Origin of the sequence: Mesorhizobium sp. B2-4-14 (assembly GCF_006442155.1) — a bacterium.
GTDB lineage: Bacteria > Pseudomonadota > Alphaproteobacteria > Rhizobiales > Rhizobiaceae > Mesorhizobium.
The window spans coordinates 1-40675 of record NZ_VFVA01000041.1 but is presented as its reverse complement, the minus strand read 5'-3'; the positions used below and the strand labels follow the sequence as shown (position 1 = coordinate 40675).

Sequence of the window (40675 nt, the reverse complement as noted above, 5' to 3'; positions counted from 1 at the left end):
GAAATCATCTCGCCGATCATCTACGCGCTGCCGATCCAGATGCTGGCCTACTTCACCGCCGTGTTCATGGGCACCGATGTCGACCAGCCGCGCAACCTGGCGAAGTCGGTGACGGTGGAATAGGTTTCGTCCTTTCGTCATCCACGGGCGGAGCAGGCCTCCACAAGAGCTTCGGCACGGGAGAGCGGCGCACGGAAGTGCTGCGCGACATCAATCTTGATCTAGCCGACAACGAGTTCGTCTCGCTTGTCGGCACGTCGGGTTGCGGCAAGAGCACGCTGCTGTCGATCGTGGCCGGACTGCAGGACTTCGACGCCGGCGAACTCAGCATCGACGGTGCGCCGATCCTGCAGCCGGGTCTCGACCGTGGCGTCGTCTTCCAGTCGTATACGCTGCTTCCCTGGCTGACGGCGCGGCAGAACATCGAGTTTGCCCTCAAGGCCGCGGGCTACAATCGTTCGGCCTGCCGCGAGATCGCGCTCAAGCATCTCGACCTCGTCAAGCTGTCGCAGAGTGCGGACCGCTATCCGTCCGAATTGTCGGGCGGCATGAAACAGCGCGTCGCCATTGCGCGTGCGCTTTCCTATCGCCCCAAGATGCTCCTGATGGACGAGCCTTTTGGCGCGCTCGATGCCTCGACCCGGCATCAGATGCAGGAATTGCTGACTCAGAGGCGTCAAGGCGTCCCGAAATGGCATAGCATCCGCCCGAATCTGGTCAACTGGCCGGGGTCTGGGGATCAGGAATCAAGGGCCGTGGGGACCGCACAGGCCGAGCGTCCATTCGATGGTTCCACAAAAGTCGCCGACAAATCCATGGTAGCTGCCGTAGCCATTGTAGTAGCTGTCCATCCAGCCATTGTCGCCGCTCCAATTGTCGCCGGTCCAACCGCCGCCAACCCACACGCGAGGGTTTGGATGTTGCCGTTGTACGACGTACCGATGTCCGTTGTGGCGATGAACCGCGGTATGGACAAAGTGGTACCTGACAGCCGCCGCATCGGCGATGGAGGTAAATGAAATCGCGCTCGCGGCGGCCAGCACGATAGCGCCGCTGGCGAGCATCAGACGCCGTTTCATGAAGATGCCTCCTGTTCCTACGAGACATGCACAGGAAAAACGGCCTGCCGCCCCAGACGTTCCTTCACGAAATAGGAACGCTGAATGCCTGACGCTGAATGCCTAATGTCTTTGGACCATCCTTCTTGACGCGATCGCTGCTTTCCTCGCCCTCTGTCCGCGCTCAAGATTTTTTGACCACCGTCCGGTAAGAATTCATTGTCGCTGCTGCATTTGTCGGACCATAAAACGCGCCAAGTGATCCCGCCCCGGCTGGTTGGTCGCGGATGCCAGCCTTTCGCCAAGGCATATGAACCGCCTGCATGACGGAATTGGCCAGAGCATTGGAACAGCCTCTATTTGCCACCGAGCGCGACCCGAGGCTGAGGTTGATCATCCCGATCATCGTCGCCATCGCCTTTCTGATGGAACAGCTCGATTCCACCATCATCACCACCGCGATCCCGGCCATGGCGCAAAGTCTGGATACGACGCCGGTCCGGCTGAATCTGGCGATCACCACCTACATCCTGACGCTCGCCGTGTTCATTCCCGTCAGCGGCTGGTTCGCCGACAGGTTCGGCGCGCGCAGGGTGTTCGCCCTGGCGCTTTTCACCTTCACCCTTGGCTCCGCGCTGTGCGGCATAGCGAACAGTTTCGGCATGCTGCTGGCCATGCGCGCGCTGCAAGGACTTGGCGGCGCCATGATGACGCCGGTCGGGCGGCTGATCCTGCTGCGCAGCTTTCCACGCAGCGGCCTGATCACCGCCATGACCTACACGACCTTGCCGGCCATCATGGGGCCGATCATCGGGCCGCTGCTCGGCGGCCTGCTGACCACCTACGCGTCGTGGCGCTGGATATTCTATGTCAACCTGCCGTTTGGCTGTCTTGGCATTCTGGCGGCGCTGCGCTTCGTCGACGATTTCCACCAGGAGGCGGTGGAGCGCTTCGACTTCGCCGGATTTCTGATGGTGGGATGCGGCGTGGCGTTACTGCAGTTCGGGCTGGAGAATATCGGCCGCCCGATCATTCCCGCCTTCACGACGGTGCTGGTGTTGGCTGCGGCCGTCCTGCTGCTGCTCGCCTTCGGGCGCTATGCGCGCCGCGTCGTGGCGCCGGCTGTCGACCTGACGCTGTTTCGATTTCGCTCGTTCTGGGTCGGCACGCTGGCGGGGGGCCTGTGCCGCGTCGGTCTCAACGGCGCCCCGTTCCTCCTGCCGCTGATGCTTCAGGTCGGCTTTGGCATGAGCCCGGTCACCTCAGGTTCGCTGACATTCGTCGGCAGCTTCGGCGCGCTGCTCATGCGGCCAATGCTGTCGCCGCTGCTGCGGCGCGTCGGCTTCAAAGTCGTGCTGATCGGCAGCGCGATCGTGGGTTCCGCTACCGTGGCGGGCTTCGCCTTGATGAGTGCCGATAGGCCGCATTGGATGATCGGCTTCTATGTCTTCCTGTTCGGCGTCGTCCGGTCGGCGCAGTTCATGACCTCCAACACCCTGTCCTACGCGGATCTGCCGGCGGACAAGCTCAGCCGCGCCACCAGCCTGGGCGGCGTGCTGCAGCAGCTTAGCGTTTCGCTGGGCGTTTCGGTCGCCGCCATGCTGCTGGGCCTGATTGCAGGGGAAAGCCACGTCCTGACGCCGGAACGGTTCCATCAGGTGTTCCTGCTGACCGCGATCATCCCGCTCATATCCATTCCCGGCTTTCTGTACCTGCGCGCCGAGGACGGCGTGCAGGTCAGTGGTCACATCGGCAGATCACGCAAATCATCCCGGCAAGGATAGTGGAACAATCCGTTCGCTCAAAAACCGTGCGGCGCCGCTCTCGTTGAAGCGTTCGTCACGGACGTGTCGCAACTTGCCGCCGGTTTGCCGCCTGCGATCGATCTGACACCTTTCCGGGCTGATAGGTTCTGATTGTTCAGGGCAGCCCTGCTGTCGCAGCAGGCTTTGCCGTTCTTGTATGGGGGAAACGCCGTGACCGCAGAGACCAGCATGCAGGCCGTGGAGCCAATCGACCCGCAAAGCAGCTACGCCGTGCTGATCTGCGATCTGGTCGGCCTGCGCTTCGGGCCGGACGGCAAGCCTGACCCGAGCGAAGTCCGCGCCCATATCGAAGCCAAGGGGGGCCGCTTTCACTCATCGTCGCTCGGAGACAAAGCGGAGCTTGAGCGTGGCCGTGTGCATTTCTTCTACCAGCCGGACCTCAGCACCAGGGAAGAGCTGATCGAGGCCGCGGGGGAGGGGCGCTATGACGCCGTCATCGCGGCGGCGACCTTCCTGCCAGCCGAGACCGTCTTCCCGCTGGCCGGCGTGCGCATCGGCGCTGGCACCGGCAATATGGGCTCGGGCTCCTGGGGTGGCGGCAGCGGCGAGGGCGGCACGGCGGTGCTGATGAACACGCCCGGCATCAACAGCCGCGCCACGGCGCAGATGGCGATGAAGGCGATCCTGAAAGTCCTGCCGGATCTCCCGGTCGATATGCTGCACGACCTGGTGGCGCGCGGCGCCTTCGACACCGGCAGGGAATTGCGGGATTTCCCCACCGAAAAGCTCGAAGGCAAGACGATGGCGATCATCGGCTATGGCAATATCGGCCGCGAGGTGGCGAAGCTCGCCCGTGCCTTCGGCATGCGCGTGGTGATCCACGCACGGCCTCGGCACCGGGACTGGATAGAAGCAGAGGGATTTGTCTATGCGGCGAGCCCGGCCGAATCGGCCGAGGGGGCCGATGTGCTCAGCGTCCATGTCGGCCTGGGCAAGCAGGACGCGCAGACCGGCCGCTACGCCAATGCCGGAATCGTCGCCGCGGATGTCCTGTCCCGCATGAAGAATGGCGCGGTGCTGGTCAACTACGATCGCGGTGAGCTTGTTGATATCGAGGCGCTTGACGACGCCCTGTCCTCCGGCCGGCTAAGCCACGCCGCCATCGATGCCGACCTGTTCAGCGATGCCTCGACCGGCGGTCTGTCCGGTCCGATGCTGCCTTATCTCGACCTCGTCGAGAGGCATGGCGCCAAGCTCGAACTTCTGCCCCATGCCGCGGCCGACACCGACCATCCTTCGCGCGTCGCCGGCGCCAAACAGGCCGTCGACCAGCTGTTCGATGTCATCTGCCGCAAAGCGGTGACGAATGCCAAGGGCTCCGTGCCGCCGGGCTATGTCTCCCTTGGAATGACGACGCCTCCCGGCATCGGACCGGTGACGGAGTCCCATCTTTTGAAACTGACCTCCCACGACTGCACCCAGCTGGCGGATCTCTGTGACCGGCAAAGCCGGTTGTGGAAGGCGCTGTCGGAAACGCCAACTGCCGAGCGTGGCGGGATTGTTGCCGAGCAAGGCGAAGAGCTTGTCCGGTCGATCGACCGTTTCTGCCTGTTGGCCGAGAAACTGAATCTCAGAGGCCCTTACCAATAACTCGACCTGCCGCTGCGGAGGTTTAAAGGCTTCAGGCGGAAGGACGCTGCCTCAGTAGCGGGGACCGGCCACCATCCGAGCAATCCGTGTCATATCGGTGCTCATCTCGCGGTCGTCATCGAGTGGACTGACAAGCGCACGTACGGCGGCGAAGGTGCGCTGCGGCCCTTCGCCCATGCTGTCGACGACGCCGCGCAACTCCACGCCGGTGGCCGCGAAGATGAGCTCCATGGCAACGAGATAGCGCAGGCGCTCGATGATCTCGCCAGTCTTGGCCACCACTCGGGGCGCCATCGACGACTGATCCTCGATCCCATCCGAGACGGCCAGCGGGCTGAGCGATATCGGATTGGCCAGATGCCGGATTTCGGCTTCCAGCGCCGCGAGTGGCTTCTGCAATTCGGCATAGCCCTGGCGGCTGCCGCCCCTGGCCGACAGGAAACGTGGCAGTTCAGCTGTTGTCGGAGACATCAGTTTCATGCAGCGATTGGCGGTGCCGACCGCGCAATGCGCGAGCGCCTGGCCGATCTGTTCCCAGGCAAGCGTGAATGCCGTGAGGTCGAAATTGCCGTTCGAAACCACCCGCTCGTCTTGCGGCAGGATCACGGGATTGTCGCCCGAATGGGTCAGTTCGATCTCGGTCGCCAGCCTTGCCTGTTCGAACGCATTGAGCAGGCCACCCCAGACCTGGGGTACGCAACGATAGCTGAGCGGGTCCTGAAGCCGCCGCGCCGCCTTGTCCTTCCACAGGCCGCTGCCCGCCAGCTCCGTGCGCAGCCGCTCGCCGATTTCGCGCTGGCCGAAAGCCGGACGCGCGGCTAGCGCATCCGCATCGATCGCGGTGAGGGAGGAGCGGAACGCCTCGTAGTTGAGCGCCACGGCGGCCAGCCCCCAGTCGATGAGATGGGCGACGTCTTCGAGACACAGGCACGCCGTTCCGGTCGACAGGCTGTTGGCGACGATGAGGGCGTGGCCGTCCTTCTCGCGCAGGTCGAGCGGCTCCAGCCCGGCCAGCGTTAGCGCCTCGGCCGATGGCATGATCCGGCCCTGGAATTCCGCTTCGCCCTCGCCGCCGCGCAGCGCTCGCGCCATATGCCCGAGATGGGCAAGGTCGGCCGCGCCGATCGATCCCCAAGTGGGGATCACCGGATGGACGCCGGCGTTGAGCGCCGCGACAAGGCCCATGACCACGCGTTCGGAGGTGCCGGTGCCGCCGGCGGCCATGCCCGAGATGCGTGCGGTCATCAGCGCCCGCACCGCCTCGGTCGGAAGGGCGGGGCCGATGCCCATGCTGTGGCTGAGCGGCACGCTATGCTGAAAGGCGATCAGATCGGCCTCGGCGAGCGGCGTGTCGACACAGGCGCCGAGGCCGGTGGTGACGCCATACATCGGTTTGCCGAGCTGCATCAGGTGCTCGACCAGCGCGCGGCTCGCCCGGATACGCATCGCTTCCTTACCCAGCATAAGCCGGGCGTTGCGCCGTGCGATCTCGGCGACGTCAGCCACGCCGAGTGGCTTGGCGTCGAGCAGTATCATCCGGGCCGTCATGTCTCGCCTGTACCCCGTGACCAGATGCCCGGACCAGCGGCGCGGCGGGCGTCACTGTTTGTGGCGGCTTGCCGGCTGGAGTGCAAGCCATTCCCATTGTGGCAGCGGTGAGGAAGCAGGCGAGGGGCTTTGATTCTTGGAACTACGCCGTTCGCTCCGCGACGGCGTCTGGCACCACAACCAGCTTGCCGACAAAATCCTTGGCAACGAAATCGGCTTGCGCGTGGTGGAAATCGGAGAGTTTGTAGACGCCGCCGACCAGCGGGCGGATCTTGCCCGCCTCGATGTAGCGCACGATGCGGCGGAAATCCGCGCGCGTGCCCTGGCTCGAACCGTGCAGTTGCAACTGCTTGAGATACATGGTCCTGAGATCGAGCTGGACGACCGGGCCCGCAATCGCGCCGGCGGTGGTATAGCGGCCCTCCGGCCTCAGGATGCGCAGCAAATCGTTGAAGATGGCACCGCCAACGAGGTCAGCCACGACGTCGATCGGCTGGCCGCCGGTCGCCTCGGCCACGGCTTGCGGCAAATCGTCGACGCCACGGGTAATGACGGCTTCCGCTCCGATGTCGAGCACCGCCTGCTCCTTGCCCTTGCCGACGACGGCATAGGGAATGGCGCCGCGCGCCCGTGCCAGTTGCACGATGCCCGAGCCGACGCCGCCCGAGGCGCCGGTGACCAGAACGCGCTCGCCGGCTTTCAGCGCGGCTCGTTCCAGCATCTGCTCGCCGGTGAGATAGGCGCAGCAGAAGGTGGCGAGTTCGACGTCGCTCAGCGTCGTGTCGACGACACGCGCATTCTCCGCCGGCACGGCCTGGTATTCGGCATAACCGCCGTCGCGGCCATGGCCCATATAGTCGATATCGGCGAGCGAATCGTCGTCGCGGTTGTAGATGGAGAAATCGACCATCACCCGTTCGCCGATACGATCAGACGAAACGCCATCGCCGACGGCAGCGATGATGCCGACAGTGTCGGTGCCCTGGATGCGCGGGAAAACAAGCGTGTTGCCCTGCCGCCGCCAGGTCGACACCGCTGCAGCGTCTTCCTCGGTGCCATAGGCGCCCTGGCGCACCCACACATCGGTGTTGTTCATCCCGCAAGCGCTGACCCTTATAAGCACTTCCCCCGAAGCAGGGGCGGGCACTCTCACATCGGTACGGTAGACGAGTTTTTCCGGTCCGCCGTGGCCGGTCAGCAGCACGGCGGCCATGGTGGCGGGGAGCGTGTTGGTCCTGGCATTCATGGCTCGATCTCAGAGATTGGCAAACACGCTGTTCACCGCATCCGCGGTCTTGGCCACGACGATATCGGCCTCCTCGCGCGTCAGGCAGAGCGGCGGCGCGAAGCCGAGGATGTCGCCCTGCGGCATGGCGCGGCCGATGACGCCGCTTGCGGCAAGGGCCGTGGCGACCTGCGGTCCGACTTTGAGCGAAGGATCGAAGAAGACGCGGTCGTCGCGGTCTTTTACGAATTCGACCGCCGCCAGCATGCCGTCGCCACGCACCTCGCCGACGTTTTTGTGGCCGCCGACGGCCTTGGCGAGTTCAGCACGGAAATAGGCGCCGGTCTCGCCGGCATTTTTCACCAGCTCCATCTCGTCGATCAGTTCGAGATTGGCCACACCCGCGGCAACGCAGATCGGATGCGCCGAATAGGTCCAGCCATGGCCGAGCGAACCGAGCTTGTCGGAACCCTCGACCAGCACCTGCCACATCTTGTCGCCGACGATGACCCCTGACAGAGGGGCATAGGCCGAGGTCAGGCCCTTGGCGATGGTGATCAAATCCGGCTTGATGCCGTAGTGGTCGGAACCGAACATGGTGCCGAGCCGGCCAAAGCCCGTCACCACCTCGTCGGCGACCAGCAGCACATCATACTTCTTCAGCACCGCCTGGATTTTTTCCCAGTAGCCTGCGGGCGGCGGCACGATGCCGCCAGTGCCGAGGATCGGTTCGCCGATGAAGGCTGCGACTGTCTCGGGGCCTTCGGCCAGGATCATTTCCTCGAGCTTGTCGGCGCAATGCTGCGAGAACTGCTCCTCGCTCATCGAGCGGTCGGCGCGGCGGAAATAATAGGGCGCCTCGGTGTGCAGGATCGGCGCGCGCGGCAAATCGAAGGCGTTGTGGAACAGCTCAAGGCCGGTCAGCGATCCGGTCATCACGCCCGAGCCGTGATAGCCGCGCCAGCGCGAAATGATCTTCTTCTTCTCCGGGCGGCCGAGAACGTTGTTGTAGTACCAGATCAGCTTGATGTTGGTTTCGTTGGCGTCCGAACCGGAGAGGCCGAAATAGACCCTCGACATGCCTTTCGGCGCGCGGTCGATGATCATCTTGGCCAGCGTGATAGAGGCCTCGGTGCCGTGCCCGACATAGGCGTGGTAATAAGCGAGGTTCTTGGCCTGGGCGGCGATGGCGTCGGCGATCTTCTGGCGGCCGTAGCCGACATTGACGCAGTAGAGGCCGGCGAAGGCATCGATGCTCTTCCTGCCATTGTTGTCCCAGACGGTGACGCCTTCGCCGCCGGCCATGATGCGGGTCGGGCTCTCGCCGCGCGCATGCGTGCCCATATGGGTCGAGGGATGAAAGAAGTGATCGCGGTCCCAGGCGTTGAGTTCGTTGGACTGGTCGAGCATCTTTTTGACTCCTTGAAAGAGAATTCCGGCGCGGCCTAAGCCACATCCAGGCAGAGATATTTGAGATCCGTGAAAGCCTCCAGCCCATGGCGCGAGCCTTCACGGCCGATGCCGGACTGCTTGACCCCGCCAAACGGGATCGGCGCGCCCGTGATCTTGACGCGGTTGATCGCGACCATGCCGTATTCCAGCGCGCGGCCCAGGCGCTGCTGACGGGCGCCGTTCTCGGTCACAACATAGGCGACGAGGCCGTACTCCGTGGCGTTGGCGCGGGCGATCACCTCGTCTTCGCCGTCGAAGGGCGTGACGGCAGCGACCGGACCGAAGGTCTCCTCGCGCATGATCAAAGCCTCGTCGGGCACGTCGGCCAGCAGCGTCGGCTGGTAGAAGAGGGGGCCCGCCGGATGGCGCTTGCCGCCGGCAAGGCAGCGGGCGCCCTGGGCGAGGGCGTCGGCGACCTGTTCCTCGACCTTCTTGACGGCGCGCTCATGCATCAGCGGCCCGATGTCGGTTTCGTCGGCAAGGCCGTTGCCGGTCCGCAGTGCCTCGATGCGCGCGGCGAAGGCCGCGCAGAAACGGTCATAGATCGGGCGCTGGACATAGATGCGGTTGGCGGCAAGGCAGTCCTGGCCCGAGGTGGCGAATTTGGCGTCGACGGCGATGCGCACGGCCTTGTCGACATCGGCGTCGGCAAAGACGATCAGCGGCGCGTGGCCGCCAAGCTCCATCACCAGCCGCTTCATCGTCGGCGCGCTCTGCGCGGCGATCAGCCGGCCGATCTCGGTCGAGCCGGTGAAGCTCATGGCACGGACGCGCGGGTCTTCGCACATGCGCCCGACGATCGTCGAAGCATTGCCGGTGAGGACATTGAAGACGCCGGCAGGCAGGCCGGCGCGCTCGCCGAGTTCCGCCAGTGCCAGCGCCGACAGCGGCGTCTCCGAAGAGGGATGCGCGACGATGGTGCAGCCGGCGGCGAGGGCGGCGGCCGCCTTGCGGGTCAGCATGGCCGCAGGGAAATTCCACGGCGTGATGACACCGACGACGCCGAGCGGTTCGCGCCGCACCATCATTTCAGCGCCCGGCAAATGGCTGCTGACGCTCTCGGCGTTGAGCCGCTTGGCTTCTTCGGCATACCACTCGACGAAGGAGGCGGCATAATCGATCTCGCCGAGCGACTCCTTGAATGGCTTGCCCTGTTCGAGTGTCATCAGCAGAGCCAGATCATCCTTGGCGGCGATGATCAACTCGAACCATTTTCGCAGAACCTTGGAACGCTCCTGCGGCAGCAGCGACCGCCAGGCCCGAAAGGCACGCGCAGCGGCATCGATCGCCTTTGTCGTTTGGCGCGCATCCAACGCGGCGACGAAGGCGACGGTGGTGCCGGTCGCCGGATCGGTGACTTCAAAACTCTCGGCCGCGTCGCTCGCCGTCCAGTGGCCGTCGACATAGGCAAGCTCGCGAAGCAGCCGGCGGTCGGCGAGGCGATCGAGCGCTTCATGGCGATGCGAGCGGGCGAAATGCGCGGACATGGTCGAAGCCTCCCGGTTCGGACTGATACGGGAAGACTATCCGCGATGCGCAGATAGAGAGGCTGTTTGGACATCCGTTGATAGAGAATCTCTCTCTGTTGCGCCGACGAGGCAGGCGATCTCTCCGGCGTTAGGTCGACGCCGGCAACAGGTCGACAATCGGCAGCGCAATGTCGTCCTTCACCGTCTTGATGACGATGTAGGTGAAGTAGCGGTCGATGCCGATCTCGCGGTCGAGCAAGGCATCGACCAGCCGCTGATAGGCGTCGATGTCGCGCGCCATCACCTTCAGCACATAATCGACGCCGCCGCCCACCGACCAGCAGGCGACGATCTCGGGAATGTCACGGATGACTCGCTCGAAGCGGTCGAAATCGGCCTGGCGGTGGCTGGCCAGCGTCACTTCCATCAGCACGGTGGCGACCGGCGCCACCACGCGCATGGCGATCCGGGCGTGGTAACCCGAGACGATGCCGGCCTTTTCCAGCTTGCGCAGCCGCATCCAGCATGGCGTCGGCGAGAGCCCGACCTGCTCGGCCAGCGCCAGCTTGGTGATGCGTCCGTCACGCTGGATGGCGTCGAGGATTTTGAGGTCGATCGCGTCGAGTTTTGCAGCCGTCATCACAGTCCACTTTTCGTCCACGGCACCATGACGGTGCATTATTTCGATTGTCAATTGCACTGATTTCGATCTCTAATAAGTCATGACATTGTGGCAACCCGATCCCGCGCTCATCAGGCGGCCAGCCTACCAGTCGCTTGCCGACCAGTTCGCGCGTGCCATCCATGACGGACGGCTGGCGAATGGCGCGCGCCTGCCGACCCATCGCCGGCTGGCCGACGATTTGAAGCTGTCGGTACAGACGGTGAGCCGCGCCTATGAGGAATTGATCCGGCGCGGCCTGATTTCGGGCGAGATCGGCCGCGGCAGCTTTGTCCAGACGCAGCGCCGCGAGCCGGAGCCGCCGTATCTGCCCGAGCGCCTCGGCGAGGTCATCGATCTCTCGATCCTGAAGCCGGTCTGCGAGCCGATGCATCTGGAACGAATGAAGCAGGCACTGGGATGGCTGGCCGAACACCTGCCCTCAAGTTCGGCACTGTCCTTCCGGCCCAACATGGTGTTCCCCCGCCATCGCGCTGTCGCCGTCGAATGGCTGAAACTGTGCGGGCTCGAGGCCTCCGCGCAGAATATCAGCCTGACCAACGGCGCTACCGCCGGCATGACAGTGGCGCTGATGAGCGTGGCGCCGCCGGGATCGACCGTCGCGACCGAGGCGATCGGCCATCACACGCTGGTGCCGCTCGCCCGCTATCTCGGCTTCAACCTCGAAGGCCTGCCGATCGACGGCAATGGCCTCATCCCGGAGGCGCTGGACGAGGCCTGCCGGCTTTCCGACATCCGCGCTGTGTTCGTGCAGCCTTCGGTGATCAACCCGACCGCGACGCTGATGGATTCGGGACGTCGGGCTGAGATCGCGGCGGTGGCGCGCAAGCACGACATCGCCGTCATCGAGAACGATGTGCTGGGTCCGCTGGTCGAGGACCGGCCGCCGCCGGTCGCTGCTTACGCGCCGGAGCGCACGCTCTACGTCACCTCCTTCACCAAGATCACCGTGCCCGGCCTGCGCATCGGCTATCTCGCCGCGCCCGACCGTTACGTTGCCGCCGTCGCCAACCGGCATCTGGTCTCGAACTGGATGGCAACGCCGCTGGTGGCCGAGATCGCCACCAAATGGGTGGCCGACGGCACCGCGATGGAGCTTGTCCGCTGGCAGCGCCAAGCGCTCCGGCACAGGATGGATATTGCCGCGGAGGTCCTTGCAGGGGTCGATTATCGTTCGCATCGCGATGGCCTGCATCTGTGGCTGCAATTGCCTGGCGACCGGGCCGAGGAGAGTTTTGTCGCCCAGGCCCGGCTGCAGGGCGTGGCGATCGCGCCGGGCACCTCCTTCCGCATTTCCGACGCTCCTTGGCATCCGGCGGTGCGCATTTCGCTGGGTTCGACCACCGAGGGGGAACTGCGCGCCGGTCTCGGCGTTGTCACCAAGCTCTTGCTTGGAGATCCGGAGCACCTGCTGCTCGCCATCTAGGGGGTTGCGTCGATATTCCGGTAATGCCGGCCTGCGAAGGTGGTCTCCTGCGCTTCTGGCTCCGTTCCGGCCTCAGACGCCGCCATTGCTGGGTGGGGCCTGAGCCCGACTCTCCACGGGTTGCCCAGTTGGTCGAGAATTGTCCGCAATCGGAATAATTGTCATGATATTATTTTCCCAATTGACATGATTTGGCGCGTTCCGCATCGTTAGGGGCACAGGCTTCTCCAGCACGGGGAAATTCATTTGTCCGCACCCATCATCAAGGTCGATGCCATTTCGAAGAGCTTTGGTGCCTTCAAGGTGCTGGATGGCCTGTCGATGCAGGTCATGCCGCGCGAGAAGCTGGCGCTGATCGGCCCGTCGGGCTCAGGCAAGACGACGATCCTGCGTATCCTGATGACGCTGGAGCGCATCGACGGCGGCCACATCCAGATCGATGGTGAGCAGCTTTACCATATGGAGCGCAACGGCCAGTTGTTGCCGGCCGACGAGCGGCATCTGGCAAAAATGCGCCAGAAGATCGGCATGGTCTTCCAGTTGTTCAACCTGTTTCCGCACAAGAGCGTCATCGACAATGTCACGTTGGCGCCGATGCTGACCAAGGGCACGCCGCGCGCCGCCGCCCAAAAACGCGCGATGGAACTGCTCGACATGGTCGGCATGGCCGACAAGGCCAAGGCGATGCCGGCGCAACTGTCCGGCGGGCAGAAGCAGCGTGTGGCGATTGCCAGGGCGCTCGCCTTGCAGCCGAAGATCATGCTGTTTGACGAGGTGACGTCGGCGCTCGACCCGGAACTGGTCGAGGAGGTGCTCAACGTCTTGTGGCGGCTCTGCGCCGAGACCGACATGACCATGCTGCTGGTTACCCATGAGATGGGTTTCGCCCACGACTTCGCCGACCGGGTGCTGTTCTTCGATCGCGGCAAGATCGTTGAAGAAGGCAAGCCCGACGAGATTTTCCGCCGTCCCAAGCAGGAGCGCACGCAAGGCTTCCTGAAGAAGATCATCGCGGCCGGACACCGCGTCTGACCGCCATGCGAGCGTGCGAACCGCCCACAAGCAAACCAAGAAGAGCAACAAGGAGTTGGGAACAATGAAGAAACTTGGCATTCTGGCCGGCATCGCCGGCTTCGCAATTACGGCAGTGCTCGCGACCTCAAGCGTGGGCTCGGCCGCGGACAAGAAGCTCGAACAGCTCAAGGCGCAGGGTTTCGCCCGCGTCGCCATCGCCAACGAACCGCCCTATACGGCGGTCGCCGCCGACGGCAAGGTTTCGGGCGCGGCGCCCGACGTGGCGCGCGAGATTTTCAAGCGTCTCGGAGTGGCCGATATCGTCGCTTCGATCTCTGAGTATGGCGCGATGATCCCCGGCCTGCAGGCCGGCCGCTTCGACGTCGTCACCGCCGGTCTGTTCATGAAGCCGGAGCGTTGCGCGGCGGTCGCCTATTCCGAGCCGGTTCTGTGCGACGCCGAGGCGATGCTGGTGAAGAAGAGCAATCCCAAGCACTTCAAGAGCTACGAGGACGTCGCCAAGGACACTGCCGCCACGATCGGCGCGCCGGGCGGCGGCACCGAGGAGAAGCTGGCGCTCAACGCCGGCGTGCCGCGTGAACGTGTCATCGTCGTGCCGGATGGCCAGAGCGGCCTGAAGATGGTGCAGGACGGCCGCATCGACGCCTATTCGCTGCCGGTCCTGTCGATCAATGATCTGATGAAGAAAGCCAACGATCCGAGCCTCGAAGTCATCGCGCCGGTGCAGGGCGCCCCGGTCTACTGCGACGGCGCCGCCTTCAAGAAGGGCGACGAGGCGCTGCGTGACGCCTACGATGTCGAACTGGCCAAGATGAAGAAGTCGGGCGAGTTCGCCAAGATCATCGAGCCCTACGGCTTCTCGGCGGCTGCCGCGATGTCGACGACGCGCGAAAAGCTCTGCTCGGCGAAGTAGAGCGCTCTTCTTCCTTCTCCCCGTTCACGGGGAGAAGGTGTCACGAAGTGACGGATGAGGGGCGGCGCTAGGTTTGGAGAAGCTAGCGCTGCCCCTCATCTGCCTGCCGGCATCTTCTCCCCGTTCAACGGGGAGAAGGAACTCGAATCGCAAACGTTGGAACTTCTAATCGATGACCCAATGGTCCGGCTATTTCGGCCTTATATTGCAGGGAGCGCTTGTCACCATCGAGCTGACGCTGATGGGGTCGGTGCTTGCCCTGGTCATGGCCTTTGTTGCCGGGATGGGGCGGCTGTCGCGCTTCTTTCTGCTGCGCGCGCTCGCCACCGCCTATATCGAATTCTTCCGCGGCACCTCGATCTTCGTGCAGCTGTTCTTCGCCTATTTCGTGCTGCCGCTATTGGGCCTGGAACTGACCCCGCTGCAGGCCGGCGTGCTGGCGCTGGGCCTGAATGTCGGCGCCTACGCCGCCGAAGTGGTGCGCGGCGCCGTGCAGTCGATCGGCCGCGAACAGCACGAGGCCTGCATCGCGCTCAACCTTGGCCGCTGGCAAGGCCTGCGCCACGTCATCCTGCCGCAGGCATTTCTGGTGATGCTGCCGACCTTCGGCAACAACGCCATCGAACTGCTCAAGGCCACATCCGTCGTCTCACTGATCTCGCTCGCCGACCTCACATTCCAGGCGCAGGTGGTGCGAGCCCAGACCGGCAACACCATGGTGCCGTTCACCACCATCCTCATTCTCTATTTCATCCTTGCGCTGCTCATTTCGTGGGGTGTGCGCTCGCTGGAGCGCCACCTGGCGCGCGGCCTCGACGGGGTGCGCGTCTGATGACCGGAACTCGCTGATGGCCAAGGTTCGCTGATGGATTGGGATTGGGATTTTGTCCGGCAGATACTGCCGACGCTGATCCAGGGGGTGAAGATCACCATCCTGGCGACGCTGCTCGGCTCGGTGCTGGCGGCGATCGTCGGTCTTGGCATCGCGCTGGCGCGCCGCTCGCCCAACAAGGCGGTGTCGCGCTCCGTCGGTTGGGCGGCCGAATTCGTCCGTGGCACGCCGCTGCTGGTGCAGCTCTATTTCATCTTCTACGTGCTGCCAGACGTCGGCATTCTTCTGCCGCCGTTGGTCGCCGGTGTCATCGGGCTCGGGCTGCACTACGGCACCTATACGGCGGAGGTCTATCGCGCCGGCATCGACAATGTCCCGCGCGGCCAGTGGGAGGCCGCCAAGGCGTGCAACCTCAGCGCCAGGCAGACCTGGTCCCACATCATTATCCCGCAAGCCATTCCGCCGATGATCCCGGCGCTGGCCAACTATTTCATCGCCATGTTCAAGGAGACGCCGCTGCTGTCGGCAATCACCGTGCTGGAACTGATGAACCAGGCCAAAAGCGTCGCGAACACCTATTATCGCTACCTGGAGCCGATCACGTTGGTGGGCGCCTTCTTCCTCGCCATCAGCCTCTGTTCTGTCGTGCTGTTGCGCTGGCTGGAAGGCCGTTACGGCAAGATCGAGAGATAACGTATGAAGCCCTTGCCCGAGATCAAGGTCCACCCCGACCGGCCGGCGCTCGATGACCGCCCGCTGGCGAAGCGTGTCGGCCTGATCATCCTGGCCACCGACCACACGACCGAGCCGGACTTTCGCCGCATGGTGGCGAGCGAACGGATCGGCGTCTATGTCGCGCGCATTCCCTATGCCAATCCGACGACGCCTCGGAACCTTCGCAAGATGCAGCCGGCGCTGACGGCGGGCGCGGCCTTGATCCTGCCCGACGAGCCGCTCGACGCCATCTGCTACTCCTGCACTTCGGCATCGGTGGTGATCGGCGATGCCGAGATCGAGGCGGCGATCCAGGCGGCCAAGCCCGGCATTCCCGTCGTAACCCCGCCCATGGCCGGCGTGCGCGGGCTGAACGCCTTCGGCGTGCGCCGGATCAGCATTCTCACCCCCTACACGGTTGAAACTTCCAGGCCGATGGCAACCTATTTCGCCGAACGCGGTTTCGATATCGCCAGCTTCACCTGCCTGGGTTTCGAGGATGACCGCGAGATGGCACGCATTCCGCCGGCAGCCCTTGTCGACCTCGCGCGCCAGGCGACCCATCCACAGGCCGAAGCCTTGTTTGTGTCCTGCACGGCGCTGCGGAGCGCGCTCGCGGTCGCCAGTATGGAAGAGGCGATCGGCCGTCCAGTGGTGACCAGCAACCAGGCGACGGCATGGAATTGTTTACGGTTGTGCGGGGACGAGACGCCACATCCGGAGTTCGGCCGTCTGATGACGTTGTCGCTGGGACGGTAAGATTATGTTCTGCGTGCAAGAGCGTCTCCCTCTGACCTGCTGGCCACCTCCCCCTCGAGGGGGGAGATTCCCTGCCGCTGCGCTTTGGCTGCTTGTGGATGCTATAGAAACGGCGGTGCCGCATGAGCTGCCGATCTCCCCCCTTGAGGGGGAGATGGCCGGCAGGCCAGAGGGGGTCGCCCGATGACGCGCGCCATCGACCTTTCGGACATCCGAGCCGCCCGCGAACGTATCGCCGGCAAGATCGAACGAACGCCAACCGTGCTGTCCGAAGCTCTGTCGGAACGGTTGGGTATTCCCGTTCACCTCAAGCTCGAACATCGCCAGATCACCGGCAGCTTCAAACTGCGTGGCGCCTCGAACGCTGTCGCTTCGCTGAGCATGCGGGAGAAGGCACGTGGCGTGGTCGCGGCCTCCACCGGCAACCACGGCCGAGCGCTTGCCCATGCGGCGAAACTCGAGGGAACGCGCGCGGTGATCTGCATGTCGCGGCTGGTGCCTCAGAACAAGCTTGATGCCATCCGCCGGCTCGGGGCCGAGATCCGTATCGTCGGCACCAGCCAGGACGACGCGCAGCAGGAGGTCGAGCGGCTGGTGGCGGAGGAGGGCCTCGTCATGCTGCCGCCCTTCGACCATCCAGCCATCATTGCCGGCCAGGGTACCCTCGGACTGGAGATGATTGAGCAGGTTCCCGACGCCGCACTGGTGCTGGTGCAACTGTCGGGCGGTGGGCTCGCCTCGGGCGTAGCGGCGGCGATCAAGGGCGTCAGCCCCGGGACCAGGGTCGTCGGCGTGTCGATGGCGCGGGGTGCTGCGATGAAGGCGAGCCTCGATGCCGGCCGGCCCGTGCTGGTCGAGGAGTTGCCGACGCTGGCGGACTCGCTCGGCGGCGGCATCGGCCTCGACAACCAACTGACCTTCGCCATGTGCCGCGACCTGCTCGACGATATCGTCCTGCTTTCCGAGGAGGAAATCGCCGCCGGCATCCGCCATGCCTATGAGCAGGAGCGCGAGATCGTCGAAGGCGCCGGCGCCGTCGGCATCGCGGCACTGCTCGCCGGTAAGGTCAGCGCGAGCGGACCGATGGTGGTTCTGCTTTCGGGGCGCAACATCGATATGGAACTGCACAAGAAGATCGTTTGCGGAGAGAAGCCCTCATTTGCGGAGCGCGCCGCATGAACCGGATGACAATCCTGACCGAAGCGGAACTGCGTAAGATCGTGACGCTCGATCTTGATGCCGTCGCCTGCGTCGAGAATGCTTTTCGCGCGCTAGCCACTTTGCCGGTGGCGATGCCGCCGATCCTGCGGCTCGACATCCCTGAACATCACGGCGAGGTCGATGTGAAGACCGCCTATGTGCCTGGCGTCGACGGCTTCGCCATCAAGATCAGTCCCGGATTCTTCGACAATCCGAAACTCGGCCTGCCCAGCGTCAATGGCATGATGGTGCTTTTGTCGGCAAAGACAGGTCTGGTCGAGGCGCTGCTCCTCGACAATGGCTATCTCACCGATATCCGCACCGCCGCCGCGGGCGCGGTCGCGGCCAAGCATCTATCGCGGCCGGATTCGTCCGTCGCCGCGATCTTCGGCGCCGGCGTGCAAGCCGGATTGCAGCTCGAAGCGCTCCGCCTCGTGCGGCCAATCACAGAGGCACGCATCTGGGCGCGCGATGCCGCCAAGGCTGAGCTGACTGCGGGCGCCCTGCGTGAGAAGCTCGGCATCGCCGTGCGCGCCGAACCTAGTGCCGCGGAGGCCGTAGTTGGGGCCGACATCATCGTCACCACGACGCCGTCAACCGAGCCTCTGATCAAGGCCGGCTTCATCTCTGCCGGCCAGCACATCACCGCCATGGGCTCGGACGCCGAACACAAGAACGAGATCGCCCCTGCGATCCTGCGCATGGCTGATCTCTACGTCGCCGACAGTGCTCGCCAGACACGGCGGCTGGGCGAACTGCATCATGCCATCGCCGCAGGAATCATGGCCGCCGAGGACGAGGTGGCCGAATTGGGCCAGATCATCGCTGGCGAGAGACACGGACGGCGCTCGGCCAGCGACATCACCATTGCCGATCTCACCGGCACCGGCGTGCAGGATACGGCGATTGCCACGCTCGCCCGCGACCGGGCGCTGGCCGCGAAATCCGGAACCATTTTTGAAAGCTGATGCCGGCCAAAGCGTGATCCGGAAAAGTGGGAACCGGCTTTCACGCGCAAAGAAGAACCAGACGACGAGCCGGATTCAGCGAAGTTGAACAGGCTCCAGCCCAACAAACGAGGACCCAAAAAAATGCAGCCAAACCTGAAATTTTCGCGCGGCGAATATGCGGATCGCCTCGCCAAGACGCGCAAAGCCATGGAAGCCAAGGGTGTCGATCTCCTGATCGTCAGCGATCCCTCCAACATGGCCTGGCTGACCGGTTACGACGGCTGGTCGTTCTACGTGCACCAGGCGGTCATCGTGCCGCCATCGGGCGAGCCGGTCTGGTACGGCCGTGGCCAGGACGCCAATGGCGCCAAGCGCACCGCCTATCTCGCGCATGACAACATCGTCGGCTATGCCGACCACTATGTGCAGTCGACCGAGCGCCACCCCATGGACTTCCTGTCCAGCGTGCTGACCGATCGCGGCTGGGGCAAGCTGACCATCGGCGTCGAGATGGACAATTACTGGTTCTCCGCCGCTGCGTTCGCCGCCTTGCAGAAGCATCTGCCCAACGCCCGCTTCGTCGATGCCACGGCCCTGGTCAACTGGCAGCGCGCGCTGAAGAGCCCGACCGAGATCGACTACATGCGCAAGGCCGCCCGCATCGTCGAGGCGATGCACCGGCGCATCGTCGACAAGATTGAAGTCGGCATGCGCAAGAACGATCTCGTCGCCGAGATCTATGATGCCGGTACGCGCGGCGTCGACGGCATCGGTGGCGATTATCCCGCGATCGTCCCGCTGCTGCCGTCAGGTGTGGACGCTTCAGCGCCACACCTGACCTGGGACGACAAGCCGATGAAGCGCGGCGAGGGGACCTTCTTCGAGATTGCTGGCTGCTACAACAGGTACCACTGTCCGCTGTCGCGCACCGTCTTCCTCGGCAAGCCGACACAGGAATTCCTCGAGGCCGAGAAGGCGACGCTTGAAGGTATGGACGCGGGCTTGGCGGCGGCAAAACCCGGCAACACATGCGAGGACATCGCCAATGCCTTCTTCGCCGTCTTGAAGAAGTACGGCATCATCAAGGACAACCGCACCGGCTACTCGATCGGTCTGTCCTATCCGCCGGATTGGGGCGAGCGCACGATGAGCCTGCGCCCCGGCGACCGCACCGAACTCAAGCCCGGCATGACTTTCCATTTCATGACCGGCCTGTGGCTGGAGACGATGGGTCTTGAGATCACCGAATCCATCCTGATCACCGAAACGGGTGTGGAATGCCTGGCCAATGTGCCGCGCAAGCTGGTGGTGAAGAATTGAACCCAATGTCCAGCCTCCGTCCGTCGCCTATCGCGCCGACCGTCGATTTCGATCGTGACGGCGTCCAGCATGGTTTCCTGCGCCTGCCCTACAGCCGCGACGATTCGGCCTGGGGCTCGGTGATGATCCCGATCTGCGTCATCCGCAACGGCAAGGGACCGGCGGCGCTGCTGACCGGTGGCAACCATGGCGACGAGTATGAGGGCCCGCTGGCGCTCTACGAACTCGCCCGCACACTCGACCCCAAGGACGTCTCCGGCACGGTGATCATCGTGCCGGCGATGAACTATCCGGCCTTTCGGGCTGGCACGCGCACGTCGCCAATTGACAAGGGCAACATGAACCGCAGCTTCCCCGGCCGGCCCGATGGCACCGTGACCGAGAAGATCGCCGACTATTTTCAACGCGAGCTGCTTCCCCGCGCCGACATCGTCTTCGACTTCCATTCGGGCGGCAGGACCCTGGATTTCGTGCCTTTCTGCGCCGCGCACACGCTGCCGGACAAGGTGCAGGAAGAAAAGGCCTTCGCCGCGGTCGAAGCCTTCTCTGCACCTTTCTCGATGCGCATGACCGAGATCGATGCGGTCGGCATGTACGACACCGCGGCCGAGGACATGGGCAAGGTCTTCGTCACCACCGAACTTGGCGGCGGGGGGACATCGCGTGCCGAAACCGTGCGCATCGCGCGGCGCGGCATCCTCAATGTGCTTCGCCATGCAGGCATTGTTGCTGGCGCGGTGGAGAAGACCAGAACACAGTGGCTCGACATGCCCTCGGGCGATTGCTTCGCCTTCGCCGAGGACGACGGCATGATCGAAACCATGGTCGATCTCGGCGAACCCGTCGAGGAAGGCGCGGTGCTGGCGCGCATCCATTCCGTTGGCCGCACCGGCATTGCCCCACAGGAAATCCGGGCAAAAATGTCTGGCTTGCTGGCGGCGCGGCATTTTCCCGGGCTGGTCAAAGCGGGTGACTGCGCCGCGGTGATGGCCGTGAAGGTAGGCTGAGCACGAGCGCTTGTGTGCTCGGCTCTGGCCCGAGCGGAGCGAGCCCGATGCGACCGGCTCGCAGATGGAGCATCGCGAACTGCTGGCCGCCTGCCGCGAGCGTGACGGCAGGAAAGCCGCGAGCGTTCTGCGGCAGTACCTGCGCGAAGGGAGCGAGATGCTCGTGAACGCGAGAGAGGGCGGTGGCTTGTCGCGGAAGCCCTAGCCTCGACAGACAAATAGAGTGCCGATCGATACCGGCCACGTCGGGCGCGGTTGCGTCTATGCGAGTTCACTGCCACATATTGCAACGTCAATGCTCGACAAGAGGATCGCCATGTCCCCCGTCAGCCGCCTGCCGGTGCGCGCCCTTGCCCCGCGCCGCCATGACGAAATCCTGCGGCGGCTAAGCGCCCAGGGTTCGGTCAGCGTTGCCGAACTGGCCGGGTTCTTCGAGGTCTCGCGCGAAACCATCCGCCGCGATCTGAAGCTGCTTTCGGAGCAGGGCAGGCTCGGCATCGTGCATGGCGGTGCCGCTCGCTTCGAACCGAGCGAACCGGCGATGAGCCTGCGCAGCCAGGAAAATGCCCATGGCAAGGCGGCGATCGGCAGGGCTGCCGCCGGTCTGGTCAGGGATGGCATGGTGGTCTTTCTCGATTCCGGCACCACCACCTTGGCCGTCGCGCATGCCATGACCGAACTGCGCGATCTCACCATCTGCACGGCCAGCCTGAAGATAGCGCTGCATCTGTGCCATGTGCCGGGCATGCGCGTGCATATGCTGGGCGGCGAGATCGATCCGGGCGAGGAGGCGGCTTCCGGCATCGATACGCTTGATGCAATGGCCCGCTTTCGCGTCGACATCGCCTTTCTCGGTGGTGGTGCCCTGTCGCCGGAAGGCGACGTGACGGACTTCACCCGTGCCGGCGCCGAGCAGCGCGGCCGTATGATCGCGCTCGCCGGCAAGGCCTATTTCGTGCTCGACAGCAGCAAGTTCGGCAAGCTGACACCGCTCAGGATTCCGAATTTCGAACGGGCCGCCGGCGTGATCGTCGACGCCAATCCCGAACCAGCGCTTGCGGAAGCGCTTTCGCAAAAGGGGCCAGAACTCATCGTTACTTGATGTGATAATTTGTGAGATGTTGAGTTGATATTTGGCATTGCTATGTTAGTATCCCGGCCATCCCTCCAATGGCGGAACGCTCATGGCAAATGAATTTCCCATCCACGCTCGCGTTGTCATCGTCGGCGGCGGCATCATTGGCTGCTCGGTCGCCTATCATCTGACAAAACTCGGCTGGACCGATGTTGTCGTGCTCGAGCAGGGACAACTCAGCGGCGGCACCACCTGGCATGCCGCCGGTCTTGTCGGTCAGTTGCGCAGCCACTCCAACATGACGAGCCTGATCAGATACTCCACCCAGCTTTACAGCGAACTGGAGGCCGAAACCGGCCTTGCCACCGGCTGGAAGAATTGCGGCTCGCTGTCTGTTGCGCGCACCGCTGATCGCATGACGGTGCTGAAGCGCACGGCAGCATCGGCGCGTGCTCAGGGCGTGGAGATCGACGTCATCTCGCCCAGGGAGGCCGGCGATCTGTGGCCTGTCATGGCGACGGACGATCTGGTCGGTGCCGTCTGGCTGCCAGGCGACGGCAAGGCCAACCCGACTGATCTGACGCAGTCGCTGGCCAAGGGTGCGCGCAACCGCGGCGCGAAAATCCTCGAGCGGGTCAAGGTCTCAGGCATCAGCGTCAGGAACGGCATCGCCTGCGGCGTCGAGACGGACCGTGGCAACATCGCCGCCGAGATCGTCGTCAACTGCGCCGGCCAGTGGGCGCGCAAGGTCGGACTGATGTGCGGCGTCTCGGTACCGCTGCATTCGGCCGAGCACATGTATATCGTCACCGGCAGGATCGAGGGTATGCATCCTGACCTGCCTGTCATGCGCGATCCCGACGGCTTCATCTATTTCAAGGAAGAGGTCGGCGGCCTGGTCATGGGAGGTTTCGAGCCGCATGCCAAGCCCTGGGGCATGAACGGCATCCCCGAAAATTTCGAATTCGCGCTGCTGCCCGACGATTGGGACCAGTTCGAGATCCTGATGGAAAACGCGCTGGTCCGCGTGCCGCAGCTGGCGCATGCCGAGGTCAAGAAATTCTACAACGGTCCCGAAAGCTTCACGCCGGACAACAATTTCATCCTTGGCGAGGCGCCGGAACTGAAGAATTTCTATGTCGGCGCCGGCTTCAATTCGATGGGCATCGCCAGCGCCGGCGGCGCGGGCAGGGCACTGGCCGAATGGATCGTCAACAGCGCACCGACCATGGATCTGTGGCCGGTCGACATCAGGCGCTTCGCCGCGTTCAACAACAACCCGCGCTGGCTGCATGACCGGGTCAAGGAGACGCTCGGCCTGCACTACGCCATGCCGTGGCCGAACAGGGAACTCGACACCGCGCGGCCCTTCCGCCGCTCACCGCTCTATGACCGGCTGACCGCGAAGGGCGCCTGCTTCGGCTCCAAGATGGGCTGGGAGCGCGCCAACTGGTTCGCTGCTCCAGGAGAGAAGGCCGAGAACGATTACGCCTTCGGCCGCCAGAATTGGCATGAGGCGGTCCGCCGCGAGATGAAGGCAACACGCGAGGCCGTCGCCATCTTCGACCAGACGTCTTTCGCGAAACTGCTTATCCAGGGCCGCGACGCATGTGCGGCGCTGAACCGGATCTGCGCCGGCAATGTCGACGTACCTATATGGACGTCGGTCTACACGGGTGTGCTCAACGCGCGTGGCGGCTATGAAAGCGATCTCACGGTGATGCGGCTTGGTGCGGAGAAATTCCTCATCGTCACAGGATCCGCGCAAGCGGTCCACGACGCTGACTGGATCGTCAGGAACATTCCGGCCGACGCCCATGCGATCCTGACCGACGTCACCTCGGCCTATGCCGTGCTGGCCGTGATGGGACCACACTCGCGCGATCTTCTCGGCAAACTGTCCTCGGCCGATCTCTCCAACGCGAGCTTTCCCTTCGCCGCCATCCGCGAGATCGATATCGGCCATGCCACCGCCCATGCCAACCGCATGACCTATGTCGGTGAACTCGGCTGGGAATTGATCGTGCCGACAGAATTCGCCGTTGGCGTCTACGAGGCGCTGCATGAGGCAGGGGGTGAATTCGGCTTGGCTGACGCCGGCTACTACGCGCTCGATGCCTTGCGCATCGAAAAGGGTTTTCGCGCCTGGGGCAGGGAATTGACGCCGGATATCAACCCTTGGCAGGCCGGGCTTGGCTTTGCCGTCGCTATCGACAAGCCGGGCGGCTTCATCGGCCGCGACGCGCTGGTCGAGGCAAGGTCTGCGGCGGCACCGGCCAAGCGCATCGTGCTGTTCACGCTCGACGATGCCGAGCCGATGCTGTGGGGCGGTGAGCTGATCCTGCGTGACGGCAAGCCGGTCGGCGAGGTTCGCTCGGCGGCCTATGGCCACACGCTGGGCCGCTCGGTCGCGCTCGGGCTGGTCGAAAACGAAACCGGCGTCGACGCCCAATTCCTCAGCGGTGGCCGTTTCGAAATCGACCTCGCTGGCGTTCGCCATACGGCAACGGCGCACCTGCGCAGCCCCTACGATCCGAAATCAGAGCGGGTGAAGGCGGATAGGGTTGAGGTTCGCGCCGCCGCTTAATCCGCCGACATCGAGCGCGCCATGTCGAGAAAGGCGCGCACCAGCTTGCCGCCGCTGCGCTCGCGCAGGCAGATCAGCGCTTCGTCCATCAAGGTTTCGGGAGCGTCGATGGTGATCGGGACGAGCCGCGAATCCTGGCCGAATTCGGCCGCCGAGACAAAGCCGATGCCGGCGCCCGAGGCGACGATCTCGCGGACGGCCTCGCGGCCCTCGGCCTCGATCACCGGCCTCAGTTCGACCTTCGAGGCAGCAGCGAGGTCTTCGAGCTTCTGGCGGGTCTTCGAGCCGCGCTCGCGCATGACCAGCGATTCCTGCGCGAGCTGCTTGAGGGTCAGCGATTTCTTGCCGGACAGCGGGTGGTCGATGGAGGTGAAGGCGATGATCGGCGTCGAGTTGAGCTTCAGCACTTCGAAGTCTCGCCCGGCCGGCACCTCGCCCAGCACGCCGATGTCGGCATCATAGCTGTAGAGGCTGCTGATGACCGTCTCGGTGTTGCCGGCGCGCACCGACACCTGGACGCCGGGATAACGGGCCCGGAAGCTGCCGAGGATATGAAGCAGGTGATGTGCGGCGTCCGCGACGATGCGCAGCGTGCCGGAACGCAGCGCGCGCGATTCGGTGAGCAGTTCCAGTGCCTGCTGTTCGGTGTCGAACATGCGGTGGGTTATCTCGAGCAGCTTCTGGCCCGAATGGGTCAGCGTGACCTGCTTCTTGTTCCGATTGAACAGCAGGACATCATATTCTTCCTCGAGCTTGCGCACCTGGTCGGAAATGGCCGGCTGGGTCAGGAACAGCGCTTCGGCCGCTCGCGAAAAGCCGCCCGAGATCGCCACTTGATGAAAGGCCCGCAACTGGACGTAGCGCATCTTTTCCGCCGTTCGAGGTCAGGAAGAGTGGATATCTTACCATAAGCCAGATTAACTAAAAGATAGAAATGAACGATTTGACTTATGTTCGGTCAAACTTAGCCTGAGTAAAGGTCGACGTCTCTGCCGGCCACGGACATTCCGGAGGCGTAGCCATGCAATTTTCCCTCATCCTGCTGCATCTGGCGGGTGCCGTCATGCTGCTGCTCTGGGCCGTGCGCATGGTGCGCACCGGCGTCGAGCGGGCCTGCGGGCCTGCATTGCGCGATGCACTGAGACAGGCTCGCGGTGCGCGGATCAAATCGGCGGGGGTCGGCACCGTGCTTGCCGTCCTGCTGCAAAGTTCCACGGCCGTCGCCATGCTGGCAGCTGGCTTTGCCGCAAGCGGTATGGTTTCGGTTTCGGCCGGGCTGGCAATCCTGCTTGGCGCCGATCTTGGCTCCGCCTTGGTCGTGCAGGTGCTCTCGTTCGACTTGAGCTGGCTCGTACCCGCGCTGATCCTGATCGGCGGCGCGATGTTCCTGAAGTTCGAGGCGCGCGGCATCAAGCAAGGTGGGCGCATCCTGATGGGCATAGCGTTCGTTCTGTTGTCGCTGCACATGATCGGCGAGGCGACCGCGCCGATGCGCCAGAGCACGCTGCTGCCCTTGGTGATTTCCTATTTGCGCGCGGACTATTTCACGGCCTTTGCCGCCGCCGCCCTGTTCACGTGGCTGATCCATTCCAGCGTGGCGGCGATCCTGCTGTTCGTCACGCTCGCCGCGCAAGGCGTCTTGCCTGTCGAGGTCGGTCTGTTCTTCATCCTCGGCGCCAATTGCGGCGGTGCGCTGATCGCGGTGTGGCTGACGCGCGGCGAGCCCGTCGAGGCGCGCCGCATCCCCCTTGGCAATCTGATCTTCCGCGGCACGGCCGCGCTCGCCGCCCTGTTCGCCCTTCAGGAAATGGCGTTCCCGACACATCTTTTCGGTGCGACAGAAGGCCGGCAACTGGTCAACCTGCATCTCGCCTTCAATCTGGCTCTGGTCATCTGCTGCCTGCCCTTCGCTGGCCTGGTGGAAAGGCTGGTGACCTTGCTGGTCGCCGACAAGCCGCCGGCAAAGGACAGTACTGATCTGATGTCGCGTCGCGCCAGCGCGCTCGATCGCAGCGTCATGCGGACACCCCGTCTTGCGCTGGCCAGCGCGACCCGCGAGTTGCTGCGCATGGGTGAAGTCGTCGAGGTGATGCTGGGTCCGGTGATGGATTTCTTCGACGCCGGCACTGCCGATCAGATCCGTCAGGCGCGCAAGCTCGATGACGAGGTCAACCGCGCCCACACCGACATCAAGCTCTACATTGCCGAGGTCAACCGCGGCAGCATGACCGCGGCCGAGGCCCGCCGCGGCATCGAACTCACCGATTTCGCCATCAATCTCGAACGGGCCGGCGATATCGTCGCCAAGAACCTGCTCGTGCTTGCCGGGGAATTGCGGGACAAGAATCTGCGCTTTTCACGCGACGGCTGGGGCGAACTGGGCGGGCTTCACAGCCGTGTCATGGCCAACATGCAGCTTGCGCTCAACGTGTTGGTATCGGGCGACCTCGATTCGGCGCGGCAACTCGTGGTCGAGAAGGAGCGTATGCGCAAGCTGGAACGCATGAGCCATGATCGTCACCTCAAGCGCCTGCAATCGGGAATGCCGCAGAGCATCGACACCAGCGACATTCATCTGGAGGCGGTCAGGGCGCTGAAGGAAATCAACTCGCTGATGGCGTCGGTCGCCTATCCCCTGCTGACGCAAAGCGGCGATCTGCTTGAAAGCCGGCTGGCCACGGGCGCCGCGGACGCAATGGCGCCCGTGCCGGCCTGACAGAGATGGCAATTCTACCATCGTGGAAATCGATACTTCGATACAAAATAACGATTTTACAAATATGTCATTCCGGCCGAGAGTAAGGCCGCATCAAAAAGCAGCGACCTGTCGGAGGACACCCATGCTCGCCGAGACGAAATTTGCCGCGGAGCCGCTGGCCATGCCGGCGCTGGGCGAGCCCTATCTCTTGACCCCGGGCCCGCTCACCACGGCCTATTCGGTCAAGCAGGCCATGCTGCGCGACTGGGGATCGTGGGACGGCGACTTCCGCGCCATGACATCAGACATGCGCCGCCGCCTGCTGGCGCTGACCGGTGACGCGAAAGGCGAATTCGATTGCGTGCCGATGCAGGGCAGCGGCTCCTTCTGCGTCGAGGCGATGCTGGGCTCGTTCGTGCCGAAAGATGGCAAGGTTCTGGTGCTGGCCAACGGCGCCTACGGCCTGCGCGCCGCGCAGACCATGCAGTATCTCGGTCGTGCCTATACGCTGATCGACAAGGGCGACTATCTGCCGCCGCGCGGCGACGAGGTAGCGGCAGCCCTTGAAGCCGACCCCGCCATCACGCATGTCATCGCCATCCATTGCGAAACCAGCTCGGGCATCCTCAATCCGGTCGCCGAGATTGCCGAGGCCGTCCAAGCCAAGGGCCGCAAGCTGCTGGTCGATTCCATGAGCGCCTTCGGCGCGGTCGCGCTCGACGTCAACGAGATCCGCTACGAGGCGATGGTTTCCTCCGCCAACAAATGCATCGAGGGTGTGCCAGGCTTCGGCTTCATCATCGCCCGCAAAAGCGAACTCGAGGCCGCCAAGGGCCGCAGCCACTCGCTGTCGCTCGACGTCCACGCGCAATGGGCGCATATGAACAAGACCGGCCAATGGCGCTACACGCCGCCGACGCATGTCGTTGCCGCCTTCCTCGAGGCGCTCCGCCAGCACGAAGCCGAAGGCGGCGTCGTTGGCCGTGGCGCCCGCTACACCAGGAACCGCGACGTCATGGTGGCCGGCATGCGCGAACTCGGTTTCGAGACCTTGCTGAAAGACCGTTGGCTGTCGCCGATCATTGTCACCTTCTTCAATCCGGCCCATGCCAACTTCGCCTTTGATCGCTTCTACGAGCTGATGAAGGACAAGGGCTTCATCATCTATCCGGGTAAGCTGACGGTCGTGGATTCCTTCCGCGTCGGCTGCATCGGCCAGATGGACGAACATGTCATGCGCCGCGTCGTCGAGGCAGCGGCGGAGTCACTGAAGGAAATGGGCGTCGACACCGCCGCTCCACCCGCCGCGGCAATCGCCGAGCGTGCCAAACTCGCCGCCTGAAGCGGCAGGATTTCAAGGGATTTTCGATGAACCAGATGTCTCCCGTTAACGTCGCCGTCAACGGCCGCACCTACGCCTGGCCGCGCGTGCCCGCCATCGCCATTTGTCTCGATGGCTGCGAGCCGGCCTATCTCGACGAGGCTATTCATGCCGGGCTGATGCCGGCTTTGGTCAGGATCAAGCAGAAGGGCACGGTGCTCATGGCGCACTCGGTCATCCCGAGCTTCACCAACCCCAACAATCTCTCGATCGCCACCGGCCGGCCGCCGTCGGTGCATGGCATCTGCGGCAACTATCTCTACGAGCGTGAGACCGGCAAGGAAGTGATGATGAACGACCCGCGCTTCCTGCGCGCGCCGACCATCTTCCAGGCCTTCTACGACGCCGGCGCCAAGGTTGCCGTGGTGACCGCCAAGGACAAATTGCGCGCGCTGCTCGGCAAGGGGCTGGCTTTCGACGAAGGCCGTGCGCTGTGCTTCTCGGCGGAAAAGTCCGACACCACCACCAAGGCCGAGCACGGCATCGACAACGCCTCGAAGCACTTCGGCCTCCCGGTGCCGGAAGTCTATTCAGCTGAGCTGTCGGAATTCGTCTTCGCCGCAGGCGTCCAACTGCTGAAGGAATTCCGCCCTGACATCATGTACCTGACCACCACCGACTACGTGCAGCACAAATATGCGCCCGGCGTGCCACAGGCCAACGCCTTCTACGAGATGTTCGACAAGTACCTGACCGAACTCGATGCGCTGGGCGCGGCGATCGTCGTCACCGCCGACCATGGCATGAAGCCCAAGCACAAGGCGGACGGCTCGCCCGACGTCGTCTATGTCCAGGACCTGCTCGACGAATGGCTGGGAAAGGACGCCGCCCGCGTGATCCTGCCGATCACTGATCCCTATGTCGTGCACCACGGCGCGCTCGGCTCCTTCGCCACCGCCTATCTGCCTGATGGCGCGGACCAGGCCGACATCATGGCGCGTCTGGCCAAGGTCGACGGCATCATGCTGGTCGTCGACAGCCCGACGGCCTGCGAACGTTTCGAACTGCCGGCCGACCGCATCGGCGACATCGTGCTGATCTCGACCGAGAACAAGACCATTGGCACCAGCGAACACCGGCATGATCTCGCGGCCCTCAACGAACCGCTGCGCTCGCATGGCGGGCTGACCGAGCAGGAAGTGCCGTTCATCGTCAACCGCGTGCTGCCGGACCTGCCGAATGAGCCAACCTTGCGCAATTTCGACGCCTTCTACTACGCTACCATGGCAGCGGCTTTGGCGTGACGGGTGAGTTGGGCGCCGGTTGGGTGTGTCGCCATCCATGATGGCACTGGTCGACCCCCACTCCGGCCTCCGGGCCACCTCTCCCCCGATCGACGGGGGAGAGGAAGGGCGCGCGGGCTCGTCAGCCTTGGCTCCCTTCCTCTCCCTCCGGAGGGGGGAGAGGCGGCGCCGCGAAGCGGCGACGAAGGGGGGGAAGCCGTTGCAGAGACGCGATGGCCTAGCCGATAAAGATCAATGTAGCTCACTGAGCACCAGGAACACTCACATGACCAAACTTGACCCTGCCATCAAAGTTCGCCACGAGCCGATGCGCATTGCCGGCAAGAAGGTCGATGCCGACAGCGTCGTCGAGGTGCGCTATCCCTGGAACGACACTGTCATCGGCACTGTGCCGGCCGGTGGCGCCGAACACGCCCGCCAGGCCTTCGAAATCGCGGCTGGCTACAAATCGAAACTGACGCGTTACGAGCGCCAGCAGATCCTGTTCCGTACCGCCGAAGCGCTGGCATCGCGCAAGGAGGAAATCTCCGATCTCATCACGCTGGAACTCGGCATCTCCAAGACCGACTCGCTCTATGAAGTCGGCCGCGCCTATGACGTGTTCACGCTGTCGGCGCAGATGTGCATCCAGGACGACGGCCAGATCTTCTCCTGCGATCTCACACCGCATGGCAAGGCACGCAAGATATTCACGACGCGTGAGCCGCTGAAGGCGATCTCGGCGATCACGCCGTTCAACCATCCGCTCAACATGGTCTCGCACAAGGTGGCACCGGCGATCGCCACCAACAATTGCGTGGTGGTGAAACCGACCGAACTGACGCCGATGACGGCGCTGCTGCTCGCCGACATCCTCTACGAAGCCGGCCTGCCGCCGGAAATGCTCTCGGTGGTGACCGGCTGGCCGGCCGACATCGGCAACGAAATGATCACCAACGAGAACATCGACCTGATCACATTTACTGGCGGTGTGCCGGTCGGCAAGATGATCGCCCGCACCGCCGGCTACAAGCGCCAGGTGCTGGAACTCGGCGGCAACGATCCCCTGATCATCCTCAACGATCTCTCCGACGACGATCTGGCCAAGGCCGCCGATCTCGCCGTCGCGGGTGCAACCAAGAACTCCGGCCAGCGCTGCACGGCGGTCAAGCGCATCCTCGTCCAGGAAAGCGTCGCTGACCGTTTCGTGCCGATGGTGCTGGAGCGAGCGAAGAAGATCCGCTTCGGCGATCCGATGGATCGCGCGACCGATCTCGGCACCGTTGTGCACGAGAAGGCGGCGGCTTTGTTCGAAGCCCGCGTTCACATGGCCGCCGAGCAGGGCGCGGAAATCCTCTACAACCCCGGCCGCCAGGGTGCGCTGCTGCCGCCGATCGTCGTCGATCGTGTGCCGCACACATCCGAACTGGTGATGGAAGAGACCTTCGGGCCGATCATCCCCATCGTGCGCGCGCCGGACGATGACGAGGCGCTGATCGCGTTGTCCAACTCAACCGCCTTCGGCCTGTCGTCGGGCGTCTGCACCAATTCCTTTCCCCGCATGCAGAGGTACATCGCCGGCCTGCAGGTCGGCACGGTCAACATCTGGGAAGTGCCGGGTTACCGCATCGAGATGTCGCCATTTGGCGGTATCAAGGATTCGGGCAATGGCTACAAGGAAGGCGTCATCGAGGCGATGAAGAGCTATACCAATGTAAAGACGTTTTCGCTGCCCTGGTCCTGACCGGACCACACTGGCTGGCAGGACAAATCGAGGGGGCGTTTCGCGCTCCCTCATTCGCGTTTCGGAGAGGGTTATGGCCCCAATATCTGAGCTTGTGCATACCGAGGGCGATTCCAACACCACGGCGGCGCGCGGCCGCTGGGACGCCGGCCAGGATGATCCGCGTATCCGCGGCCTGCTCGACCGCGACGCGGCCGCTTTCATGCACCAGAGCCTGTCCAGTCCCTGCCTGTCGACGATCGCCAAGGCGGAAGGCATCTGGATCGAGGACATCGCCGGCCGGCGCTTGATGGATTTCCACGGCAACAGCGTGCATCACCTTGGTTACGGCCATCCAAGGCTGGTGGCGGCAATCAAGAAGCAGCTCGACGAGCTCTGCTTTGCGCCGCGCCGCTTCACTTGCGAGCCCGCGGTCGAACTGGCCGAGAAATTGGCGGCACTTGCACCCGGCGACCTCGGCAAGGTGCTGTTCACCACGGGCGGCTCGGATGCAATCGAGGTGGCGCTGAAGATCGCGCGTGCCGCGACTGGCCGCTTCAAGACGGTGTCGTTCTGGGACGCCTTCCATGGCGCTGGCTTCGGCGCCGCCAGCGTCGGCGGCGAGGCGACCTTCCGTTCCCATATCGCCGGCCCGATGATGACCGGCACCGAGCATGTCGCGCCCTGGGACGGCTATCGCTGCCCCTACGGCCACGATTCACTGGAAGCATCCGGGCTCGCTTGCGCCAATATGATCGCCTACGTGCTCGGCCGCGAGCAGGACGTGGCGGCGGTCGTCGCCGAGCCGATGCGGGCGACGCCAAACCCGCCGCCGCCTGGTTTCTGGAAGCGGGTGCGCGAGGCCTGCGACCGGCACGGCACGCTGCTGATCTTCGACGAGATCCCGACCGGGCTCGGCAAGACGGGAAAATTCTTCGCCCACGACCATGATGGCGTGACGCCCGACATCGTCGTTCTCGGCAAATCGCTCGGCGGCGGCATCTTGCCGATCGCCGCCGTCATTGCCCGCCGCGACCTCGATGTCACGGGCGGCTTTGCCATTGGCCACTATACCCACGAGAAGAACCCGGTGACGACGCGCGCCGCGCTGACGACAATCGACATTATCCTGGAAGAAGGGCTAGTCGAGCGCTCGGCCGAACTCGGTCGGCACATGCTCGGACGCATGCAGGATCTGATGGCGCGCTCGCCTCATGTCGGCGACGTCAGGGGCAGGGGGCTGATGGGCGGCGTCGAACTCGTCCAGGACCGAGCCACGCGCCAGCCGGCACGTGAACTTGCGGAACGCGTCTTCTACACGTGCCTGGAGCAAGGGCTGAGCTTCAAAATCAGCCAGGGCAATGTGCTGACGCTCTCGCCGCCGCTGGTCATCTCGAAAGCCGATCTCGATCGCGCGCTGGATGTCGTCGAGGCCGCGGTGCTGGCGGCCTGACCATGAAGGCCGTGCGCACCGATCAGGAACTCGAATGCCCCGGCATCGACGCCGGCTTGCGGGCGAGGGGCGTCGAACTGGTGACGCTGCCGGACGGCATTCCCGAAGCCGATCTCATCAGCGCGGTCGCCGACGCCGACCTCCTGCTCATGTGCTACACGCCGATCACCGCTGCGGTGATCGAGGCAGCTCCCAGATTGAAGGGCATCGTCAAATATGGCGTCGGCATCGACGCCATCGACATTCCGGCCGCGATGCGGCGCGGCATCCCGGTCGTCAACGTGCCCGAATATGCCGAGGAAACCGTCGCCGAAGGCGCCTTCGCGCTGATGATCGCGCTGGCCAAGCGGCTGCCGGCCATTACGGCGGCGGTGTCGCGCGATGGCTGGGTCTGGGCCGGGCAGCGTTGGCTTGGGCGCGATATTTCCGGCGCCACGCTGGGCCTAGTCGGCTGCGGCAAGATCGGCCGCAGCATGGCGCGCATGGCCGGGCAAGGGTTTCACGCACGGGTTCTTGGTTTCGATCCCGGTGTCGATGCAGCGACGATGCACGCTGCCGGCATCGAGAAGGCCGACGATCTCCACACCATGCTACAGGCCTGCGACTTCGTTTCCATCCATTGTGTGCTGAACGACAAGACACGTGGCCTGATCGGCAAGGCCGAACTCGCTTGCATGAAACCTTCCGCCGTCATCGTCAACGTTTCTCGCGGCGCGCTGATCGATGAGGCGGCACTCGTCGAGGCGATCCTCGCCGGGCGCATAGCCGGCGCCGGGCTCGACGTCTATTCGGTCGAGCCTCTGGCGAAGTCCGGCCATCCGATGAGCGCATTGTTCGGTCGCGACAATGTGATCCTCTTTCCGCATCTCACATTTTTCACGGCGGAAGCGATGCGCCGGCTTGAACAGGATACGCTCGCCCGCTGCTTCGAAATCCTCGACGGACGTCCGGTGACCATCCGCTCGTTCGATCCTCGTCTGCGGGCGCAGACGGCAGGCGTTTTATTCTCCTGATTTCCATCACCTTTTAACTTTCAGGACCCCTGCCTCGGGCCGGTTCCGCGACCCTGAAATGCGTCCACGACATGGATGCGACAGTTCTATGACAAATATCAGAGGAAGTTTGCCTGTCATAAAATAAATAGATTTTACTTATCGATCACCAATCCTCAGAGTTGTCACAACGACGACATCCAATCGGCTCAACGTCCGTCAGAGGCCGAGCCGATTGGTCCTAGTGCATCGCAGAATGTGCCTTCAATCATAAAGGGGAACTGGTCATGAAATCACGAAACGCAACCATGGTCGCGGCCTTTGCCGCATTGCTCGCGTCGGCCGCTCTCGTCGGACCGGCACTCGCCGACGGCGTCGTCACCATCTATTCCGCCGATGGCCTGCATGACGGCAACGGCAGCTGGTACGAGACCGAATTCGCCGCCTTCACCAAGGCCACCGGCATCACCGTGCAGTATATCGAGGCAGGTTCGGGCGGCGTCGTCGAGCGCGTCGCCAAGGAGAAGTCGAACCCGCAGGCCGACGTTCTGGTGACCTTGCCCCCCTTCATCCAGCGCGCGGCCGCAGACGGCCTGCTGCAGGATTACAAGCCTGAGGCCGCATCCCAGATCGACGGCGGCACCGACAAGTACCGGCCGCTGGTCAACAACTACATGAACTTCATCTACAACAGCGCCGTGCTATCGGAAGCGCCGAAGAGCTACAACGACCTGCTCGATCCGAAGTTCAAGGGCAAGATCCAGTATTCGACTCCTGGCCAGGCCGGCGACGGCACCGCCGTCATGCTGCAGATCATTCACGCCTTCGGCGGCGAGGATGCGGGCTTCGCCTTCATGAAGAAACTGCAGGACAACAATGTCGGCCCGTCCGCCTCGACCGGCAAGCTGACCGCACTGGTCAACAAGGGTGAATTGCATGTCGCCAATGGCGATTTGCAGATGAACATGTCGCAGATGGCCGACAATCCCAACATCAAGGTGTTCTGGCCCGCTGGTCCGGACGGCACTCGCTCCACCTTCGCGCTGCCCTATGAAATCGGCCTGGTCACCGGTGCGCCGAACGCCGACAACGGCAAGAAGCTGATCGACTTCCTGCTATCCAAGGAAGCCCAGTCCACCGTAAGCTCGATTGCCATCGGTATGCCCGCCCGCAAGGACGTGAAGCCGTCCGACGCCAATTTCGCCAAGTTGCAGGAGGCGATGAAGGGCCTGACCATCTGGTCGCCGAACTGGGATGACGCGCTGGCCAAGCTTCCCGACTACGTCAAGAAGTGGAACGAAGCGACCGGAAGTTGATCCCCAAGGGAACCAGTCGGGAGAACAACGCCATGTCGGCCGTCGCCTTCACGGGTACCAGTGTCATGGATATCGACGCCGCGAAGGTTCGCGGCGCCGGTTCCAACGTCCACTTCGACAGGGTCAGCGTCGCTTATGGCGCGCATGTCGTGCTGCATCCGCTGACCCTGGACATCGCACCGGGCGAGATCCTGGCAATGATCGGCCCTTCCGGCTCAGGCAAGACAACTGCCTTGCGGGCCGTGGCCGGTTTCGTGCGGCCTGCAAGCGGCCGCATCCGCATCGGCGCCACCGACGTCACCGATCTGCCGCCTTATCAGCGTGGTCTCGGCATGGTGGTTCAGAATTACGCGCTGTTTCCGCATATGCGGGTCGAGGACAACGTTGCCTTCGGCCTCAGGGCACAAGGCGCCGACAAGGCGCTGATCGCCGAACGGGTCGAGGATGCACTCGGCACGGTAGGCATGTCTGCCTTTGCCAGGCGCTATCCGCGCGAGCTTTCGGGCGGCCAGCAGCAGCGTGTCGCGATTGCACGGGCCCTGGCGGTGCGACCGCGCGTGCTCCTGCTCGACGAACCGCTCTCGGCGCTCGACGCGCAGATCCGCCGCAACATGGTCGAGGAGATCGCCCGCCTACACCGCAGCCTGCCGGGCCTGACGATCCTCTACGTCACCCATGACCAGACCGAGGCGCTGACCCTTGCCGACAAGATCGCCATCATGCGCGACGGCAGGGTCTGTTCGCACGGACCGACGACGGAACTCTACCGCCGTCCACCAAACCGTTTTACCGCCGAATTCCTCGGCCGCGCCAACCTTCTGCCGGTGACCGTTGCCGAGCCTGTCGGGCCGAAGGGTTTTGCCACGGCAAGGCACGGCGATGCGCTGCTCACCGGCGCCGGTCGTGACGAGAAGGCCGGCGACAAGAGCCTGCTCTGCATCAGACCGCAGCATCTCAGCCTGACGGCCGACAGCGAGCACACCAATCGCATCGTCGGCACACTCAGGGAAGTGCACTGGCAGGGCGAACTGACCCATCTCGTGCTCGATGTCGAGGGCACGCCGGTGCGCGTCTCGGCAACGAAACTGCCCATGGCGTTGCCGGAGCCCGGCGCAAGGGTGCCGCTGTTCTTCGCACCTGCCGACACGTCGCTGCTTCCGGAAGACGCCGGTGTCTGAGGCTGTCGCCCTCCGCGCGCCGGCGATCAGGAGAGAACCCGGCAAATTCTGGATCGTGCCGCCGGCGGCGCTGCTGGCGCTGCTGTTCTTCTATCCGCTGGCGCTGATTGCCCGGCAGGCCTTCCTTGACGACAGCGGTGTCGCCAACATCGCCGAGATCGTCCGTGTCCTGCATTCGCGCTTCTTCCTCAACGCGCTGATCAACACGGTGACGATCTCGGTCGCCGCTACGGCCGGATGCCTGATCGTCGGGCTCGTGCTGGCATTGATCCTGGCCTTCGTGCCGTTTCCCGGCAGCGGCTTCATCGCCCGACTGATCGACACTTTCATCGCATTGCCAACCTTCCTGGTGACGCTGGCCTTCACCTTTCTTTACGGCTCCGCCGGCATGCTCAATTCGGGGCTGATGGAGGTCTTCTCGCTGCCGCTGCCGCCGGTCGATTTCCTTTATTCGACCTGGGGCGTGGTGCTGGCCGAAGTCACCGTCTACACGCCCTTCATCCTGCGGCCGCTGCTCGCCGCCTTCTCCCTGGTCGACCGCGGCCAGATCGAAGCGGCAAGCGTGCTTGGGGCGAGACCTTTCCGCATCGTGCGCCAGGTCATCCTGCCGGCCGCGGTGCCCGCGCTCATCGCCGGCGGCAGCCTCTGCCTGCTGTTGACCGTCAACGAATTCGGCATCGTGTTGTTCATTGGCGCCAAGGGCGTCATCACGCTGCCGCTGCTGATCTACGGCAAGGCGATCCAGGAATCGGCCTATCAGGTCGCCTGCATCATCGCCGTGATCAACATTGCGCTGTCGCTCGGTCTTTTCGGCCTCTACCGCTTCGCCGCCGGCCGGTTGGGGGTCTAGCCATGCTGGTCTGGTCGCGCTCCGGTCGCGCTGTTCTATGGGTGCTCTTCGCGCTGATCTTCGGTGTGCTGTTCCTGGCGCCGCTGGCGGTCATCCTCTTGTCCAGCCTTGCCGACCAGTGGAATGGCGTGCTGCCCAATGGCTTGACGACGGAGCACTACGCCGACGTCGTCAAGGGCGCGGCCTGGAATTCGGTCAAGGCGAGCCTCATCACCGGCTTCCTGGCCAGCGCCTTGGCGCTGGTCAGCGGCACCTGGGCGGCCCTTTCGCTTCGCCTTCAGGGCGATGCCTTGAAGCGGCCGCTTGGCCTGTTGTTCTTTATCCCCAGCGCGGTGCCTTCGGTATCCGTCGGGCTTGGCCTGCTGGTTGCGTTCAGCCATCCGCCGCTTCTGCTCAACGGCACGGTGGCGATCGTGATGATCGCGCATTTCGTGCTGATCTCGGCTTTCACTTTCGGCAACGTCTCGGCCGGTTTGGCACGGCTTTCGCCCGATTTCGAACAGGTGGCGTCAAGCCTCGGCGCGCGGCCCGCATACCGGCTCTGGCATGTCACGCTGCCCTTGCTGGCCCCCTATCTGGTCGCCGCTTTCGGCCTGAGCTTCGCGCTGTCGATGGGTGAACTCGGCGCCACCGTCATGGTCTATCCGCCGGGCTGGGTGACGCTGCCGGTGTCGATCTTCAGCCTCACCGATCGTGGCGATATATTTGCAGGTGCGGCCCTGACGATGATCCTGGTGGTGGCGACCTTGGTGCTGCTGCTTGGGCTCGAGCGCATCACCGCGCGCGCCACTGGCTCGTAAATTCCGAGGCTCAGGCCGGCTTGCGCTCGACGATGTAAATGTGGTCGGCCGCCAGCACCACTTCGCCGCGCTGATTGATCACTTCGCAGCGCTCGATCACCCGGCCTGAATCCGGGCGCTTGGGGTCGTCCTGCTTGGCCGCGATCGTGGTGCGCGTGCGGATCGTGTCGCCGATGAACACCGGCTTGATGAAACGCAGCCGGTCGTAGCCATAGGAAAAGGCGACGGGGTTGACGACACCAGCCGTCAGCCCGATACCGACCGAAAACACCAGCGTGCCATGCGCGATGCGCTGGCCGAACGGCGTCGTCTTCATGTACTCGGCATCCATGTGATGCGGGAAGAAATCGCCGGTGTGGCCGGCGTGGACGACGAAGTCAGTCTCGGTGATGGTGCGGCCGGTGCTGAGGCGCGTAGAGCCGATCTCGTAGTCCTCGAAATAAGTGATCTGTTCCATATCCTGCTTTACGGCCTTTCCGCGATTGGCGTCGCTGGCGCCGCGCTTGATCTATAGGCGGCTTCCACCAGCGCCATGGTGTTCCAGGCGTCTTCGACCGAACTGACCAGCGTGTCATCTTCACCAGATGCAAAGCGCTGCACATTGGCCATACGCCCGACGAAGGCGTCGGGAAACCACTCGCCGGCCAGTGGCACCGCGACCCAGTCCGTGCCGCCCTTCGGATAGATATCGAGAATATCCGGCTCGCCGGTGGGATAATCGAGGTTAAGGCCGAGCTTCAGATAGGCTGCACCTTCGGTGCCGCAGATGCGGAACTCACAGGCCTGATGCCGCCGGCCGAATTTGTGGTCGTGGTTGATCGACAGCGCGCAGCGCACCGTGTCGCCATAGTCGAGAATGGCGCTGGTCCGCGTCTGCGCCACTCCATGGTTGGGATGGCCAAGTGTCTTGGCGTGCACTCCCTTGGGGTCGCCGAGCAATTGCCGGATCAGGTCGAGATAGTGGATCGAATGCATGGCGATCTCGACACGCGGCGCCTTGAGCAGGAATTCCCATAGCTGCCACGGTGTCGCCAGCGCCAGCCAGGCGTCGAAGTCGACGACCGCGCCGAGCCAGCCCTTGGCGATGGCATCCTTGAGCGCCAGCATCATCGGCGCGAAGCGCAACTGGAAATTGACCGCCGCCTTGAGGTCCTTGGCGCGGCAGATTTCGAGGATTTCGGTTGCCTCGCCGAGATAGTTGCCCATCGGCTTCTGGATCAGCGCCACCGCCCTGTCGGGCAGAGCCTTCAGGATCTCGGCATGCCGTCCCGGCGGTGTCGCCAGGTCGAAGATCGCGTCCTTGACGGCTGCGGCTTCGTCCACCGAGCGGAACGCCGTCACCCCCCATGTCTCGGCCAGGGTTTGCGCCTTGGCCTGGTCTGGATCGTAAAGTCCGGCGACCGGGAATCCGGCCTTCCTGTAGGCTGGAAAATGCGCGTCGCCGACGATCGACCCCGCACCAAAGGTGACGATCGGCCGGGGGTTCAATGGTCTTGGCCAGGATTGGACGAGTGAGGCAGGGTCGAAACCGCCCTCAATCATGATGGAAGACCTCGTCCATGGAGGCCCACCATTCGCCTGCCTTGCGCGTCGCCAGTGGCTCCTGACAGGGCATGCAGACCGCCCACCATTCCTGCGTCTTCGGGTCGGCGGCCATCTTGGCCATGTCGGCCGCGTAGTCGGTGCCGTGGTATTCGAAGTAGCTGAACAGCAGGTTCTCTGGCCGCTTGAGGTAGATGGAGTAATTCTTGATGTTGCAGGCCGAGATCATGGTCAGCACGTCAGGCCAGACCGCGGCATGCAGGCGGACATATTCCTCGACCTTTTCGGGCTTCAGCCCGAGCACCATTCCCATCCGCTGCATGTCCGCTCCCCTATGTCGTGATCGCCGTGGTGAATTCGGCGATGCTCATGGCCTTTACTGCGTCCCAGTCCCAGTCGATGCCGATACCAGGCTCGTCTGGCGCAAGCGCCTGCCCATCCTCGATGCGCATGCGGTTGCCGGTCAACTGGTCGAGTTGCGGAATGTATTCGACATATCGGCCGTTCTGAACAGCACAGGTCAGGCTGACATGCAGTTCCATCAGGAAATGCGGGCAGACCGGAATGTCGAACGCTTCCGCCGCATGCGCGATCTTGAGCCAGGGCGTGATGCCGCCGATACGGCCGACATCGACCTGCACGATAGAACAGGCGCCTTTCTGCATGTATTCGCGGAAATGGCGCATGGAGTAGAGCGACTCGCCGATGGCGATCGGCGTCGGCGTCGAGTTCGACAGCCGCACATGGCCATCGATATCGTCGGCGGGCAGCGGCTCCTCGATCCAGGCAAGGTCAAGCTCGCGCAGCCTCGCCGCGCGCCGGATCGCCTCGTCGACGGAAAACCCCTGATT

The 40675-nt window shown here is 63.9% G+C and carries 35 protein-coding genes and 1 pseudogene; 26 read left to right on the top strand and 10 right to left on the bottom strand.

All coding sequences use genetic code 11. The features are described 5' to 3' along the window. From FJ938_RS30150 to FJ938_RS25640, 4 genes and pseudogenes are all read left to right on the top strand, one after another. A pseudogene (locus FJ938_RS30150) lies at window positions 1-123 on the top strand (glutamine--fructose-6-phosphate transaminase (isomerizing)); the annotation flags it as partial. A 74-nt stretch (window positions 124-197) separates the two neighbouring features. Further along, on the top strand, window positions 198-1019 hold the full coding sequence (locus FJ938_RS30145; RefSeq protein WP_246673511.1) for an ABC transporter ATP-binding protein: 822 nt from the start codon (window positions 198-200) through the stop codon (window positions 1017-1019). 362 nt (window positions 1020-1381) lie between these two features. After that, window positions 1382-2842: a DHA2 family efflux MFS transporter permease subunit gene (locus tag FJ938_RS25645; RefSeq protein ID WP_140698705.1), complete on the top strand. Its 1461-nt coding sequence runs from the start codon at window positions 1382-1384 to the stop codon at window positions 2840-2842. 192 nt (window positions 2843-3034) lie between these two features. After that, on the top strand, window positions 3035-4474 hold the full coding sequence (locus tag FJ938_RS25640; RefSeq protein WP_140698702.1) for a 2-hydroxyacid dehydrogenase: 1440 nt from the start codon (window positions 3035-3037) through the stop codon (window positions 4472-4474). Between the two features lie 51 nt (window positions 4475-4525). Here the strand turns inward: FJ938_RS25640 and hutH are convergent, their stop codons facing one another. The 5 genes from hutH to FJ938_RS25615 form a co-directional block, all read right to left on the bottom strand. Next, window positions 4526-6022 (bottom strand): histidine ammonia-lyase, encoded by a 1497-nt coding sequence (gene hutH, locus FJ938_RS25635; RefSeq protein WP_140698699.1) that lies wholly within the window; start codon window positions 6020-6022, stop codon window positions 4526-4528. A 142-nt stretch (window positions 6023-6164) separates the two neighbouring features. Further along, complete coding sequence (locus FJ938_RS25630; RefSeq protein ID WP_140698696.1) at window positions 6165-7268, bottom strand: alcohol dehydrogenase family protein; 1104 nt, start codon at window positions 7266-7268, stop codon at window positions 6165-6167. Between the two features lie 9 nt (window positions 7269-7277). Then, complete coding sequence (locus FJ938_RS25625; protein WP_140698693.1) at window positions 7278-8657, bottom strand: aspartate aminotransferase family protein; 1380 nt, start codon at window positions 8655-8657, stop codon at window positions 7278-7280. 35 nt (window positions 8658-8692) lie between these two features. Beyond that, window positions 8693-10186 carry an NAD-dependent succinate-semialdehyde dehydrogenase gene (locus tag FJ938_RS25620; RefSeq protein ID WP_140698690.1) on the bottom strand — a complete coding sequence of 498 codons (1494 nt, stop codon included), beginning with the start codon at window positions 10184-10186 and terminating at the stop codon, window positions 8693-8695. A 130-nt stretch (window positions 10187-10316) separates the two neighbouring features. Then, a complete protein-coding gene (locus tag FJ938_RS25615) occupies window positions 10317-10808 on the bottom strand; it encodes an Lrp/AsnC family transcriptional regulator (protein ID WP_140698687.1) in 492 nt (163 codons plus the stop codon). Between the two features lie 82 nt (window positions 10809-10890). Between FJ938_RS25615 and FJ938_RS25610 the strand changes: the two genes are divergently transcribed. The 12 genes from FJ938_RS25610 to FJ938_RS25550 all read left to right on the top strand — a co-directional run bounded on the left by FJ938_RS25610 (window position 10891) and on the right by FJ938_RS25550 (window position 24668). Beyond that, entirely contained in the window at window positions 10891-12276 is a 1386-nt protein-coding gene (locus tag FJ938_RS25610) for a PLP-dependent aminotransferase family protein (RefSeq protein WP_140698684.1), read from the top strand. A gap of 246 nt (window positions 12277-12522) precedes the next feature. Continuing rightward, window positions 12523-13308, top strand: coding sequence for an ectoine/hydroxyectoine ABC transporter ATP-binding protein EhuA (ehuA, locus tag FJ938_RS25605; RefSeq protein WP_281407631.1), 786 nt, complete (start codon window positions 12523-12525; stop codon window positions 13306-13308). 64 nt (window positions 13309-13372) lie between these two features. Then, window positions 13373-14224 carry an ectoine/hydroxyectoine ABC transporter substrate-binding protein EhuB gene (gene ehuB, locus FJ938_RS25600; RefSeq protein ID WP_140698681.1) on the top strand — a complete coding sequence of 284 codons (852 nt, stop codon included), beginning with the start codon at window positions 13373-13375 and terminating at the stop codon, window positions 14222-14224. Between the two features lie 172 nt (window positions 14225-14396). Further along, window positions 14397-15056, top strand: a complete 660-nt coding sequence (gene ehuC, locus FJ938_RS25595) for an ectoine/hydroxyectoine ABC transporter permease subunit EhuC (RefSeq protein WP_140613373.1) — start codon at window positions 14397-14399, stop codon at window positions 15054-15056. A gap of 33 nt (window positions 15057-15089) precedes the next feature. Further along, entirely contained in the window at window positions 15090-15749 is a 660-nt protein-coding gene (gene ehuD, locus FJ938_RS25590; protein WP_140698678.1) for an ectoine/hydroxyectoine ABC transporter permease subunit EhuD, read from the top strand. Between the two features lie 3 nt (window positions 15750-15752). Next, window positions 15753-16529, top strand: a complete 777-nt coding sequence (gene eutA / locus FJ938_RS25585; protein ID WP_140613375.1) for an ectoine utilization protein EutA — start codon at window positions 15753-15755, stop codon at window positions 16527-16529. A 183-nt stretch (window positions 16530-16712) separates the two neighbouring features. Continuing rightward, the gene (gene eutB, locus FJ938_RS25580) at window positions 16713-17708 is read left to right on the top strand and encodes a hydroxyectoine utilization dehydratase EutB (RefSeq protein WP_140698675.1); all 996 of its coding nucleotides are present in this window, start codon (window positions 16713-16715) and stop codon (window positions 17706-17708) included. Beyond that, the gene (gene eutC / locus FJ938_RS25575) at window positions 17705-18697 is read left to right on the top strand and encodes an ectoine utilization protein EutC (RefSeq protein WP_140607452.1); all 993 of its coding nucleotides are present in this window, start codon (window positions 17705-17707) and stop codon (window positions 18695-18697) included. The genes eutB and eutC overlap by 4 nt, the downstream gene beginning before the upstream one ends. A 123-nt stretch (window positions 18698-18820) precedes the next feature. Next, window positions 18821-19999 (top strand): ectoine hydrolase DoeA, encoded by a 1179-nt coding sequence (gene doeA / locus FJ938_RS25570; RefSeq protein WP_140698672.1) that lies wholly within the window; start codon window positions 18821-18823, stop codon window positions 19997-19999. 5 nt (window positions 20000-20004) lie between these two features. Beyond that, window positions 20005-21006, top strand: coding sequence for a N(2)-acetyl-L-2,4-diaminobutanoate deacetylase DoeB (doeB, locus tag FJ938_RS25565; RefSeq protein ID WP_140698669.1), 1002 nt, complete (start codon window positions 20005-20007; stop codon window positions 21004-21006). Window positions 21007-21322: 316 nt separating this feature from the next. Next, window positions 21323-22108, top strand: coding sequence for a DeoR/GlpR family DNA-binding transcription regulator (locus FJ938_RS25555; protein WP_140698667.1), 786 nt, complete (start codon window positions 21323-21325; stop codon window positions 22106-22108). An 82-nt stretch (window positions 22109-22190) separates the two neighbouring features. Continuing rightward, on the top strand, window positions 22191-24668 hold the full coding sequence (locus FJ938_RS25550) for an FAD-dependent oxidoreductase (RefSeq protein WP_140698664.1): 2478 nt from the start codon (window positions 22191-22193) through the stop codon (window positions 24666-24668). Here FJ938_RS25550 and FJ938_RS25545 read toward each other — a convergent pair. Beyond that, window positions 24665-25534 (bottom strand): LysR substrate-binding domain-containing protein, encoded by an 870-nt coding sequence (locus tag FJ938_RS25545; protein WP_140607447.1) that lies wholly within the window; start codon window positions 25532-25534, stop codon window positions 24665-24667. The genes FJ938_RS25550 and FJ938_RS25545 overlap by 4 nt on opposite strands. 155 nt (window positions 25535-25689) lie before the next feature. Here FJ938_RS25545 and FJ938_RS25540 point away from each other — a divergent pair, with 155 nt between their 5' ends. The 10 genes from FJ938_RS25540 (at window position 25690) to FJ938_RS25495 (ending at window position 38282) form a co-directional block, all read left to right on the top strand. Further along, the gene (locus FJ938_RS25540) at window positions 25690-27384 is read left to right on the top strand and encodes a Na/Pi cotransporter family protein (RefSeq protein ID WP_140607446.1); all 1695 of its coding nucleotides are present in this window, start codon (window positions 25690-25692) and stop codon (window positions 27382-27384) included. A gap of 124 nt (window positions 27385-27508) precedes the next feature. Continuing rightward, window positions 27509-28708, top strand: coding sequence for a 2-aminoethylphosphonate--pyruvate transaminase (locus FJ938_RS25535; RefSeq protein ID WP_140607445.1), 1200 nt, complete (start codon window positions 27509-27511; stop codon window positions 28706-28708). 26 nt (window positions 28709-28734) lie between these two features. Then, window positions 28735-29991: a phosphonoacetate hydrolase gene (gene phnA / locus FJ938_RS25530; protein WP_140698661.1), complete on the top strand. Its 1257-nt coding sequence runs from the start codon at window positions 28735-28737 to the stop codon at window positions 29989-29991. A 265-nt stretch (window positions 29992-30256) separates the two neighbouring features. Next, window positions 30257-31714 (top strand): phosphonoacetaldehyde dehydrogenase, encoded by a 1458-nt coding sequence (gene phnY / locus FJ938_RS25525; protein ID WP_140607442.1) that lies wholly within the window; start codon window positions 30257-30259, stop codon window positions 31712-31714. Between the two features lie 73 nt (window positions 31715-31787). Continuing rightward, entirely contained in the window at window positions 31788-33146 is a 1359-nt protein-coding gene (locus FJ938_RS25520; RefSeq protein ID WP_140607441.1) for an aspartate aminotransferase family protein, read from the top strand. A 2-nt stretch (window positions 33147-33148) separates the two neighbouring features. Then, complete coding sequence (locus FJ938_RS25515) at window positions 33149-34159, top strand: NAD(P)-dependent oxidoreductase (protein ID WP_140698658.1); 1011 nt, start codon at window positions 33149-33151, stop codon at window positions 34157-34159. A 266-nt stretch (window positions 34160-34425) separates the two neighbouring features. Next, a complete protein-coding gene (locus FJ938_RS25510) occupies window positions 34426-35454 on the top strand; it encodes a 2-aminoethylphosphonate ABC transporter substrate-binding protein (protein WP_140607439.1) in 1029 nt (342 codons plus the stop codon). 32 nt (window positions 35455-35486) lie between these two features. Continuing rightward, window positions 35487-36632: an ATP-binding cassette domain-containing protein gene (locus FJ938_RS25505; RefSeq protein WP_140698655.1), complete on the top strand. Its 1146-nt coding sequence runs from the start codon at window positions 35487-35489 to the stop codon at window positions 36630-36632. After that, entirely contained in the window at window positions 36625-37482 is an 858-nt protein-coding gene (locus FJ938_RS25500; protein WP_140698652.1) for a 2-aminoethylphosphonate ABC transporter permease subunit, read from the top strand. The genes FJ938_RS25505 and FJ938_RS25500 overlap by 8 nt, the downstream gene beginning before the upstream one ends. 2 nt (window positions 37483-37484) lie before the next feature. Next, window positions 37485-38282, top strand: a complete 798-nt coding sequence (locus tag FJ938_RS25495; protein WP_140607436.1) for an ABC transporter permease subunit — start codon at window positions 37485-37487, stop codon at window positions 38280-38282. A 10-nt stretch (window positions 38283-38292) separates the two neighbouring features. On the opposite strand, the gene FJ938_RS25490 is transcribed toward FJ938_RS25495, so the two are convergent. The 4 genes from FJ938_RS25490 to FJ938_RS25475 form a co-directional block, all read right to left on the bottom strand. Then, entirely contained in the window at window positions 38293-38739 is a 447-nt protein-coding gene (locus FJ938_RS25490; protein ID WP_140607435.1) for a MaoC/PaaZ C-terminal domain-containing protein, read from the bottom strand. 8 nt (window positions 38740-38747) lie between these two features. Next, window positions 38748-39821 carry a Gfo/Idh/MocA family oxidoreductase gene (locus FJ938_RS25485; protein WP_181169180.1) on the bottom strand — a complete coding sequence of 358 codons (1074 nt, stop codon included), beginning with the start codon at window positions 39819-39821 and terminating at the stop codon, window positions 38748-38750. Beyond that, a complete protein-coding gene (locus FJ938_RS25480; protein ID WP_140698647.1) occupies window positions 39817-40146 on the bottom strand; it encodes an L-rhamnose mutarotase in 330 nt (109 codons plus the stop codon). Before FJ938_RS25480 ends, FJ938_RS25485 begins: the two co-directional genes overlap by 5 nt. Window positions 40147-40156: 10 nt before the next feature. Further along, window positions 40157-40675 (bottom strand): enolase C-terminal domain-like protein (locus FJ938_RS25475; RefSeq protein WP_281409108.1); only part of this gene is annotated, 519 nt, incomplete at its 5' end.

Bases quoted from the DNA above. Each gene is read 5' to 3' on its own strand.
- FJ938_RS25540 (WP_140607446.1), top strand. From the start codon at position 25,690: ATGCAATTTTCCCTCATCCTGCTGCATCTGGCGGGTGCCGTCATGCTG.
- ehuB (WP_140698681.1), top strand. From the start codon at position 13,373: ATGAAGAAACTTGGCATTCTGGCCGGCATCGCCGGCTTCGCAATTACG.
- FJ938_RS25480 (WP_140698647.1), bottom strand. From the start codon at position 40,146: ATGCAGCGGATGGGAATGGTGCTCGGGCTGAAGCCCGAAAAGGTCGAG.
- phnA (WP_140698661.1), top strand. From the start codon at position 28,735: ATGAACCAGATGTCTCCCGTTAACGTCGCCGTCAACGGCCGCACCTAC.
- ehuD (WP_140698678.1), top strand. From the start codon at position 15,090: ATGGATTGGGATTGGGATTTTGTCCGGCAGATACTGCCGACGCTGATC.
- eutC (WP_140607452.1), top strand. From the start codon at position 17,705: ATGAACCGGATGACAATCCTGACCGAAGCGGAACTGCGTAAGATCGTG.
- phnY (WP_140607442.1), top strand. From the start codon at position 30,257: ATGACCAAACTTGACCCTGCCATCAAAGTTCGCCACGAGCCGATGCGC.
- FJ938_RS25495 (WP_140607436.1), top strand. From the start codon at position 37,485: ATGCTGGTCTGGTCGCGCTCCGGTCGCGCTGTTCTATGGGTGCTCTTC.
- FJ938_RS25625 (WP_140698693.1), bottom strand. From the start codon at position 8,657: ATGCTCGACCAGTCCAACGAACTCAACGCCTGGGACCGCGATCACTTC.
- doeB (WP_140698669.1), top strand. From the start codon at position 20,005: ATGTCCAGCCTCCGTCCGTCGCCTATCGCGCCGACCGTCGATTTCGAT.
- FJ938_RS25555 (WP_140698667.1), top strand. From the start codon at position 21,323: ATGTCCCCCGTCAGCCGCCTGCCGGTGCGCGCCCTTGCCCCGCGCCGC.
- FJ938_RS25505 (WP_140698655.1), top strand. From the start codon at position 35,487: ATGTCGGCCGTCGCCTTCACGGGTACCAGTGTCATGGATATCGACGCC.
- FJ938_RS25520 (WP_140607441.1), top strand. From the start codon at position 31,788: ATGGCCCCAATATCTGAGCTTGTGCATACCGAGGGCGATTCCAACACC.
- FJ938_RS25535 (WP_140607445.1), top strand. From the start codon at position 27,509: ATGCTCGCCGAGACGAAATTTGCCGCGGAGCCGCTGGCCATGCCGGCG.
- FJ938_RS25630 (WP_140698696.1), bottom strand. From the start codon at position 7,268: ATGAATGCCAGGACCAACACGCTCCCCGCCACCATGGCCGCCGTGCTG.
- doeA (WP_140698672.1), top strand. From the start codon at position 18,821: ATGCAGCCAAACCTGAAATTTTCGCGCGGCGAATATGCGGATCGCCTC.
- FJ938_RS25620 (WP_140698690.1), bottom strand. From the start codon at position 10,186: ATGTCCGCGCATTTCGCCCGCTCGCATCGCCATGAAGCGCTCGATCGC.
- hutH (WP_140698699.1), bottom strand. From the start codon at position 6,022: ATGACGGCCCGGATGATACTGCTCGACGCCAAGCCACTCGGCGTGGCT.
- ehuC (WP_140613373.1), top strand. From the start codon at position 14,397: ATGACCCAATGGTCCGGCTATTTCGGCCTTATATTGCAGGGAGCGCTT.
- FJ938_RS25645 (WP_140698705.1), top strand. From the start codon at position 1,382: ATGACGGAATTGGCCAGAGCATTGGAACAGCCTCTATTTGCCACCGAG.
- FJ938_RS25510 (WP_140607439.1), top strand. From the start codon at position 34,426: ATGAAATCACGAAACGCAACCATGGTCGCGGCCTTTGCCGCATTGCTC.
- eutA (WP_140613375.1), top strand. From the start codon at position 15,753: ATGAAGCCCTTGCCCGAGATCAAGGTCCACCCCGACCGGCCGGCGCTC.
- FJ938_RS25615 (WP_140698687.1), bottom strand. From the start codon at position 10,808: ATGACGGCTGCAAAACTCGACGCGATCGACCTCAAAATCCTCGACGCC.
- FJ938_RS25490 (WP_140607435.1), bottom strand. From the start codon at position 38,739: ATGGAACAGATCACTTATTTCGAGGACTACGAGATCGGCTCTACGCGC.
- FJ938_RS25545 (WP_140607447.1), bottom strand. From the start codon at position 25,534: ATGCGCTACGTCCAGTTGCGGGCCTTTCATCAAGTGGCGATCTCGGGC.
- eutB (WP_140698675.1), top strand. From the start codon at position 16,713: ATGACGCGCGCCATCGACCTTTCGGACATCCGAGCCGCCCGCGAACGT.
- FJ938_RS25550 (WP_140698664.1), top strand. From the start codon at position 22,191: ATGGCAAATGAATTTCCCATCCACGCTCGCGTTGTCATCGTCGGCGGC.
- FJ938_RS25610 (WP_140698684.1), top strand. From the start codon at position 10,891: ATGACATTGTGGCAACCCGATCCCGCGCTCATCAGGCGGCCAGCCTAC.
- FJ938_RS25515 (WP_140698658.1), top strand. From the start codon at position 33,149: ATGAAGGCCGTGCGCACCGATCAGGAACTCGAATGCCCCGGCATCGAC.